At 41.0% G+C, this 43461-nt stretch carries 41 protein-coding genes and 2 tRNA genes (1 of these 43 running past the window's edge); 20 read left to right on the forward strand and 23 right to left on the reverse strand.

What is annotated here, in order from left to right:
• From kynU to ABIE26_RS21545, 3 genes are all read right to left on the reverse strand, one after another.
• Positions 1–17: the start of a kynureninase gene (gene kynU / locus ABIE26_RS21535; RefSeq protein WP_310145641.1), read on the reverse strand. It extends 1270 nt beyond the left edge of the window; the window shows 17 of its 1287 coding nt (coding positions 1–17); its start codon is at positions 15–17; the stop codon falls past the left edge of the window.
• 428 nt (positions 18–445) lie between these two features.
• Positions 446–769 (reverse strand): nuclear transport factor 2 family protein, encoded by a 324-nt coding sequence (locus tag ABIE26_RS21540; protein WP_310145642.1) that lies wholly within the window; start codon positions 767–769, stop codon positions 446–448.
• A gap of 18 nt (positions 770–787) precedes the next feature.
• Positions 788–1582: an SDR family oxidoreductase gene (locus ABIE26_RS21545; protein WP_310145644.1), complete on the reverse strand. Its 795-nt coding sequence runs from the start codon at positions 1580–1582 to the stop codon at positions 788–790.
• 124 nt (positions 1583–1706) lie between these two features.
• On the opposite strand from ABIE26_RS21545, the gene ABIE26_RS21550 reads away from it, so the two are divergent.
• Positions 1707–2084 (forward strand): winged helix-turn-helix transcriptional regulator, encoded by a 378-nt coding sequence (locus tag ABIE26_RS21550; RefSeq protein WP_310145646.1) that lies wholly within the window; start codon positions 1707–1709, stop codon positions 2082–2084.
• Positions 2085–2295: 211 nt separating this feature from the next.
• On the opposite strand, the gene ABIE26_RS21555 is transcribed toward ABIE26_RS21550, so the two are convergent.
• Both ABIE26_RS21555 and ABIE26_RS21560 read right to left on the reverse strand, forming a co-directional pair.
• Positions 2296–2368: transfer RNA gene (locus tag ABIE26_RS21555), tRNA-Phe, on the reverse strand.
• Between the two features lie 198 nt (positions 2369–2566).
• On the reverse strand, positions 2567–3796 hold the full coding sequence (locus tag ABIE26_RS21560) for a right-handed parallel beta-helix repeat-containing protein (protein WP_310145648.1): 1230 nt from the start codon (positions 3794–3796) through the stop codon (positions 2567–2569).
• Positions 3797–3983: 187 nt separating this feature from the next.
• Here ABIE26_RS21560 and ABIE26_RS21565 point away from each other — a divergent pair, with 187 nt between their 5' ends.
• The 3 genes from ABIE26_RS21565 to ABIE26_RS21575 are packed head-to-tail and all read left to right on the forward strand — an operon-like array spanning position 3984 to position 6878.
• Positions 3984–5261, forward strand: a complete 1278-nt coding sequence (locus tag ABIE26_RS21565) for a 4Fe-4S dicluster domain-containing protein (RefSeq protein ID WP_310145649.1) — start codon at positions 3984–3986, stop codon at positions 5259–5261.
• A gap of 29 nt (positions 5262–5290) precedes the next feature.
• Entirely contained in the window at positions 5291–6091 is an 801-nt protein-coding gene (locus ABIE26_RS21570) for a (Fe-S)-binding protein (protein ID WP_310145651.1), read from the forward strand.
• Positions 6081–6878 carry an MBL fold metallo-hydrolase gene (locus tag ABIE26_RS21575; protein ID WP_310145653.1) on the forward strand — a complete coding sequence of 266 codons (798 nt, stop codon included), beginning with the start codon at positions 6081–6083 and terminating at the stop codon, positions 6876–6878. The genes ABIE26_RS21570 and ABIE26_RS21575 overlap by 11 nt, the downstream gene beginning before the upstream one ends.
• Here ABIE26_RS21575 and ABIE26_RS21580 read toward each other — a convergent pair.
• The gene (locus ABIE26_RS21580) at positions 6844–7323 is read right to left on the reverse strand and encodes a hypothetical protein (RefSeq protein WP_310145656.1); all 480 of its coding nucleotides are present in this window, start codon (positions 7321–7323) and stop codon (positions 6844–6846) included. The two genes, ABIE26_RS21575 and ABIE26_RS21580, sit on opposite strands and share 35 nt — an antisense overlap.
• 50 nt (positions 7324–7373) lie before the next feature.
• On the opposite strand from ABIE26_RS21580, the gene ABIE26_RS21585 reads away from it, so the two are divergent.
• Positions 7374–7853, forward strand: a complete 480-nt coding sequence (locus ABIE26_RS21585; RefSeq protein WP_310145657.1) for an ABC transporter ATPase — start codon at positions 7374–7376, stop codon at positions 7851–7853.
• Between the two features lie 24 nt (positions 7854–7877).
• Here the strand turns inward: ABIE26_RS21585 and ABIE26_RS21590 are convergent, their stop codons facing one another.
• From ABIE26_RS21590 to ABIE26_RS21620, 7 genes are all read right to left on the reverse strand, one after another.
• Positions 7878–8909, reverse strand: coding sequence for an isoaspartyl peptidase/L-asparaginase family protein (locus ABIE26_RS21590; RefSeq protein ID WP_310145658.1), 1032 nt, complete (start codon positions 8907–8909; stop codon positions 7878–7880).
• A gap of 58 nt (positions 8910–8967) precedes the next feature.
• Positions 8968–9693, reverse strand: a complete 726-nt coding sequence (mtgA, locus tag ABIE26_RS21595) for a monofunctional biosynthetic peptidoglycan transglycosylase (RefSeq protein WP_409035708.1) — start codon at positions 9691–9693, stop codon at positions 8968–8970.
• A gap of 80 nt (positions 9694–9773) precedes the next feature.
• Entirely contained in the window at positions 9774–10217 is a 444-nt protein-coding gene (gene rplI / locus ABIE26_RS21600; RefSeq protein ID WP_310145659.1) for a 50S ribosomal protein L9, read from the reverse strand.
• Between the two features lie 10 nt (positions 10218–10227).
• A complete protein-coding gene (rpsR, locus tag ABIE26_RS21605; RefSeq protein ID WP_012780908.1) occupies positions 10228–10491 on the reverse strand; it encodes a 30S ribosomal protein S18 in 264 nt (87 codons plus the stop codon).
• Positions 10491–10853 carry a 30S ribosomal protein S6 gene (rpsF, locus tag ABIE26_RS21610; protein WP_084241461.1) on the reverse strand — a complete coding sequence of 121 codons (363 nt, stop codon included), beginning with the start codon at positions 10851–10853 and terminating at the stop codon, positions 10491–10493. Before rpsF ends, rpsR begins: the two co-directional genes overlap by 1 nt.
• Before the next feature lie 88 nt (positions 10854–10941).
• On the reverse strand, positions 10942–12192 hold the full coding sequence (locus tag ABIE26_RS21615) for a hypothetical protein (RefSeq protein WP_310145660.1): 1251 nt from the start codon (positions 12190–12192) through the stop codon (positions 10942–10944).
• 129 nt (positions 12193–12321) lie between these two features.
• Positions 12322–12915 (reverse strand): hypothetical protein, encoded by a 594-nt coding sequence (locus ABIE26_RS21620; RefSeq protein WP_310145661.1) that lies wholly within the window; start codon positions 12913–12915, stop codon positions 12322–12324.
• A 155-nt stretch (positions 12916–13070) separates the two neighbouring features.
• On the opposite strand from ABIE26_RS21620, the gene ABIE26_RS21625 reads away from it, so the two are divergent.
• Both ABIE26_RS21625 and ABIE26_RS21630 read left to right on the forward strand, forming a co-directional pair.
• Positions 13071–13934: an AraC family transcriptional regulator gene (locus tag ABIE26_RS21625; protein ID WP_310145663.1), complete on the forward strand. Its 864-nt coding sequence runs from the start codon at positions 13071–13073 to the stop codon at positions 13932–13934.
• 41 nt (positions 13935–13975) lie between these two features.
• Positions 13976–15826 carry a DNA polymerase III subunit gamma/tau gene (locus ABIE26_RS21630; RefSeq protein WP_310145665.1) on the forward strand — a complete coding sequence of 617 codons (1851 nt, stop codon included), beginning with the start codon at positions 13976–13978 and terminating at the stop codon, positions 15824–15826.
• On the opposite strand, the gene ABIE26_RS21635 is transcribed toward ABIE26_RS21630, so the two are convergent.
• The gene (locus ABIE26_RS21635) at positions 15823–16242 is read right to left on the reverse strand and encodes a hypothetical protein (protein ID WP_310145667.1); all 420 of its coding nucleotides are present in this window, start codon (positions 16240–16242) and stop codon (positions 15823–15825) included. The two genes, ABIE26_RS21630 and ABIE26_RS21635, sit on opposite strands and share 4 nt — an antisense overlap.
• Positions 16243–16351: 109 nt before the next feature.
• Positions 16352–18571, reverse strand: coding sequence for an NADP-dependent isocitrate dehydrogenase (locus ABIE26_RS21640; RefSeq protein ID WP_310145669.1), 2220 nt, complete (start codon positions 18569–18571; stop codon positions 16352–16354).
• 212 nt (positions 18572–18783) lie between these two features.
• Between ABIE26_RS21640 and ABIE26_RS21645 the strand changes: the two genes are divergently transcribed.
• The 7 genes from ABIE26_RS21645 to ABIE26_RS21675 all read left to right on the forward strand — a co-directional run bounded on the left by ABIE26_RS21645 (position 18784) and on the right by ABIE26_RS21675 (position 25517).
• Entirely contained in the window at positions 18784–19662 is an 879-nt protein-coding gene (locus tag ABIE26_RS21645; RefSeq protein ID WP_310145671.1) for a cell division protein FtsX, read from the forward strand.
• Positions 19662–19886, forward strand: coding sequence for a DUF3098 domain-containing protein (locus tag ABIE26_RS21650; protein ID WP_310145673.1), 225 nt, complete (start codon positions 19662–19664; stop codon positions 19884–19886). The genes ABIE26_RS21645 and ABIE26_RS21650 overlap by 1 nt, the downstream gene beginning before the upstream one ends.
• A gap of 9 nt (positions 19887–19895) precedes the next feature.
• Positions 19896–20690, forward strand: coding sequence for an undecaprenyl-diphosphate phosphatase (locus tag ABIE26_RS21655; RefSeq protein ID WP_310145675.1), 795 nt, complete (start codon positions 19896–19898; stop codon positions 20688–20690).
• A complete protein-coding gene (truB, locus tag ABIE26_RS21660) occupies positions 20690–21418 on the forward strand; it encodes a tRNA pseudouridine(55) synthase TruB (protein ID WP_310145677.1) in 729 nt (242 codons plus the stop codon). Before ABIE26_RS21655 ends, truB begins: the two co-directional genes overlap by 1 nt.
• A 44-nt stretch (positions 21419–21462) precedes the next feature.
• Positions 21463–22281: a YitT family protein gene (locus ABIE26_RS21665; protein WP_354376253.1), complete on the forward strand. Its 819-nt coding sequence runs from the start codon at positions 21463–21465 to the stop codon at positions 22279–22281.
• Positions 22282–22283: 2 nt separating this feature from the next.
• The gene (locus ABIE26_RS21670; protein ID WP_310145681.1) at positions 22284–23216 is read left to right on the forward strand and encodes a bifunctional riboflavin kinase/FAD synthetase; all 933 of its coding nucleotides are present in this window, start codon (positions 22284–22286) and stop codon (positions 23214–23216) included.
• Between the two features lie 75 nt (positions 23217–23291).
• Positions 23292–25517, forward strand: coding sequence for a cation:proton antiporter domain-containing protein (locus ABIE26_RS21675; RefSeq protein WP_310145683.1), 2226 nt, complete (start codon positions 23292–23294; stop codon positions 25515–25517).
• A gap of 11 nt (positions 25518–25528) precedes the next feature.
• On the opposite strand, the gene ABIE26_RS21680 is transcribed toward ABIE26_RS21675, so the two are convergent.
• A complete protein-coding gene (locus ABIE26_RS21680; RefSeq protein ID WP_310145685.1) occupies positions 25529–26182 on the reverse strand; it encodes a LysE family transporter in 654 nt (217 codons plus the stop codon).
• Between the two features lie 7 nt (positions 26183–26189).
• Positions 26190–29000 (reverse strand): excinuclease ABC subunit UvrA, encoded by a 2811-nt coding sequence (gene uvrA / locus ABIE26_RS21685; protein ID WP_310145687.1) that lies wholly within the window; start codon positions 28998–29000, stop codon positions 26190–26192.
• 265 nt (positions 29001–29265) lie between these two features.
• Between uvrA and ABIE26_RS21690 the strand changes: the two genes are divergently transcribed.
• From ABIE26_RS21690 to recA, 4 genes are all read left to right on the forward strand, one after another.
• Positions 29266–29841 carry an RNA polymerase sigma factor gene (locus ABIE26_RS21690; protein ID WP_310145690.1) on the forward strand — a complete coding sequence of 192 codons (576 nt, stop codon included), beginning with the start codon at positions 29266–29268 and terminating at the stop codon, positions 29839–29841.
• Positions 29842–29974: 133 nt separating this feature from the next.
• The gene (locus tag ABIE26_RS21695) at positions 29975–30166 is read left to right on the forward strand and encodes a hypothetical protein (RefSeq protein ID WP_310145692.1); all 192 of its coding nucleotides are present in this window, start codon (positions 29975–29977) and stop codon (positions 30164–30166) included.
• 69 nt (positions 30167–30235) lie between these two features.
• Positions 30236–30898: an endonuclease III gene (nth, locus tag ABIE26_RS21700; RefSeq protein WP_310145694.1), complete on the forward strand. Its 663-nt coding sequence runs from the start codon at positions 30236–30238 to the stop codon at positions 30896–30898.
• Between the two features lie 135 nt (positions 30899–31033).
• Positions 31034–32047 (forward strand): recombinase RecA, encoded by a 1014-nt coding sequence (recA, locus tag ABIE26_RS21705; RefSeq protein ID WP_310145696.1) that lies wholly within the window; start codon positions 31034–31036, stop codon positions 32045–32047.
• 54 nt (positions 32048–32101) lie between these two features.
• Here recA and ABIE26_RS21710 read toward each other — a convergent pair whose 3' ends face one another.
• Together ABIE26_RS21710 and tsaD are read right to left on the reverse strand one after the other, a co-directional pair.
• Entirely contained in the window at positions 32102–32326 is a 225-nt protein-coding gene (locus ABIE26_RS21710) for a hypothetical protein (RefSeq protein ID WP_310145698.1), read from the reverse strand.
• Positions 32327–32342: 16 nt separating this feature from the next.
• Positions 32343–33344, reverse strand: coding sequence for a tRNA (adenosine(37)-N6)-threonylcarbamoyltransferase complex transferase subunit TsaD (tsaD, locus tag ABIE26_RS21715; RefSeq protein ID WP_310145699.1), 1002 nt, complete (start codon positions 33342–33344; stop codon positions 32343–32345).
• A 117-nt stretch (positions 33345–33461) separates the two neighbouring features.
• Between tsaD and ABIE26_RS21720 the strand changes: the two genes are divergently transcribed.
• Complete coding sequence (locus ABIE26_RS21720) at positions 33462–37859, forward strand: translocation/assembly module TamB domain-containing protein (protein ID WP_310145701.1); 4398 nt, start codon at positions 33462–33464, stop codon at positions 37857–37859.
• A 4-nt stretch (positions 37860–37863) separates the two neighbouring features.
• On the opposite strand, the gene ABIE26_RS21725 is transcribed toward ABIE26_RS21720, so the two are convergent.
• From ABIE26_RS21725 to ABIE26_RS21735, 3 genes are all read right to left on the reverse strand, one after another.
• Positions 37864–39075, reverse strand: coding sequence for a bifunctional 3,4-dihydroxy-2-butanone-4-phosphate synthase/GTP cyclohydrolase II (locus ABIE26_RS21725; protein ID WP_310145703.1), 1212 nt, complete (start codon positions 39073–39075; stop codon positions 37864–37866).
• A 144-nt stretch (positions 39076–39219) separates the two neighbouring features.
• On the reverse strand, positions 39220–40662 hold the full coding sequence (locus tag ABIE26_RS21730) for an LptF/LptG family permease (protein ID WP_310145708.1): 1443 nt from the start codon (positions 40660–40662) through the stop codon (positions 39220–39222).
• Positions 40663–40692: 30 nt separating this feature from the next.
• Complete coding sequence (locus ABIE26_RS21735; RefSeq protein WP_310145710.1) at positions 40693–41073, reverse strand: START-like domain-containing protein; 381 nt, start codon at positions 41071–41073, stop codon at positions 40693–40695.
• A gap of 104 nt (positions 41074–41177) precedes the next feature.
• Here ABIE26_RS21735 and ABIE26_RS21740 point away from each other — a divergent pair.
• A tRNA-Met gene (locus ABIE26_RS21740) sits at positions 41178–41251 on the forward strand.
• Positions 41252–41291: 40 nt separating this feature from the next.
• Here ABIE26_RS21740 and ABIE26_RS21745 read toward each other — a convergent pair.
• The gene (locus tag ABIE26_RS21745; protein WP_310145712.1) at positions 41292–43058 is read right to left on the reverse strand and encodes a S8 family peptidase; all 1767 of its coding nucleotides are present in this window, start codon (positions 43056–43058) and stop codon (positions 41292–41294) included.
• Positions 43059–43461: the final 403 nt, after the last annotated feature.

The following is a 43461-nucleotide window of genomic DNA, read 5'->3' on the forward strand; positions in this document are numbered from 1 at the left end:
TTATTTTCAAAAATCATTTTAAAAAGATTAATCAAATATGAATTACATCAACTTGCTTACGCCAGCGGATGCTTAAATTAAATATGAAGTATTTTTCTTATTGAAGTAAATACAGGGTTGATTCAGCTGAATGCTGAATTAAGATGGTCTGCTGATGATATTTTTTAGAATATTTACCATTCGTATAATGCTGGAACTAAAGTAATACTAAAACAGCACTTCAGCAAATTCCGGTAAATTACTTTTGCTACAGGTAAGCTGCCAGGGACTTGCTTGAACTGGTACCGAACAAAGTTCGAGTGGGGAACCTGGGTACTGCGCCCCAAGGGCGAAGCAGGAGAGGAACAATTATGGATCTGGAATGAACGGCAAAATAAGGAAAAACAAAAAAGCCCTAGATTTCTCTAAAGCTTTTTGCAGACAGTGCCTCCTACGACACGTAATCTTATCCGGTTATTTTCAAAGAATCGATAAGATCATCCTTCAGTCCCAAATGAAACTGCAGAACTATAGGACTTCCGGGGAATGTGCCGGACACCTCAGCCGTCAGCAAGGCGTTTGATCCGGACTGGTCATAGTTTGTAGGTTTCATAGAAGATTGATATTCATCATTTGCGTGTTCGATCCATTGACGAATTTCTGCTTTACCGGTATGGGTCTTGCCTTCGTCGTAAACGATGGCGGAGTCGGTGAAACACTCCAGGTAAGCCTTGCTGTCAAAATTATTCTGCGCATCAACGAAGCGCATGACTACTCCATGTAATTCCATAATTGTTTCTATTTAGTTTTAAATTGTTGGTATTGTTCCTCCGTCGATAACGAATTCTGAACCGCTCAGATATTTAGCCCGGGGCGAGGCCAGGAAACCGACAAGTTCTGCAACCTCTTCCGGCTCTGCGGGTCTTCCATATGGTATTCCACCCAGAGCAGCTATAACGCTTTGTTGAGCCTCCTCAATTGAACTATTTGAACTCCGGGCGATCCGTTCTAAAAAATATTTGACATTTTCAGTTTTTATCCACCCCGGGGAAACTGTCAGAACACGCAGCCCTTTAGAAGTCACTTCTTTGGCTAACCCTTTGCTATAATTGATCAGACCAGCCTTTGCCGCCGCATATGGAAGCGTTGCATCATATAAGGGAAGCCGGCCCTGTATAGAAGCGATGTGGATGATCACCCCGTTACCGTTCTCCAGCATCTGAGGCAGGAAAGCCCTGTCTAGCCTCACCGGTGCAAGTAAGTTCGTGCTGATCGTACTTTCCCAGTGTTCATCATTCAGTGCTGCAAAACCGCCCGCAGGCGTTTCGGAACCGCCAAGGTTATTGATAAGAATATCCAATCTTCCATAGCGCTCCAATGTTGCCTTGGCGACACTATCTGCCGCACCGCGCTTGCTCAGGTCAGCAGGAACAAAATATAGGTCCGGATCTGCCTGATCAGGCTTGTTCCTAGCCGTAATGACAACGGTTGCACCTGCCGCCTTTAAGCGCTCGGCGATCGCTTTTCCGGCGCCTTTTGTACCTCCGGTTACCAGGGCAATCTTTCCGGATAATTCGTTGCTGTAATTAGTTTGCTGTTGCATATCGAATTTGTTTTGGGCAAATCTAGGCAGTACTTAAGCCGCTAGCAAGTACGGGCTTACGATTCAAATAGGGATAAATTTCTCCCTATTGTGCCATACTGCGGGTCTGCTTATATTTGTATTTATGTATGAAAGAAAAATCTTACCGTATCTGAACTGTGGGCTCGACCTTGTCGGCGAGGTCCTATATGGGAAGTGGAAACTGCGCATACTCTGGTTCATCAGTGAAGGTCATAAACGTCCCAGCGAACTGCAGCGAAAAATACCGGATGTTTCCAGGCGGGTATTGAATATTCAGCTAAGGGAATTGGAAGAACATGAGTTGGTCAAAAGAACGATATATCCGGTGATGCCGCCTAAAGTAGAGTATGACCTGACCGATTTTGGAGAGACACTGATACCTGTTATCCGTACCATCGGGCTTTGGGGTGATGCACACGAAGACAGATTAAGGGATGTGATCCTGAAACAATTCCCGGATCGTGTTGCCATGGGCGGTTAGAAATTAAGAAGTTGAATTCTTTTTATTGGTGAGATGCCAAACCAGTCTGCACCTCACCGGGATAATGCGGCACAAATTCAATATAATTGAACAAGAAACTTGTTTAGCTGAAAGTAGCCTATTGAAAGACTTACATGAAAATAAGATCAAAGATATGCCTTTAAGCATAAAAAAAGGCCTTATTTCTTGCGAAAAAGGCCTTTTTTTTAAGTGGTATGGGCCGGGATCGAACCGGCGACACATGGATTTTCAGTCCATTGCTCTACCGACTGAGCTACCGTACCATCTTATTTGTTCAACATGATTACTCATGTTCCCCTCGGTTGGGAGTGCAAATGTAGTGTCTTTTTTTGAACATCAAAATCTTTTTTCAAAATAATTTAAATATATCTGCGACATCAAATAAAAAGAATTCCGGTTTTACCCGGAATCCTCTAATTAATATACAGGGAATCAATCGATAAGGCTATTTACCTGAAAAATCAATAATTACCGGAATTGGCAATGCCACTTTTCAACAATAAATAGCCAGCCGCAGTATCATTGTTGTACACCCCACCACCGGCAGCATTAAAATTCGTTACATTAATAGCTGAGGCCATCGCATAAATTGTCCCGTTAGGTAATTTATTGTCGGCAATCCGGATGGAATACTCTGAATGGCTGGTATTGTCTCGGTAATACCCGATCCCATGGTACATATCATTGGCCGGGGAAGCTATATTGATCTCATTGGTAGAAACGACCACATTGTTGAGATAGGGAAAAGCTGTTCCGCTTAAGTATTCGTAAAGCAGAATTCCCGAATCATTCAATGTATTGCCAGAAATATTCAGGTTCTGACCATTCCGGGCTTTGATACTCCCTCCGCTCGCATTTGCAGGCCAGCCTGAAATGGTATTGTTGGTTATGGTAAGTCCGTTGAAGCTATGCGCGTACATGCCATGATCCGTTAAACTATCTACGGTGTTCAACGCGGTATTTCTTTTGATCACATTTCCATCGATTAAAGAATTGCTCTGACTGTTATCGTTAATGGCAGTAACGAAATAACCTGTTGTGCCACCATTGCCAAAAGTATTGTTGAGGATCTTAGAATTGGTTGTATTCTTTACCCACACCCCACGCCCCGGATCGGCAGCCCTGTGGCTAAATACACAATTATTTACCTGGCTCAGGTTTGTATCTTTAAATTCCAGATAGGCGTCTTTTAGGTTATTGGTTTTATTGGTGTTAGCAGCCCTTTTTCCATAATCAAAGATGCAGTATTTAAATGTAGTGCTTCCGGCACTTACTATTGAAAAGCGGATATTCCAGAAAGTAATGCCGGAAACAATGCAGTTACTCACATCAGTGGTGTAGTTCATGGTCAGCAAAGTTGCCAAACTGCTGGCATCAAAAACAGGGTTGGTACTGGTTTGTTTAATGAGGGATACCCCTGCTTTCATGATAATTTTACCGGTAATGGTATAGGTACCAGGCTGTACATATACCGTATCTCCGGCTGCAGCTCCGGCAATTACGGCATTGATCTGGGCGAGTGTCATGCCTGTTTCGATCACATGATCAGCTACAGATTTGATCGCCGCCGTTTTTTCTGGGTTAAGCATTCCTTTTGATTCATTATTTGCAACTGAATCTTTTTTGCAGCCAAAAGGCAGCAGCAAGGCAAAGGATAATGCCAATGGGAAATGGTTAAAATTCATCTTCATTACATTTGGTTTTAAGGTTTAAACCAAGTTCGTCAATGAGACCTAACCCCAAGGGGTTCAGATCAATACTTATAAGGGCATAAATCGGTTTTATTTAAATCCCTTCTAAATTTTTAATTTTATGCATGCATAATAATTTGTTTTGTTCTAAATACTTTAACTTAGCAACACGATAAGAGATATACAAATGGTGTCACAAGTCATATTTATAGCCATTACACTGGCTGGAGTAGCCCTGTTCAGTTATAACTTAAAGAAAGTTATCCGTAACATCCGCCTGGGAAGACCCGCAAACAGGTCAGATCAACCCCAAAAAAGATTGATGACGATGCTGAAAGTGGCATTCGGTCAAACGAAAATGTTTTTCAGGCCAATTCCTGCTTTCCTGCACCTGATTGTGTATGCAGGCTTTGTCATTATCAATATCGAAGTACTGGAGATCATGATAGACGGCATTTTTGGCACCCACAGGGTATTTGGCGGTCTTGGTGCATTTTACAATGTCCTTATCGGCTCATTTGAGATCCTTGCCCTTGGTGTATGGCTGGCCTGCGCCATCTTTTTGATCAGAAGAAATGTGCTTAAATTAAAAAGGTTTAGTGGTGTAGAGATGAAAAGCTGGCCCAGGTCTGATGCCAATTACATCCTCATCACTGAAATCCTGTTGATGACCGCTTTTCTGACCATGAATGCTGCCGATGCAAAATTGCAAGCCATGGGTGCCGGGCATTATACCGCTGCCGGAGCATTTCCTGTAAGCCAGTTTTTACAGAACCTTCTGCCCAATACAGAAACAGCCCTGGTTGCCATTGAAAGAGGTTGCTGGTGGTTCCATATTATAGGCATTTTTGCTTTTTTAAATTACCTGCCCTACTCCAAGCATTTTCACATTATGTTCGCTTTTCCAAACACCTATTTTTCGAATCTGGAACCTAAAGGTGAATTCAGCAACATGCAAAGTGTAACCAATGAGGTTAAAGCCATGCTTGATCCATCTTTTACACCTCCTGATGCTGCTCCCGGACGTTTTGGGGCGAAAGATGTAAACGATCTAACCTGGGTTAACCTGATGAACGCGTATACCTGCACTGAATGCGGCAGGTGCACCTCGGTTTGCCCAGCCAATATTACAGGAAAGTTGCTTTCGCCGCGTAAGATCATGATGGATACCCGTGACAGGATGGAAGAAGTTGGGAAGAACGGGCTTGACGACGGCAAATCTTTAATCGACACTTACATTAGCCGGGAAGAGATCTGGGCCTGTACCAGCTGCAATGCCTGCACACAGGCCTGTCCGATCAACATTGATCCGCTGGCCATCATTACTGAATTGCGGCGTTATGCGGTGATGGAGGAATCCCAGTCGCCCGCCAGTATAAACACCATGCTGGGCAACATTGAAAATAACGGGGCGCCCTGGAAATATTCACCGGCCGACAGGTTCAACTGGGCCAAAGAAAGTTAATAGAATTATTTTACCATATAGCTTTAAACATGAGCGCGCAATTAAACTTTGAAGTGCCAACAATGGCAGAAATGATAGCCAAAGGCGAAGAACCTGAGATCTTATTCTGGGTGGGCTGCGCCGGGAGTTATGATGAAAGGGCACAAAAAACCACACGCGACATCTGCAAGATATTACATCATGTAGGTTTAAAATATGCAGTACTGGGCACCGAAGAAAGCTGTACAGGCGATCCGGCAAAACGTGCAGGGAATGAATTTCTGTTCCAGATGCAGGCCATGACCAATATCGAGGTGCTGAATGCTTACAACATCAAAAAAATAGTAACAGGCTGTCCGCACTGTTTCAATACCATAAAAAATGAATATCCCGGATTGGGCGGAAACTATGAAGTTATCCACCATACCCAGCTGATCCAGCAACTGATCAACGAAGGCAAACTGAAAGCCGAAGGCGGAGAAAGCTTTAAAGGCAAAAAGATTACCTATCATGATCCTTGCTACCTGGGCCGTGGCAACGATGTATATGAAGCACCGCGTGCAGCACTTGAAGCCCTTGATGCGCAATTAGTTGAAATGAAACGCTGCAAATCAAACGGTTTGTGTTGCGGCGCAGGCGGTGCGCAAATGTTTAAAGAACCTGAGAAAGGCAACAAAGACATCAATATTGAAAGAATTGAAGAGGCCCTGGAAACGCAGCCCCAGGTAATTGCAGCATCCTGCCCTTTTTGTATGACAATGCTTAGGGACGGTGTAAAAATGAAAGAACAGGAGCAAAATGTACAGGTGTTGGACATTGCAGAAATCACGGTAAAGGCAAATGGATTGTAAGCATCTCTTTATCGCGTCTTTAAATTCCGGCAGCAACGGAAATTGCTATTATGTTGGGAACAACGAGGAGGCGATATTGGTTGATGCAGGCATTTCATGCAGGGAAACTGAACGAAGAATGCTTCGCATAGGATTGTCTATGCAAAAGGTAAAGGCGATATTCATTTCTCATGAACATACCGACCATATTAAAGGCTTATGTACGCTTGCAGCAAAATATAACCTCCCGGTTTACATCAGCCCGGGCACTTTAGCTGCCTGCCGCTTTAACATCAGGGAAGACCTGATCAGACACCTGAGCAACAACTCGGTCATACAAATTGGCAGCTTAAACATAACCGGTTTTCTTAAAATACATGACGCATCAGACCCTTACAGCTTTGTAATTAGCTATGGGGGAACTAAAGTAGGCGTGTTTACGGATATAGGTGAGGCCTGCGAACAGCTGGTGCACCATTTCGGGCAATGTCATGCGGCTTTCCTGGAAGCCAATTACGACGATGCACTCCTGGAAAAAAGTGCTTACCCTTACTTCCTTAAAAGACGGATCAGTGGAGGCAGAGGCCATTTATCCAACAAAAAAGCATTGGAACTCTTCAGCACTTTTAAGCCTGCATTTATGAGCCATTTACTGCTCTCCCATTTATCTAAAGACAACAATTGCCCTAACCTGGTGGCTGAGTTGTTTACACAGCATGCCAATGGCACGGAAATTATCGTTGCCTCGAGACACGAAGAAACGCAGGTATATACTATTTTTGAACCAGCAGCTGTGCATTCATTTTAAGCAGCCGCTCTGAGAGATCAGAAAGGTCTTGCGGTTCTATATTTTTTAAAGGAATAACCATATAAGTGGCCATACTGTCTACATCCCCCCCATCTTTGTCTTTATAGGTTTGTACAATTACGTCCTCACCTTTGGTCCGCAGATATAACTTACCGTTCTTATCTGTACCATAATAGTCCAAAGCTTTAAATTTAACGAGATTGAACGAAAAGTACTCTACTTTTCCGCTGATAAAGTAACGTTTGTACCTGCAGAAGCCCGTGTTGGTAACATTTAATTCATAGCGTTTAATTTGCTGATCTTCCTGCCCATTATCATAGTGTTCTGTAAGCTTTTTTTGAATATAAGCGATCTGTTCATCCAAAATTTCTGCGCTAAATGCCATAAAAACCAGGCAAAGCAGCAAAAACAGGGACATTTTTAAGCTTAATGTAAACTTATTCATCACGTTAATAATTTAGCAGCATTAATTTAAATAAATTCTTAAATTTGGGTATGAGTTTTTCTCCACAATCTAAAATATGGATATACCAAAGTAACCGCGCATTCACAAATGCGGAGGTAACAGCCGTTCAACAGAAATTAGACGCCTTTACCTCGCAGTGGAAAGCACACGGGCATCAGTTGAAGGCCAAAGCTGAAATTTTGCACAACTTTTTTATTGTGTTTACTGTTGATGAAGCAGCAGCAGGGGTAACCGGGTGTTCTATTGATTCTTCCGTTCGTGTAATCAAGGAAATTGAACAGGAGTACAATGTAGATCTGTTTGACAGGTTTAATATTGCCTATAAAGTTGAGGACAAAGTTGTTGTAACCAATAAAGAAGACTTTGAAACGCTGGTAAACATTAAAGCTGTTGGCCCTAAAACCATCGTTTTCAATAACCTGGTGCAAACCAGGGAAGAATTTGAGAACAAATGGGAAACACCATTTGAACAAAGCTGGCACAGCAAAGTGTTTGCACATTTGCTGTAAGTCCAAACCAACAAGAACACAAGTCTATTTATAGATCTGCACTTCTATTTTACCATTTTTGGTAACCGTGCCCCGGTACATGCCTGCTGTATTAAAAGGCATCGCTATCCGGCCATTTTTGTCCAAAGCAATAATTCCTCCTTCTCCTCCAAGCCTGGCCATTTTATCTAATGCAAGCGCTGAGGCCTCAGCTACTGAAAGTCCCTTATACTCTATCATTGCCGATACATCGTGCGCTACAACACTTCTGATATAAAACTCTCCCCAGCCTGTACAGGAAATTGCAGCTGTGAGGTTATTTGCATAGGTACCAGCCCCAATGACGGGCGAATCGCCTACCCTGCCATATTTTTTATTCGTCATTCCTCCGGTAGAAGTTCCCGCAGCAAGGTTTCCCATTTTATCTAAAGCAACTGCTCCTACCGTTCCAAACTTATTGTCTTTATGAACAGGAGCTGTTTGGTGTGATTTTTTATTTCCATGGTCCAGCACTGCCTTTGCAGAATCCTCTTTCAATGCTTTCTGTAAACCTTCCCAACGTTCCTTTGTATAAAAATAAGCAGGGTCTACCAGTTCCAGGTTACATTGCCTTGCAAATGTTTCAGCACCGGGACCAATCATCATCACATGCGGTGACCTTTCCATTACTGCTCTTGCGGCACTGATCGGGTTACGGATCGTTGTAACACCAGCTACGGCTCCCGCCTCCAGGGTTTCCCCATTCATTATTGCCGCATCCAGTTCATTTTTACCATCATGAGTAAAAACAGCCCCTTTACCTGCATTAAACAGCGGTGAATCTTCCAATACCCGAATGGCGGCTTCTACGGCATCCAGACTTGTTTTTCCGCTGCTTATAGCTTCATATCCTTTTTGCAGGGCTTTGGTTAACTGGCTTACATAAGCTGTCTCTTTTGCCGGATCCATATTCTTTTTAAGAATAGTGCCCGCACCACCATGTATCACCAATATATATTTATCTTTTTGTTGATCTTGTGCCATAGCGGTCCCGCAAATGAAAAACATGATAAACAGTGTAACTATTTTAGCTTTCATTTTCAAATGAGCCTTATTCTTCCTGCTCCGGATTAAATATAAGACTTTTTCGCTCCCACTAAAAATCGAGCGGCCTCAGCCTCCTCATGTTCTTCAGGATCAGGTACTGGCGGTGCTTGATGTAACGTGTGGGCTTTTTAGGAGTCCATCTCCTGGGGTTGGGAAAACAAGCGGCAATCAGTGCAGCCTGTGAACGCGTCAATTTAGTACATGATTTACCGAAATAGGCCTGGGCAGCAGCTTCTGCACCATAAATCCCATCCCCCATTTCAATCACGTTCAGGTACACCTCCAAAATGCGTTCCTTACTCCAAAGCAGTTCTATCAGCAGGGTAAAATAGGCTTCGAACCCTTTCCTGATCCAGGAACGCCCCGGCCATAAAAACACATTTTTAGCAGTTTGTTGTGAAATGGTGCTGCCGCCTTTTATCTTTTTCCCTTTTTTATTGGTTTGAAAAGCTTTTTCTATGGCTTTTACATCAAAACCGATATGTGTCAGGAAAAGCTGGTCTTCTGCCGAAACAGCGGCCCGTTTCATGTTATCGGACATATCTTCAAAATCAACCCACTCTTTGTCCATCCTGGCAGGTTTGCCATCCGTTTTACGTTCTATATTCCGTAATATCATCAGCAAAGTGATGGGCGGATTGATAAAACGATAAGCCAGTACCCAGAGCACACTAGCCAACAGAAACCAGATAAATACCCTGGTTACAACAGACATTATTTTTTTAAACAGAGAGGGGCCGGACTTCCTTTTAGTAGTCCGTTTACGTTTCGACATCGGCACAAAGATAATAAAGATGATGGTCAAAAAAAAAGCGCCCCGTTAAATGGGGCGCTTTTTATATCCGTTAAAGAAGCTTATTCAGCTACAACTTCGAAAGGAACTTTAACTTTCACTTCTTTGTGCAAGTTTAAGTTAGCAACATATTCGCCAACAAATTTAGGTTCAGTTTCGAAAGTGATACGGCGACGGTCAACATCAAAACCTTTTTGTTTCAATGCATCAGCAATCATAATGGTATTTACAGCACCAAAAATTTTGCCTGACTCACCAGCTTTAGCACCGATAGATAATTTAACCTCAGTTAAACGCTCAGCAATGCCTTCAGCATCTTTCTTAATTTTATCTTGTTTAAAAGCAGCTTGCTTTAAGTTTTCTGCTAATACTTTTTTAGCTGAAGGAGTAGCCAGTTCACCAAATCCCTGAGGGATCAAGTAGTTACGGCCATATCCTGGCTTTACAGTAACGATATCATCTTTTTCCCCTAGGGATTTGATATCTTGCTTTAAAATAATTTCCATCTCTCAGCTCCTATTTTAATTGGTCAGCAACAAAAGGTAACAAACCAATGTGACGTGCACGTTTTACCGCCTGAGCCACTTTACGTTGAAATTTCAATGAAGTACCGGTTAAACGGCGAGGTAAAATTTTACCCTGGTCATTGATGAATTTTAACAGGAAGTTTGCGTCTTTGTAATCAATGTATTTAATCCCGTTTTTTCTGAAACGGCAATATTTTTTTCTGTTATCGTCCACTTTTGGAGCAGTAACATATTGTATTTGATCTTTAGCCATTATCCTGCAACCTCCTCTTTCTTAGGTTTTTTGTTAAAAGCACCACTACGTTTTTTCTCATTATATGCAACCGCATGACGGTCTAATCTAATGGTAAGGAAACGCAATACACGCTCATCGCGCTTAAGCTCCAACTCCAACTTGTTAATTAATTCACCTGAAGATTTGTATTCTGTAAGGTGGAAAAATCCGCTTGCTTTTTTTTCAATCGGATACGCTAATTTTCTCAAACCCCAATTGTCCTCTTGAACAATTTCGGCTCCGCTGTCAGCGATGATTTTGCTGAATTTGGCAATTGCCTCTTTCGCTACTTCCTCTGACAACAACGGGGTTAGAACGATAACAGTTTCGTACTGATTCATTGTTATTTATTTGTTTTTTAATTTATCCGCCTGAAACGCTCTCAAGCGGGCTGCAAAAATAAGAATAATTTTCTAATAATCAAATGTTTTAGTGTTTACCAAACAAGTAGTTAACTCCAAGCTTGAAGCGCTTCATTTCAATATTAAAAAACGAGTAATTCGTAATGGCTGCATTGGGACTGTAACCAGCCGCTATCTCCAGTTTTTTATTCAGCACTACCCCCGCCATGAACTGCAGTGAATAATTGAATTTTTCCATAATGACCTCATTTTCACCAATTCTTTGCTGCATACTTATCGTATTCAGATACACCGACTTATTGTTGCTGGTAGTAGAGAAATTCAATCCTCCACCCAGGCCGCCAAAACACTTTAACTTGTTGGTATTGTAAATGTTATAGATAAGCTGCGGGGTGAGTACAAGATGAACCTGGTCAAATGAATGGCGCTCAACAATAAAGCCTCGCTCATCGGCCGGCAGCGATATTTCATTCTTACTCATCAGCGCAGAAAGCTCCGTTCTAAATATTAGTCTGCCAATTTCCGGTTTCACAAACAGATCCACACCCGTAGTTAACATAGGTGAGAAAGATGTTTTACACGTTGCTTTCGGAGTCGATAATGGATGTGTACCTCCATAACTGGCCATACTGGCCGCAGCTCCCAGTCCGGCAAAAAACCTGGTGCTTTTATGCTTCGGCTTTGGCAATTGCTGCCCATTGATCAACGACACAGCCCTTAACAAATCTCCCGACCTGTAGTCCAACCTTAGCAACATTTTTTCCAAAACCTGGTCTTCCGGCTTCCGCTTTTTCATCTCAATCAGCAGCTGCCGGGCATATTTATTGTCTTTGACAACCGCACTTGTCCTGTCTTCCTGAAGGTATAAATTCCTGATCAGTTCCAGTGGTTCCTGCTGATCAGGCCCCATCATATAGAACCTTTCTTTAAGTTCATCGACATAGGAAAACAAAGTCAGATTTTTGCCGGATTGCAGCACTTTCAAAAAAACGGTGTCTCTTTTAAACGACAAGTCCGGCCCAATACTCAGGTTTGCGATTTCTATCTCGCTCAGGCTTACATTAACAGCAAAACGCTGGTAGTGTTCGTGATCGTCGATACCATAAGCTGTACAATTGGCTAGGGTAAAAACCTGTCGGCTGTCATTTGGTGCAATTTTAAAATCTATTGAAACAGGATTTTTTCTCCGCTCTTTAAAATCTACATAGCCCCTTAAAGTATCTTTTGAATTAAGTACTACATAGCCTTTTTGATAGTTAGATTGCCCAAGACTTAGTAAGGGAACAGCCGTTAATAAAGCGGTCAGAAAGCGTTTCATCGGTTGAAATTAAATTTCGGCTAAAATAAAATTAGTTTGCAGCATTTCAAAACATCCGGCTGACTTCTCTCTAAAATAAAAAAGGGTTACCTGTAAAGATAACCCTTTAAAATACCTTCATTTTTGAACTTAGTACATTTGAACTGTTTCTCTGGACTCCTGTGTTTCAGATCTCACAACAAATGTTAGTTCTGTTGCAAACACCCGGTCAACATTAAACCTTTTAGGTGCTTTGAGGCCATTGTCAAATACCTGGTTGTACAAAGGCTCGTTATACCTGTCCAGGATCTGAACTTCTACCGGACCTTCCGGGGCGTTTTTCAGATCTAAGGTGATTACCCCGTCTTCTTTGGTTAAAACCGGCTTAAACCGTTCTTCAATTATCGGTTCAGAAACCTTCGCCTGTCCGTTTTCAATACTAACTTTATACTCGGCAGCCTTCAGTTCGCCTACAATTTTAAATGTATAGGTTCCATCAGGAAGTTCCCTCAGGTTATAAGTCCTGGTAGAAGTAGCCTTCGTTTTGATATTCTGTGTATATAGCAAATCACCATTTGCACCATAGATAGACAAGTCAATAACCTGCGGTCCATCAATAAGGAAAGCAACTGACTTCTCATCTACATTTTTAACTCTCACCGAAAAATCAACATCTTTTGCTTGCAAAGCAGAGAAATTAAGCACCAGAAATGCAGCAATCCCAATTTTTAATAAATTTTTCATGATTAAAATGTTTAAAATTTAACAATTTCTTTATGCAACAAAATTAATCCTGATAAGGCTGGTAATTGACCACTACATTTTCTGATTTATATGCTATATTAACAGCAAAAACATTTAATACTCAGCAAATTCAAATTTCAAAGACAAAAAAGTACATGAAACCAACTTTCGAAATTATTGAACCCTCTTTTGGAAGCTCGTTTTATTATTCAAAATATGCAAGGGCGCTCAACAACAAGGCACATTTATGGCATTACCACCCGGAGATTGAAATGGTATTCGTAAACGGAGGAAGTGGAAAACGGCAGATCGGCAGTCATTTATCTTATTATACGGATGGAGATCTTATTTTAATCGGGAGCAATTTGCCGCATTGTGGTTTTACAGATACCCATACCGGAAACAAAACGGAAACCGTAATTCAAATGCGGCCCGGATTCCTGGGGCATGACTTTTTAGACCTGCAGGAAACCAGAGGCATTACCGATTTGCTGAACAAGGCCAAGGGCGGCATTGCCTTTGGTGCTGAAACAAAAGCCAAGGTAGGTGAACACATTGAAAGAATGGACGATCAACAACCTTTTGAACGACTCCTGAGCTTATTACAGGTTTTAAAAGAGCTGGAAAAAGCAGCCGACTATAAAATTTTAAATGCTTCGGGCTTCTCCATAGAAATGCAGGTTCAGGACAACGACAGGATCAGTATGGTTTTTAACTATGTCAAAGACCATTTTCAGGAAGAGATCAACTTGCCTGCCATAGCTGAAATGGCCAATATGACTGTGCCTTCTTTTTGCAGGTATTTCAAAAAGATCACCAAAAAAACATTTACACATTTTGTAAATGAGTACCGGATTGTACACGCTTCCAAACTTCTGGCCGAAAAACAAACCAGCATCGCAAACATTTGCTATGAAAGCGGCTTTAACAACTTTAGCCATTTCAATAAATTGTTTAAAGAATTCAATGGTAAAAGTGCTTCGCAATACAGAAAGGAATTTTCAACATTCCATTCTTAGCGCATTCCAAGCTCAACAAAAATTCCTATTTTCGTTGCCGAATGGAAAACTTTATAGTATCGGCCCGTAAATATCGCCCGGCAACGTTTGAAACCGTTGTTGGTCAGCAGCACATTACCGGCACTTTAAAAAATGCTATTAAGAACAACCAGCTGGCACAGGCTTTCCTGTTTTGCGGTCCAAGAGGTGTAGGTAAAACAACCTGCGCGCGCATCCTGGCAAAAACCATTAACTGTACCAGTTTAACACCCGATCAGGAAGCATGCGGGACCTGCGAATCCTGTATTTCCTTTCAAACCGGCCACTCCTTTAACTTTCATGAGCTTGACGCAGCCTCAAACAACTCTGTAGATGATATCCGAAGCCTGATTGAGCAGGTACGTATACCACCGCAGGCAGGCAAATATAAAATATACATCATTGATGAGGTCCACATGTTATCGGCAAATGCGTTCAATGCATTCCTGAAAACACTGGAGGAACCACCCTCTTATGCTATTTTTATATTAGCCACCACAGAAAAACACAAAATACTGCCTACTATATTGTCGCGCTGCCAGATTTTTGATTTTAACAGGATTCAGGTAGAAGATATAGCAGGCCACCTCCATAAGATTGCGCAACGCGAAAACATTGCGGTAGAAGCCGATGGGTTGCACATCATTGCCCAGAAAGCAGATGGGGGTTTAAGGGATGCCCTTTCCATGTTTGACCAGATTGTAAGTTATACAAATAAAAATTTAACCTACAAATCGGTAATCGATAACCTGAATATTCTGGATTACGATTATTATTTCAAACTTACCCAGTACCTGGTAACAACTGACGTAAGCAATACACTCATCCTGTTTGATGAGATCCTGAATAACGGATTTGATGGCAACAACTTTATCAACGGACTGGCAAGCCATCTTCGTAATTTACTGGTAGCCAAAGACCCTCAGACTACCAAGCTGCTGGAAGTCAGCGAAAACATCAAACAAAAGTATATCAGCCAAAGCCAGCAAACCCCGGTTTCGTTTATCCTTACCGCACTAAACCTGGCCAACCAGTGCGATCTGAACTACAAGAACAGTAAAAATCAACGCCTGCAGGTAGAAATGGCGCTGATCAAAATGTGCCACATCCCTTCGGTACTTCAATTAGCCAATACCGCGACTGACCCAGATCAGATTAAAAAAAAAACTAATGTAAGTCCGGTTCAGCCTGCCTTTACTGCGCCGGCAACGCCAAAAGCGGAAAGTCCTGTAATTCCAACTGCAGCACCAGCAATATCGGTTACCACACCTTCCATACCGATTGCAGCCCCGCCTGCTACTCCGGAAAAGCAAATTTCAAACCCTTCGGCAAGTATTCCCTTGCCAAAAAAAACACCTCCTCCTTCTACTAAAATAGCATTAAATCCGGTAGCACCGGCTCAGCAGCATAAAGCGACAATGCTCATTCCTTCATTAAATGGCATTCAAAACAAGGCTGAGGGTGAAGATGGCGATGAGCCCAAATACATTACGGGAAGTGATCGGGAAGCTTTTACGAATGAACAATTGCAGTTTTACTGGAACCAATATACAGATATTGTTAAAAATGCCAACAGGATCAATGTTTATACCCTGATGAGTACATCGGCCCCTATCTTGGAAAGCCAGGAAGAAATTATGGTACATGTGGAGCATAAGTTACAAGAGGACTTGCTCCAGGATGAAATGATAGACCTGCTGAACTTTTTAAGACCAAGGTTAAGGAATTTCAGCATATACATCAAGTCTAAACAGGTGGTGAAAGAGGTAGTAAACCGACTATACACCAGCACCGAAAAATACCAGTACCTGGTAGAGAAAAACCCAAAACTGGAAGAAATGCGCAGAAGGTTCAACCTGGATGTAAACCCTTAATATCCAGGCTTATCATTTACCGGATAGCCCTCTTCATCAAGGTCATCGCGGTCGTCTTCTGGCGTGCGTGCCAAAATCTCATCTTCCGGGCTCAACTGTACACTCTCGCCATTGTCTATCCGCATTCCGGCACCCTCAAGACGTTCATTCATTTCTTTGTCGTTGTCATACTCGGCACCGATATAAGGGTTAGATTCATCATAGGTTGAGATACTGTCTTCCCCATTTGGAGCGGAAGTATCATAGGGCAGCGGATGATCATAATCTTCATCCTTCCCTTTTACATCAAATTCAAAACTGTTTTTGTCTTTATCGTACGATAAATTATCGAAATCTTTGGTCTCTCCCAAATTCATTGGGTGCAGTTTGTCGGTTGCTCTTTTCGCTCCCGGATCATCATTTTGGCCCGTTATCATATTGGTAAGTTTTGTATAAATATAACGCAAAAAAAACCTTAAATGTTTTGGAAAAATAAAAAGCCCGTCTGCAAAAACAAACGGGCTTTTTTATCAGCTAATGCCGGGCTTATAAACCTGCAAGGGCTGTATTCAATGTTTCACTTGGTCTCATTGCTGCTGAAGCCAGATCATCACTAGGATTGTAATATCCTCCAACATTTTGCGGCCTACCTTGTGCTGCTATCAATTCAGCAGAGATTTTTGCTTCGTTCTCTGTTAAAGTTTTGGCCAAAGGAGCAAATTTTGCCTGCAGCTCTGCATCTTTAGTTTGCGCTGCCAGGTTCTGCGCCCAGTACAGGGCCAGGTAAAAATGTGAGCCCCTGTTGTCGATCTGTCCGACCTTACGGGCAGGCGATTTATCGTTAGCCAAAAATGTTTCCGTTGCAGCATCCAGCGTTTCAGCCAATACCAAAGCTTTAGGGTTATTTTGTGTCTGTCCAAGATGTTCTAAAGAAACTGCCAAAGCTAGGAACTCACCTAAAGAATCCCAACGCAGGTAACCTTCCTCCAGGAACTGCTGAACATGCTTAGGTGCAGAACCACCGGCACCAGTTTCAAATAAACCACCACCGTTCATTAACGGAACTATGGACAACATCTTTGCCGATGTGCCCAGCTCCAGGATCGGGAACAAATCTGTCAAATAATCACGCAATACATTGCCTGTCACCGAAATCGTATCTTCACCTTTACGGATTCTGTTCAGGGTAAATTTAGTGGCCTCAACCGGCGACAGAATACGGATATCTAATCCGGTGGTATCCTGTGCTGCCAGGTATTCGTTTACCTTTTCAATAATCTGCCTGTCGTGCGCCCTGTTTTCATCTAACCAGAACACAGCAGGTGTAGCCGACAAACGGGCCCTGTTTACTGCAAGTTTAACCCAGTCCTGAATTGGCGCATCTTTGGTCTGGCACATGCGGAAGATATCGCCTTTTTCTACTTTCTGATCAAAGAAAAGCTTACCATCAGCATCCGTCACACGAATGGTACCGTTGGCCACAGCCTGAAAAGTTTTATCGTGAGAACCATACTCTTCTGCTTTTTGTGCCATTAAACCCACGTTAGGTACAGAACCCATGGTAGTTACATCAAAAGCGCCATTGGCTTTACAATCGTCAATTGTTGCCGTATAAACGCCAGCATAGCAGCGATCAGGAATAATAGCAATGGTATCCTGCTGTTTGTTGTCTTTATTCCACATCTGTCCGGATGTACGGATCATTGCCGGCATCGAAGCATCAACAATTACATCAGATGGCACATGCAAATTGGTAATGCCCTTGTCAGAATTTACCATTGCCAATGCTGGCCCATTTGCTATTGCTGCTTCAATTGCAGCTTTTACTTCTGCTTCTTTTGCATTTCCGGCAATCTTGGCGTAAACATCGCCCAGACCATTCCGGGTATCAATGTTTAATTCTTTAAACAGATCGGAATATTTGGCAAAAACATCTGCAAAGTACACTTCAACTATGGCACCGAAAATGATTGGATCGGAAACTTTCATCATAGTTGCCTTCAAATGCGCCGATAACAGCACACCTGCAGCTTTTGCTTCTGCTATAGCTTTTGCTACGAACAATTTTAATGCGGCAAGGTTCATTACCGAACTGTCAATTACCTCGCCTGCTTTTAATGGAGATAATCCTTTTAATTCAGTAACCGCACCGTTCACATCCACAAATTCAATTTTGAATTGTGTGGCCCCGGCTACAGTAAGTGATTTTTCTGATCCGTAGAAATCGCCTTCAGTCATACTAGCTACCCTTGTTTTAGAATCAGCAGACCATGCACCCATCGAATGTGGATTTGCTTTAGCATAATTCTTAACCGCTTTAGGTGCCCTGCGGTCAGAATTACCTTCACGCAGTACAGGATTAACGGCAGATCCCAGTACCTTGGCATATTTTGCTTTGATGGCTTTTTCCTCCTCTGTCTGGGCATTTTCCGGATAATCGGGAATGGCAAAGCCCTGGGACTGTAACTCAGCAATGGCCTCAGTAAGTTGAGGGATAGAGGCGGAAATATTTGGTAATTTGATAATATTGGCTGCTGGTGTTGTAGCCAGCTGCCCAAGCTCTGTCAACGCATCTCCAACTTTTTGATCTTCCTTTAAAAACTCAGGGAAGTTTGCCAGGATCCTTCCCGCTAACGAAATATCCCTGCTTTCTACATCAATACCCGCTGAGGCTGTAAAAGCTTGTACAATTGGTAATAATGAATAGGTTGCCAGCATTGGCGCTTCATCTGTTTTGGTATAGATAATTTTTGATGTGTTCGACATATTTTTATAAATACGATTATTATGAATGAAAAATAAGCAGATCGTTTATGAATAAACTTGCTTTTGATTAAATCGCCTAAAGATAGAACAAACAGATGAATTTAATGGCATCGGGCTCATGAAAAGAAAATATTTTCTCATGAAATTACGTTGTACCTTTGTACATTAATTGCTTATATTTTTTAATTTCGCAAAACATTAAAAACAATTACATGGAAGAATTTGAAGTTAGTGATGCTTCTAAGAAGACAAAAACCATTTATATTTCTACTATTTTCAGCATCGCCCTGGTTTTATTGATGCTTGGAATGCTGGGATTGATTTTAGTGCACGCGAAAAACCTATCGAACTACGTAAAAGAAAATATTGTTTTAAATATTATTGTAGACGAGGGCGCTAAAGAAACAGAAGTACTTGCTTTCCAAAAAGAACTGAATGCTAACCCCGCCATCAAGAGCACAGTCTATGTAAACAAGGAAATGGCTGCCAGAAACCTGACCACAGATCTGGGCGAAGATTTTGTAAACTTTTTAGGTTACAACCCACTATTGTCTACGATCGATGTTTACCTGAAAGCAGATTTTGCAAATAACAAAAGTATTGATGCCCTGAAGGCAAACATTGGAAAAAATCCAATTGTTAAAGAAGTGATCTACCAGAGTTCACTGATAGATATGGTAAACAAAAATATCAATACCATAGGGCTGATCATTTTGGGTTTTGCAGTGATCTTACTGGTCATTTCTGTTGCCCTGATTAATAATACCATCCGCCTGGCTATTTATTCACAGCGGTTCCTGATCAAAAGCATGCAGCTGGTAGGTGCAACAAGGAATTTTATACGCAAACCTTTCATTTTAATTGCAGCATTACACGGTTTAATAGCAGCCTTTATTGCCATCTTGATTTTGCTAGGCATTCTTTATTATGCGCAGAAGGAAATCCCCGAAATGATCATTTTAAGAAGCTACAGTGAATTTGGCATGGTGCTGATCGGCCTGGTTGGCGTAGGCATTTTCATTACCGCTATCAGCACCTCATTTGCGGTAAGCAAATATTTAAATCTAAAAATTTACGACCTTTACAGATAATGGTAGAAAAAAAATCAACACCTGCAAGTCAGGGCACAAAAAGTGAACTTGTATTCACTAAAAAGAATTATCAGTTGTTATTGATCAGCATTGCCATTGTTGTTGTTGGCTTTATCCTGATGACTGGCACTACAGACATCTATGATTTCCGTAAGACCTTACTGGCCCCGATGGTAGTTTTATTTGGCTTTGGCTTTGGTGTTTATGCCATTTTAAAAAAATAGGGCGGGTTAATGAATTATTTACAAGCCTTTATTCTAGCTGTAATAGAGGGATTAACTGAATTTTTACCGGTTTCATCAACCGGCCATATGGTTATTGCCAGTTCCTTCATGGGAATCGGAAAAGATGATTTCGTAAAATTGTTTGAAGTTGCCATTCAGCTGGGGGCAATTTTAGCCGTGGTGGTACTCTATTGGAAAAAGTTCTTCGATTTCAGCAAATGGCAATTCTATGTAAAGCTGATCATTGCTGTAATACCCGCATTATTTTTTGGCTTTCTTTTGAACGATTTTATTGATGAAACGCTTGGGAACCCGCTTTTTATTGCAGTGGTATTACTACTGGGCGGTATAGTATTGTTGTTTATAGATAAACTCTTTAACAACCCAACGGTAAGCGACGAAAAAGAGATCAGCAATTTAACCGCTTTTAAAATAGGATGTTTCCAGGTGCTGGCGGTTGTATTTCCCGGACTAAGCAGGAGTGCAGCCACCATCATTGGCGGTATGCAGCAAAAACTGACCAGGCATGTTGCGGCCGAATTTTCATTTTTCCTCGCTGTGCCTACCATGTGTGCTGCAACAGGGTATAAATTATTGAAAGGCTACCACTTGCTGAATGCAGAAAATGTTAAATTGCTGTTGTTTGGTAACCTGGTTGCATTTATTGTGGCCATCATCGCCATTAAATCTTTTATTGGCTTTTTATCCAAACATGGCTTCCGTATTTTTGGCTGGTACAGAATAATTATAGGTGTGGTCCTGATTGCACTTTATTATTCAGGAGTTGAAATGAACGTATTGTAATGACAGATCATCGAGAAGAGCAGGCAGCAAGCAAAGTATTTCCTGATTTTAACTTTGCCGAAGGAGAATTGCTGCTCATCAATAAACCTTATGAATGGACCAGTTTTGATGTTGTTGGAAAGATAAGAAACTCATTAAAGCCGCTAAAGCTAAAGGTTGGGCATGCCGGCACTTTAGATCCGCTGGCCACCGGCCTGCTGATCATCTGCACCGGAAAGCTGACCAAACAGATAGATACCTTTCAGGCTGAAGAAAAAGAATATACAGGCACAATGGTGCTTGGGGCAACAACGCCTTCCTTTGACCTTGAGACCGTTGTAGATCAGCAATTTTCACTCGACAATCTTACCGAAGAGGCGATTTATTCGGCAACCGCGCCTTTTATTGGCGATATACAACAATATCCACCGGCTCACTCTGCTGTAAAAGTAAATGGCGAACGCCTGTATGTAAAAGCACGCCGTGGAGAAGAAACAGAATTACGGCTGCGCAATGTAACGGTACCTGCATTTGAAATCACCAGGATAGCATTGCCAGAAGTTGATTTTCGGATTGTTTGCAGCAAGGGAACCTATATCAGGTCGTTGATCTCTGACTTTGGTAAACAGCTAAACAATGGCGCTTACCTGTCTAAACTGGTTCGGACAAGAAGTGGAAGCTTTTTATTGGAAAATGCCTTTGAAGTAAAGGAACTGGTTGATTATATTAGGAGCAAAAAAACGGGATAATGAGAGGGCACGCCAAACCCACTAAGCTGAATTTTGTTAAAAACGTGTTTTTGATTACATGTGGAATTGTATCGGCATGCTTTGGCTTAAAAAGTTTTTTGCTCCCCAGCGGCTTTATTGACGGTGGGGTAACAGGTATCTCACTGCTGGTAAGCAATATAACCGGACTCAAGCTCTCCTACCTGATTGTGTTGATCAATGTGCCTTTTGTGCTACTGGGCTACCGGCAGATAGGCAAAGTTTTTGCCATCAAAACCTCTGTTGCCATTTCCCTTCTGGCCATTTCACTGATCATAGCTCCTTTTAAACCCATTACACACGACCCTTTACTGATAGCCTTTTTTGGCGGTTTGTTCCTGGGGGGAGGTATAGGCCTGGCCATGAGAGGTGGCTGCGTAATTGATGGAACAGAAGTGCTTGCGCTATACATCAGTAAACACAGCACACTTACTGTAGGCAATATCATTTTGATCCTGAATATTGTGATCTTTTCCTTTGCGGCTATACTTTTAAGTATAGATACCGCACTTTATGCCATTCTCACCTATCTTTCGGCCTCAAATACCGTTGATTACATCGTAAACGGCATTGAACAATATACAGGTGTAACAGTCATCTCCGAAAAAAATGAACAGATCAGAAAGTTCATTATCAACAGGATGAAAAGAGGGGTTACCATATACAAAGGTGAAGGCGGGTATGGCACGAAAAAAGACATTAACATTTTATATACTGTTGTAACCAAACTTGAAATGGGAAAATTACAGACTGCTATCCGGCAGATAGATCCTGATGCCTTTGTAATACAACAGCAAATCGCAGACATAAAAGGCGGGGTGGTAAAACGCCAGGCCTTACATTAATTATGAAAACATATAACCATCTCTCTGAGTTCAAACGCTTAAATAATGCAGTTGTCACCATTGGTACCTTTGATGGTGTACATTATGGTCACCAGAAAATTATCAAAAGACTTTGTGAACTCGCCAAGGCAACTGGCGGAGAGAGTGTGATCCTGACCTTTTTTCCACATCCCAGATTAATTATTGATCCGGAAAATCAGGATTTGAAAATGATCAATACCATTAACGAAAAGGCGGCTATATTGGCCGGACTGGGTGTAGACCATCTGATCATTACCCCTTTTACGCGTGATTTTTCGAATCTGAGCCCTGCAGAATACATCAAAAATATTCTGGTTGATACCATAGGGGTTAAACAATTGATTGTAGGTTACGATCATCGTTTTGGTAAAGACCGCAAAGGTGGTATGCCGGAGTTGAAAGAAATGGCCAAAACCTATGACTATAAAATAGAGGTAATACCCGAGCAGGACATCAACGATGTTGCTGTAAGTTCTACCAAGGTCCGCAATGCACTTTTAAACGGTGAAGTAGCCCTGGCGGCTCAATACTTAGGCTACAACTTTTCCTTACATGGTCGCGTAATTAAAGGCGATAAGATTGGCAGGACCATCGGTTTCCCTACCGCAAATATTTTTATAGAGGAGAACTATAAGCTCATCCCTTCTGATGGAATCTATGCAGTAACGGTAGACATGTCTGGTCAGACCTTTAAAGGAATGGCCTATATCGGACAACGCCCTACAATTAATGGAATGACCAGGAATATTGAGGTAAATATCTTTGATTTCAACCAGGAAATCTATGGACAGGACATTACTATGACCTTTCTTGAATTCTTACGGCACGATGTAAAATTTACAGGATTGGAAGCACTTAAGTTGCAATTGCAACAGGATAAAGAAGACACCCTGGCCTACTTCAACAAAATGTAACATTTTAGAAAAACCTGCTTCTTTCTGTTAAAAAGGCGCTTTTTTTTCGTATCTTACGAGAAACCCTTATTCTCTATGATACATCTGCCAGTATTAATTACTGATTTAGGCCTTATACTTGCCGCTGCCGGAGTAACTACCCTCCTCTTTAAAAGAATTAAACAACCCCTGGTTTTAGGTTATATCCTTGCAGGATTGCTGGTTGGCCCACACATCAAATTTATCCCTACCGTTACCGATAATGAGAGCATCCACATCTGGGCAGAAATTGGGGTGATCTTTTTACTTTTTAGTCTGGGTCTCGAATTTAGTTTTAAAAAACTGGTAAAAGTTGGTGGCTCCGCATCCATAACAGCCATTGTGGAAGTGGTGTTTATGCTGCTCATCGGTTTTGTTGCCGGTAAAGCCATGGGCTGGTCTACCATGGACAGTATATTTCTGGGGGGTATCCTTTCGGTCTCTTCCACAACAATCATCATCCGGGCCTTTGAAGAACTCGGTGTAAAACATAAGAAGTTTGCAGGTCTGGTATTTGGGGTCCTTATTGTGGAAGATCTGGTGGCCATCCTCCTCCTCGTACTCTTATCAACGCTGGCCTTAAGTCAACAGTTTGCAGGCGCACAAATGCTCATCTCTATATTAAAGCTGGCTTTCTTCCTGGTGCTATGGTTTATAGGCGGCATATTTTTAGTCCCTACCTTTTTGAAGGCCACTAAAAAACTAATGAATGATGAAACCATGCTGGTTGTATCCATAGCCTTGTGTCTGCTTATGGTACTCCTGGCTGTAAAGGTTGGTTTTTCTCCGGCACTAGGTGCCTTCATTATGGGCTCAATACTTGCAGAGACCACACAGGCAGAGCGTATTGAACATTTGACGAAATCGGTGAAAGATCTCTTCGCTGCAATATTTTTTGTTTCGGTAGGGATGCTGATTGATCCGAAGATCCTGGTAGATTATGCTGTTCCGATTTTGATCATTACACTAGCTACCATATTGGGTAAATTTTTAAGCTCTGGTATGGGCGCCCTGATTTCTGGCCAGCCACTCAAAACCTCTGTTCAAACAGGCTTAAGTCTGGCACAAATTGGTGAGTTTTCTTTCATCATTGCCACGCTTGGTGTATCCCTGAAAGTGACGAGCGACTTTCTTTACCCTATTGCCGTAGCGGTATCAGCAATCACTACCTTTACCACGCCCTATTTAATTAAGGCTTCAGAACCTTTCTATTTCTTTCTGGAACGAAACCTGCCTAAAAAATGGGTAGAGGGACTGAACAGATACAGCTCCAGTACTGCGGGAATTACTACGCTGAGCGATTGGAAAATATTGCTCAAGTCTTATACTTTTAACATCATTATTCACTCGGTTATTTTAACAGCCATTGTATTTCTGGGTTACCGGTATCTCCAACCTTTTATCACAACAAACCTCTTTGATGGCAATAACGGTATCGTTGTTAGTCTGGTGCTTACTTTAGTGATCATGACTCCATTTCTGTGGGCATTGGCAATCAGACGAATCGAAAGAAAGGCCTACTCTCACCTCTGGCTCAACAAAAAATACACACGGGGGCCGCTGGTTGCACTGGAAATTCTGCGCATTGCATTGGGCATATTCTTTGTGGGTTTCCTGATTTTTCAGTTTTACAATACCTGGCTGGCTATTGCCATTGCCATAATACTCATTGTTTCCGGGATGTTCATTTTCTCCAGAAAACTGCAGGGCTTTTACAACCGCCTGGAAAGTCGCTTTTTACTGAACCTGAACGAACGTGAGGCGCAAAATAAACAACCTGAGATATTGCCATGGGACACCCACCTTGCTGAGCTGGTCATCGCCCCTGAATCCAGGCTGGTCGGGCAAACATTGGTCGAACTATCTATCCGTGAAAAATATGGTGTCAATATCGCGCTGATTGAACGCGGCAAAATTATGATCCCCACCCCAGGTCGTGATGAAAGGTTATTCCCTAACGATAAAGTTCTGGTAATTGGTACGGATAACCAACTTGCTCTGGTAAAAGAGCTATTTGAAGGTAGTGTGGATGAAAATATGGAAGAAGTGAGTTTTCCTAAAAAGGATATGACCCTGCAAAAAGTGGTCATCAATACCAATTCCCCGGTTTATGGACAAAGCATCCGAAGTTCCGGGATCAGGGAGACCACGCAGGGGTTGGTTGTTGGTATTGAAAGAAAGGGAGAACGCATTCTGAACCCCGATTCAAATATGGTTTTCGAAAATGAAGATGTTGTCTGGATTGTAGGCAATACCAGAAAAATTCCAGCGCTCCTTGGATAAAAAACCTGGACCTATCGCAAATAAATGACTACCTGTTTAACGATCAGGTACAATGCCAGTACCCACAGAAATATAGCAATAGACTTATTGATCAGATAACTGCTAAGTGCAAATTTTTCCTGGATATAGCGGGCAAAATGCGCATAGCCATAAAGTGCGAGGGCGGAACCAATACCGGAGCCAAAACTGAAAATAACCAGTGAAAGGTAGTCGGTCCTGATCCATTCGTGCAAAATCACATAATTGCCAAAAAACAGCCAGAATGGGATTTGCACCGGGTTTAATATTCCCAGTAACATCCCATAAAACACGCTGCCTCTTTTACTCGAATTGCTGTCTTTGGTTTTAGGAATTTTATTACGGTGCATCCAGGTAATGGTTCCCATGATCAGGAACAACATCACCATAAAGGCATCTATATAAGTACCTATCCTTACCTCATTGATATTGGCATCCAGGTTTACATCGCTTGATACCCAGCGGGCAAAACGCATCATCCCGAAGGTAAAGAAAACTTCAACACAGGAGAAAGAGAGAATAAACGACCAGGCCTGGCGCATACCCCTGTTGATGGTAAGCTGCGCAACTGTCAGGTTAATGTTCCCGGGTGGTATATAGCCCATGGCATTTAACAATATGCCTATAATTAAGGTTAGAAAGAGCATACAGCCGCTAAGATACTATTTCAAAATGGTTTTTTAAAAACTCGCCCGTATAGGAACCTTTTGCATTTATCAGCTCTTCAGGTCTTCCCTCGAACACCACGTTTCCGCCTTTATCGCCCCCCTCCGGACCAATGTCTATGACCCAGTCGGCCGATTTGATCATATCCATATTGTGCTCAATTACCAGCACAGAGTTTCCCTGTTCAATTAAGGTATTCAAAGCAATCAGCAGTTTTTTGATATCGTGAAAATGAAGACCTGTAGTGGGTTCATCAAAAATAAACATAGTTTTACTGGCACTGTTACCTTTAATTAAAAAGGACGCCAGCTTAATGCGCTGCGCCTCGCCACCAGAAAGGGTATTGGACGACTGCCCCAGGTGAACGTAACCAAGACCTACATCTACAAGAGGCTTTAGCTTATTTAGGATCTTTGGTTCATTGCTAAAAAACTCAACTGCTTCTTCTATCGTAAGGTCCAGGATATCGGCTACATTCTTATCCTGGTAGGTTACATCCAGCACCTGTTGTTTAAACCTGCGGCCACCACAGGTTTCGCATGGCAAATAAATATCGGCCATAAACTGCATTTCTATCTTTACCTCCCCTTCGCCCTGACAAACGTCACAACGACCGCCCTCTACGTTGAAAGAGAACGCCGCAGGCTTTAGTCCCGCTGCCTTAGCTGCTGGTAATGCGGCAAAAAGAGACCTGATATCGTCCCATGCTTTCACATAGGTTACAGGATTTGAACGGGATGAACGACCTATCGGGTTCTGATCTACCATCTCTACCTGGCTCACCAGATCGTAATTACCATAAATACCATCGTAAGCACCGGTCTGTTCTCCTGCATAGTTACCTATTGCTTTCTGCAAAGCAGGATAAAATATCTTTTTGATTAAACTGGTTTTTCCTGATCCTGAAACCCCACTCACCACAGTAAATACACCAAGAGGAATTTTTACATCTATATTTTTAAGATTATTTTCTCGTGCACCCTTTATCAATATATTGTCTTTCCAGCTTCTGCGTTTTGCAGGAACAACTATTTTTTGCACTCCAGAAAGATAACTGCCGGTTAAACTGCCTTTATCCTTTATGATCTCATCATAAGTTCCGCTGAACACCAGGTTTCCACCGTGTGTCCCTGCTTCGGGCCCTATATCGATAATATGATCGGCTGCCTTCATCATTTCCTCCTCATGCTCCACTACCAATACTGTGTTGCCTACATTTCTTAGCGATTGCAGTACTTCTATCAGTTTATTGGTATCCCTTGGGTGAAGACCTATACTCGGTTCGTCCAGAACATAAATAGACCCAACCAGACTGCTGCCCAATGAAGTCGCCAGGTTAATGCGTTGCGACTCCCCGCCGGATAGCGTATTGGAAAGACGGTTTAAAGTCAGGTAGCCTAATCCCACATTATTCAAATAAAGTACCCTGTTCCGGATTTCAGCCAGCAAACGTTTGGATATCTTCTGTTCATTTTCAGAAAGCTTCAGGTTTTCAAAGAAACCAAGTAAAGTAGCCAAAGGCATAAGCACCACATCCATAATCGATTTGTTGTCAATCTTAACATAAGAAGCATCTTTACGCAAGCGTGATCCCTTGCAATCCGGACAAATGGTTTTACCTCTGTATCTTGATAGCATAACCCTGTACTGAATTTTATAGGTCTGCTCTTCCAGTTCTTTGAAGAAATCATCAAGTCCGCCAAAATATTTATTACCTGTCCAGATGAGCCTCTGCTCCTTTTCTGTAAGTTCGTTATAAGGCCGGTGAATAGGAAAATTAAATTTCTCTGCATTTCTGACCAGGTTGTTTAACCATTCACGCATCTTCTCTCCACGCCATGGTGCAATTGCATTGTCGTATACACTTTTGCTCTTATCAGGAATAACCAGGTCCTCATCTATCCCGATTACATTACCATAGCCTTCACATCTTTTACAGGCCCCGTAAGGATTGTTGAAACTAAAGAAATTAGGTGTTGGCTCTTCAAAGCGGATCCCATCCAGTTCAAACCTGTCGCAAAAATGATTCAGCTTACCATCAAATTCCACGTAACAGTCTCCTTTACCTTCAAAAAAGGCGGTCTGAACAGAATCGGCAATACGGCTTAAAGTTTCCTCCTCCTGGTTCACCACTATCCTGTCAATCAGAATATTGATGATATGCTCATCCGTAAGTTCAAAATCCTTAAATTCCTTATCTTCCAGAATATCTTCGATCTTATAAATCTTCTTTTTGTAGGAAATCCGGAGAAAGCCCTTTTGCAGCAAAACCGCAAGTTCTTCTTTAACCGACCTGTTATTGTGCGGAAAAAGTGGACAAAAAATAGTGACCACACTTTCGTCGCCCAAACCCGATATAAAATCTACGACTGTAGTTACCGTATCTCTTTTAACAATCTTACCCGATTCGGGAGAGTAAGTCTTACCGATCCGGGAAAAAAGAAGTTTCAGGTAATCGTAGATCTCTGTTGAAGTACCCACGGTTGAACGTGGGTTGGAGGTGATTACTTTTTGTTCAATGGCAATAGCGGGTGCTATACCTTTAATATAATCCACATCAGGCTTATTCATCCGCCCCATGAACTGCCGGGCATAAGATGATAAACTTTCAACATAGCGGCGTTGTCCCTCTGCATATAAGGTATCAAAAGCAAGTGAAGATTTGCCGGAACCGGACATTCCGGTGATGACTACAAGCTTATTTTTTGGGATGGCCACATCTATATTTTTTAGATTATGAACTCTGGCACCCTTTATGATAATATTTTTATGTGGATCTTTATTGATTTCCTTATTCATTGATTTCCTGCTAGAATACCGCTAATATAACCCAAATAACGCAATTTTGGTTTTTTACGGAAATGCAAAAATAAGGCACTCAGCCCACTTTTAATTTTTTTTAACACTTTTTATATGGTTTTGTAATAAAAAAATGCTTCTTTTGAAATATTAACTAGTAAATCAAACCACTAACTAACAAACTAATAGGAGAACTCATATAGAAGAAAACATCTACTAAGTATTTTTTTAGCAAGCAGCAAGGGAATTTAGTACGGATACTCCTATGAAACTACAACAATATAGTGACCAAGAATTGGTGAAGTTATACCTTACCGGCAATGAAGCGGTTTTGGAAGAACTTCTGAAAAGACATAAGTCAAAAATTTACACCTCCATATATCTATTGGTAAAAGATCAGTACCTGGCTGAAGATATATTTCAGGATGCCTTTATTAAAGTAATCAACACCCTCCGATCAGGCCGTTACAATGAAGAAGGTAAATTTCTACCCTGGGTAATGCGTATTGCACACAACCTGGTTATCGATTACTTCAGACGTGAAAAACGGGCTCCCGTAATTACGAGCGCCGACGGCACAGATGTTTTCAATTTGCTTCAGTTTCATGAAGAAAGTGCAGAGGATAGAATGCTGAGGGAACAAACGCATTTTGACCTGAGGGCCATGATTCATTTACTGCCAGACGATCAGAAAGAAGTGCTGATCATGCGTCATTACGCTGACCTGAGCTTTAAGGAAATTGCTGACCTGACGGATGTAAGCATAAACACCGCATTGGGGCGTATGCGTTATGCCTTAAATAACCTGCGCAAAATGATGAAAGTGAAGGAAATCTCTTAATTATCATGCGTATCCTATTAAAAAACGCACATTTCATTTGTAAAAAATAAATTACAATTAATTATAGTTAAGGTTAAAATAAATTAATAGCCATAACGTTAAATTAGTAAAACTAATACAACGTTATTTGCTTATGATGGAAACCTTTACTTCAATTGACAATTTAAATTACCAGCAACAAAAGCAGGAGGCAAATTCTGCAACAGAGGCTGAGGGAATTGATACTGCATTTTATGACCACATAAAAACACAGTTGGATGCCCTGAAACGAGAGCCGTCGGATGAAAGCATCTCACGGATCCTGGCTTATTCAAAAGCAAAGTAATTTAAAAAGAACCTAAGCTGTCAGAAACCTGGCAGCTTTTTTTTTAGCATAAATTATCTAAGTTTGCCTATGCTTAAAAAAGAAAGATATCAGCTCTTTGTATCCCATTTTTCTGCCAGACAACCTGATGCAGAAACTGAATTGCATTATAACAATCCTTTTCAGCTTCTGGTAGCAGTTATATTGTCTGCTCAATGCACAGATAAGAGAATTAATCAGGTTACTCCGGCATTGTTCCAACGTTTTCCAAATGCAAAGGCCTTGGCAGAAACTACCCCGGATATTGTATTCGATTACATCAGAAGTGTAAGCTATCCCAACAATAAAGCGAAACACCTTGTGGGTATGGCCAATATGCTCCTGAACGATTTTAATAATGAAGTACCTGCCGATGTAAATCAACTGCAGAAAATGCCTGGCGTTGGCAGAAAAACAGCAAATGTGATCGCATCGGTGATTTATAATGCGCCAGCAATGGCTGTTGACACCCATGTTTTCAGAGTAGCCAACCGGATTGGGCTAACCAATGGAAAAACTCCGCTTGCAGTAGAAAAGGATCTGGTTAAAAACCTGCCCGAACATACCATCCATATCGCACATCACTGGTTGATCTTACATGGCAGATATATTTGTGTGGCGCGTTCGCCAAAATGCAGCATTTGCGAGATCACTCATTTCTGCAGGTATTACGAGAAAAACAACAAAGCAACTAAAATAATTAGTGAAATTTAACTGCAAGCAAATTAAAATAAACTTTATTTGTTGAATTAAAATAAAATTACTTTATATTTGCTAATATAATTAGCACAAAGAGACAGATCTGGCCAAGGCACTGAGTGGCCACTTTCTTAAAGAACTATAAATGATATGAGCACAAACGCAGACAAACTAAAAGCATTACAACTTACTTTAGATAAGTTAGAAAAATCATATGGTAAAGGTACCGTAATGAAACTTGGAGATAACGCTGTAGAACCTATAGAATCCATTTCAACGGGATCTATCAGTCTGGATATCGCTTTAGGTATCGGCGGTGTACCTAAAGGAAGAATTATTGAAATATACGGACCTGAATCTTCCGGTAAAACTACACTGGCTACACACATTATAGCAGAAGCGCAGAAAAAAGGCGGTATCGCGGCAATTGTTGATGCGGAACATGCCTTTGACAAAGGATATGCAAAGAAACTTGGTGTTGATGTAGACAACCTCCTGATCTCACAGCCAGACAATGGTGAGCAGGCACTGGAAATTGCAGATAACCTGATTCGCTCAGGAGCAATTGATGTCATTGTAATTGACTCTGTGGCTGCCCTTGTCCCTAAAGCTGAGATTGAAGGTGAAATGGGTGATTCCAAAATGGGTCTGCACGCCCGTTTGATGTCCCAGGCATTACGTAAACTAACAGGCACCATTTCCAAAACTGGTTGCTGTTGTATCTTTATTAACCAATTACGTGAGAAAATTGGCGTAATGTTTGGTAACCCTGAAACAACTACCGGCGGTAATGCACTTAAATTTTATGCTTCTGTACGACTGGATATTCGCAGAACCTCTCAAATCAAAGATTCTGATGAAGTTTCAGGAAACCGGGTAAAAGTTAAAATCGTAAAAAATAAGGTTGCTCCCCCTTTCCGTATTGCCGAATTTGACATTATGTTCGGAGAAGGTATATCTAAAACAGGCGAGATTATTGACCTTGGTGTTGATTTTAACATCATCAAAAAAGCAGGATCATGGTTCTCCTACGGAGATACCAAACTAGGACAGGGAAGAGATGCTGTTAAACAACTCCTGCTCGATAATCCAGAATTATCTGAAGAAATAGAAGCAAAAATACGTACTGAAGTAACCGGAGAAAAGCTGGAAGAAAAAGAGTAGTATTATATCTCAAAACAAAAGGGCTAGTCATTAAATATGACTAGCCCTTTTGTTTTACCGGTAACTTGGGGCCCGCTGTATCTTAGGTGTGTTGCTTTGGCCGCTGTTTATAAACTTACTATCGTATTTAAGGATTGCGATCAATGCAATCACCGCCATTCCAATTAACACCAGGATACCTATGTAATTTCTGTTTTTATCTTTTTTTATCAGCCAACCTAAAAAAACAATCAGGGGGATCAATACCAACCCAAAAAATATATAGCTTGCTCCATTCATAACTTCTTATTTAAGTTTAAAATTCCATTCTAGAGAGTGGTGCCACATCCTGTCCTACGAAATCACCCTGCTGATATTTATGATAACCTGCAATTGCAATCATACCCGCGTTATCTGTACAATATTGAAACGCAGGTACGAAAACATTCCAGTGTTGCTTTTCGGCCATTTCCTGCAATGCTAAACGCAAACCGCTATTCGCAGACACCCCACCGGCGATCGCAATTTCCTTTATACCGTAATGACTGGCAGCCTTTTTTAATTTATTGAGTAGGATCCCCACAATGCTATGCTGCACTGAAGCACAGATATCATTCAAATGTTCTGTGATGAAATCAGAATTGTCCTTTTCCCGCGCCCGGATAAAATACAAAATCGAAGTCTTAAGCCCACTAAAACTATAATCCAAGTTTTTTATCTGTGGTTCAGGAAATTTAAACGCCAAAGGATTACCTTGCTTAGCATATTTATCAATTAAAGGTCCGCCCGGATAAGGCAGCTTCAATATTTTTGCTGTTTTATCAAAAGCTTCACCAGCAGCATCATCCAGCGTTTCGCCTACAATTTCCATATCAAAATAATCTCTCACCAACACAATCTGTGTATGTCCGCCAGATACAGTAAGGCATAAGAACGGGAATTTCGGCTTTGGATCATCTATAAAATGTGCCAGGATATGTGCCTGCATATGGTTTACAGCAATCAAAGGTAAATCAAGCGCCATTGCAAACGATTTTGCAAATGATACACCTACCAGCAATGAGCCCAACAAGCCAGGCCCCCGCGTAAAGGCAATCGCGTTCAGATCACTTTTACCAACTTTGGCATCATTCAACGCCTGCTGAATTACAGGAACAATATTCTGTTGATGCACCCTTGACGCAAGCTCAGGAATTACACCACCATAATTTTCATGAATTGTTTGGTTTGCAATAACATTGGCAGTAATTTTGCCGTTGTTACATATGGCAACTGAAGTTTCATCGCAAGAAGATTCTATAGCAAGTATTACTGACACGGTTATTTATAATTAAGCTACAAAACTATTAAAAAACTATTAAAAATACTGCTTTGGCTTGTTGCATCAGTAATATTACTTGCTGCTGTCATTCTCTTCGCACTTCAATTTAAGCCGGTGCAGACTTATGTAGCAAAAAAAGCTGCTGCATACCTCTCCCAAGAACTCAACACCACAATATCCTTGAGTGGGATATACATTAAGCCTTTCAAATCAGTTGTACTGGAGGATCTATTGGTGCTGGATCAGCAGAAAGACACCCTTCTGAGTACGCCAAAGTTTCTGGTCGACATTAACCAACTCTCACTCAAACAAAGAATAATAGCAGTAAATACTGTTCAGATTAACAATGGTTCATTCTTTCTAAAATCTTATAAGGACACCACCTCAAATCTTGATTTCATTATCGACTATTTTGATTCAGGGCCAACTCCGGTTAAAAAGAAGAAAAAACCCTATAAAATCTCATTTGAAAGAGTAATACTTAACAACGTTGGTTTTAAATACAAAAACTATCGTCGGGACACCGTGATGAAAGGTGTTAATTTTGACGATGTTGATTTAAAGGGGCTGAATGGTATTTTTGAAAACCTGAATACAAAAGATCATATTGTTCAGGCAAATATAAAAGATCTTACCTTCAGGGAAAAAAGTGGCTTTTATTTAAAAAATCTGACTGCATTTACGACAATAGACACCAATAGTATTGAATTAAAAAAACTACTTCTGGTAACGAACCGTAGCCGATTATCTGACTACTTCCAGATGCGCTTTAAAAGTTTTGGGGATTTTGACGACTATATCAACAAAGTGAGAATGAAGGCTAACTTTAAAGACAGCCATATTTCTTCGCGCGATGTTTCTTATTTCACTTCCGATCTTGACCAGATGAGTCTGGACATTGATGTTGATGGCCAGGTAAATGGCCTGGTTAACAATTTAAGAGCAAAAAAACTCTCTGTAAAGGCAGGAAAAGCTACCCATATCAAGGGAGATTTTATATTGAAAGGGCTGCCTTATCTTAAGGAAACCTTTATGGACCTCAAGATTGAAATGGCCGGCACCAATAAAACCGACCTGGATGAAATTGTAACCAGCATTACCGGTAAAAAAGAAAAAGTAGTTCCCAAAATAGTCGATAAGTTTGGCAACATTAACTTTAATGGCTCTTTTACCGGATTTAAAAATGACTTTATTGCCTACGGGGAGTTTAAGACCAAACTGGGAAGATTGGTTTCCGATGTAAATATGAAAATCGATAAAAAAGGCACCCCCTCCTACACCGGAAATGTAAAAACCTACGATTTTGATATAGGAAACCTGGTTGATGAAAAAATGCTTGGCCGTCTATCTGCCTCATTATATGTAAAAGGTCGTGGTACGGAAATGCACAATCTGTCAGAAAAATTAAATGGTGACATCGAGTACATTGATTTTAACCACTACAGGTATCGAAACGTTAAAATTGACGGTACATTTGACAAGAAGTATTTTGATGGAAGTTTAAAAATTAACGATAGGAATATTCAGCTTGCATTTGATGGCGGAGTTAACCTAAACCCCAAATTGCCTGTATTTAATTTTAAAGCCACCATAAAAAATGCAAAACTAAGGGCCTTAAAACTGTACAAAGACTCCTTAAAAATAGACGCCGTATTCAATACAAATTTTTCCGGCACCAACCTTAATAACATACAGGGAAAGCTACGACTACAGGAAATTACCCTTGATAATGTAAAAGGTGTTTATCACATAGACTCGGTAGAGCTACAAGCCAGCGGATTGGGTAAGGACCGCAACCTGACTGTAAAATCAGACATCCTGGATGCCAGCATTAAAGGACAATACGATCTAAATACGCTACCCTCTTACTACAAAGCCCTGGCAAAAAAATACATCCCTTCTTTAAAAGCAGACATTGTAAAATTTGGCAACCAGATATTTCAGTTCAACCTGAACATCAAAAGATTTGAACCCATTGCCGAATTGCTGGTACCCGGTCTGTCTATTGAAGACCAGGCCATTTTTGCCGGAAACTTCGACTCGCCCAATAACATCGCCACTTTAAATGGTTTTATCAAAAAACTCAAATATAAAGGTGTAGTAATAAATAACATCATTGTCGATGAAAACACCAGTACCAACCAGCTGCAAGCCATTATTACCTCAGATCGGGTAGATTTGAACGATAGCCTTTACATTAAAAATGTCAATATATCTAATATCTTACGCAATGACAGTTTATCATTGAATATTAAACTATCTAACGAAGACGATGTAAATCAGTTGGATTTAAACGGCTTGATTGAATTCGCCAGCGACACCACTGCACGTGTAAGCATCCTTCCTTCCATTTTAAAGGTTAATAACGAAGACTGGAAAATACAGGAGAAGGTAAGGATTAATTTTCACGAGGGAAAAACTGAAATCAATAATTTCGACCTTGCCAATGGCCGGCAGCTGTTAACACTGGACGGTGTGCTATCGGGCAATCCCGAAGACATGTTACGGGTAGGATTTAAAGATTTTAGCCTGACCACCTTAAATCCCTTTGTAAAGGCAATGGGTTTAAAACTCAGTGGCAACGTAAACGGCGAAACCAGGCTTTCCAATATCCTGAAATCGCCCGAAATAAGGGATAACATCAAAATTGACTCCCTTACTTTTAATGACACCTATATAGGTAGCCTTACAGACACCTCTTCATACGACCAATCTAAAAAAGCAGCCAACATATTTACCAATATTGTTGCGGCCGACCGGGAAACACTCAGGGCTACCGGAAGTCTTGACCTGGAGAAGAAGGAAATGGACGTTCTGGTCAAACTGGATGAAAGCGAATTAGCCGTTCTGGAACCATTCGTCAATGAGTTGGTTTCAAATCTCAAAGGTCATATATCTTCCGACCTGACCATTAAGGGGCCGTTTGACAAACCTGAAATTAAAGGCACTGTTGCCTTTGATAAAGCTACGATGACCATCAATTATCTCAAAACAACTTATACTATTTCGGATGAGGTAACTGTGGATAATAGTGTTATTGCTATCAAAGATCTCAAATTACTGGATACAGACAATGATGAGGCCATTGCTAATGGCACGGTAGACCTTAATGACCTCAACAATCCAACCCTGGATGTTGATGTGAATGCCAACCATTTCATGGCCTTAAATACCACCGAAAAAGACAACCCTTTGTATTTTGGGCGGGCATATGCCACCGGGTCTTTTAAATTTAAAGGTCCTACCAATAAAATGTTTATAGATATTGATGCTAAAACTGAAAAAGGAACGGTTTTTAACTTACCACTAAACAGCTCCGAAACTGTATCCAGCAAAGACTTCATTACCTTTGTAAGTAAAGACACCACCAACTATGTAAAGAAACAAACAAGTTTCGACGGACTTACTATGAGCCTGAAACTATCAGTTGATGCCAGTAGTACCGCAAATATCTTTACAACACTGGGTAAATTAAGTGGTAAAGGATATTCCAGAAACCTGGCCTTGAACATCAACAGCCTGGGCGATTTTGAAATGTCGGGCGACTACATTATAGAAAGCGGAAGTTTTGATTTTACTGCGCAGGAAGTGATCAATAAAAAGTTTACCATTCGCCAGGGCGGTACCATCAGATGGACAGGCAACCCTTCTGCCGCACAGATCAATTTGAAAGCCATCTATGCACTTAGGGCGAGTACAGCCGATTTGTATACAGCAGCTAACCGCGAAGGATCTAATGCCAATGAAAGGGTATTAACCGAAGTGGAAATGGGACTTACCGGTTTATTGCTCAAACCAGATATCAAGCTGGATATCTTCTTCCCTTCCAATCCTGCGATTAAAGAAGAGATGCAGTCCTATTTTAATGATGATAATAACAGAAACCTGCAGGCCCTCAGTCTGATCATCAGACGGAGCTTTGCCCCGGGATCTGGAAAAGAAGACCTGGGGAAACAATTGTCTTCCGGGGTAGCCAGTACAGCTACAGAACTGCTTTTCAATCAATTCAACAACGTACTTTCTTCATTAAACCTGGATTTTGTAGACATCAACATCCGATCATTAAGTGAGGCAAATGCTTCTTTTCGCTTTTTCAAGGACAGGATCATCTTAAATGCCGGTATCGTTGACAAAAACAGCAGAAGTGACCTTTCTCCAATTGGATTCTCAAGAGATAATGTAGGAAGTGAAGTTGAAGTACTGGCCTTAATTAAAAAAGATGGAACCCTTGTAGGTAAACTTGCCAATAAGCCGCCCACACAACAGAGCATCTTTAATACTGGCTTGCAAAACACCAATGTAACCTCTTTGGGCCTGATCTATACGCAGCAATTTGACAGTTTCAGGGAGTTTATACAAAAAATTTCAGGAAAACTCCGTAAGGAAGAAAAAAAGAAATTGGAGGAGCAAAAAAAGAAAGCAGAAGACGATAAAAAACCTTCTGCTCTCCAAACAATTCCTTCCAACAAAGAGGGAATTATAAACCATCAGAAAAAGCCCAAAAGGAAATGATTCCTTAGCCTTTCATAATTTGATGTCCCATTTTGTCACGTTTTGTTTTCAGATAGTGTTCATTATGCACATTACTTTCAATTTCTATGGCAATGTTTTCTACAATCTCCAAACCATATCCAATTAAGCCGGCCCTTTTGGTAGGGTTATTGGACATCAACTTCATTTTAGTTACACCTTGCGCCCTCAATATCTGGGCTCCTACCCCATAATCGCGTTCATCACCTTTAAAACCTAATTTAATATTGGCCTCTACCGTATCAAATCCGGCATCCTGTAGATTATAGGAGCGCAGCTTATTGATCAACCCAATTCCTCTGCCTTCCTGGTTCATATAAACAACAACACCTTTACCCTCTTTGTCAATCATTTCCATCGCTTTATGAAGTTGAGGCCCGCAATCGCAACGACACGATCCAAAAATGTCACCTGTTACACAAGAGCTATGCACCCTTGCCAAAACAGGTTCGTCTTCAGACCACTCCCCCTTACTGATCGCAAGATGTGTGGCATTATTATCCAATTGTGTATAGGCGGTCATTTTAAAATCTCCCCATTGGGTAGGTAAATTCACCGTTACCTCTTCCTTAATCAAGCTCTCTTTACTTAATCTGTAAGCAATAAGGTCTTTAATCGAAATAATCCTAAGTTGATGCCTTTCCGCAATCTTAATCAAGTCGGGAAGCCTGGCCATTTCACCATCTTCTTTTAATATCTCTACGAGTACACCTGCTTCTTCCATACCTGCCAACCTGGCCAGATCTACAGTAGCTTCTGTGTGACCGGCCCTTCTCAATACACCGCCATCTTTAGCTCTCAACGGGAAAATATGCCCCGGTCTCCCTAACTCCGAAGGATCTATGTTAGGATCTATCAATGCCTGAATCGTTTTAGACCTGTCGGAAGCAGAGATGCCTGTTGTACAACCATGGCCAAGCAAATCTACAGACACAGTGAAGTTGGTTTCATAGGCTGCAGTATTTTTTCCAACCATTGACTCCAGGCCCAGTTCATCACATCTTTGCTCTGTTAAAGGCGCGCAGATCAATCCACGCCCATATGTCGCCATAAAGTTAATCACCTCGGGAGTAGCATTGGCTGCCGCCGTCAGAAAATCACCTTCATTTTCCCTGTCTTCATCATCAACGACAATAATAACTTTTCCCGCTTTTATATCAGCAATAGCATCTTCTATTGCATCCAGTTTAATTTCCATTTTATAAGTATATCCATCATCAGACTCAGTAAAATGCCTGAGATTCAATTAAAATTATATTGCAAAGTTACAACCTTCAAAGACAAATAACAGCTTAAAATATCATAAATAAGTAATGAAATAGCTGATATAGCTTACAAAAACTTATACCTTTAATGCCGTTTTTTTCGATGAAAATCTTTTGAAAAAATTAACGATCAGTGTTTTAAAATAATTCACATCAAACAGGGCCGAATCTACAGTAGCCTTATAGGTAAGAAACGCCCCTAAAGGTGACAAAATGATAATAGCAAGCCACATACCGAAAAAAGGCGTCAGAGAACCCTGTGTAGCAGATTTCTCTGAAACGGTTGCTATGATATGATAGATCAGGAAAAATACTATGGCCATTACCACTGGTAAGCCCAGCCCCCCCTTTCTAATAATTGCACCTAAAGGAGCACCAATAAAAAACAACAGTAAACATGATGCTGCCAGTGTAAACTTCTTCTGATATTCTATCTGAACTTTTATGATATTTTTAACCCGGTCTGCATGTTCAGCGAGCCTCCCCGATGTGGCTTGCTGAATCGAATTTGCCTGGTCCAACGCACTTTGTAATACCGAGAGTCTCTGGTTCTTGGGAATGGAATTTAAAACCTGGCCTTCAATCCTTTTTGCCGGAGTATTAATTTTTGTATAACCTTTGGTATAACTATTCTGTTTATAGTAACCACTCAGGTTCAAAGCAGCAGATTTATTTACCACGGCAAGTTCTTTCTTCAGAGAATCCTCTTTTTTTGTCAGGCCTTTCAGATTAAGCATTTGGGTATTTCCCCTAAAGCCCTCTTCATCTGTTCGGTTCATTTTAAAACTCGAAATGTCGAATTTCTGGTCTGTTTCCTTAAACCTCATCCGGGTAAGTTCCTGTCTTGGGTTATAAGAGGCATTTTTGCCACTCGACTCTTCATATCTTACTCCGTCATGTAAAGTAAGTAGCAGGTAGTCATCATTTTTAGACATTTTTCCACTCTTTGCTATAATGATCTTTGCTATGCCATTATTACTGGTATGATCATATATCATTACATTATGCAAGGAAATTCCATCAGCTCCCTTTTTATCTACGCGTATCGAATACCCAGGTATGCTATTGTTAAATACACCTTCTTTAATCAGAAAGGAAAGCTTTTTATTCCGTATATCCCATAACAGAGAGCCAAATTTTAAATTGGCCTTTGGCAGCATATAGTCAGAAAAAATAAAAGAACTGATAGCCAGGAAAACAATCAGCACTAACAATGGTCTCATTGCTTTCTGTAAGGATACACCAGCCGATTTTATGGCTACAAGTTCATAGTTCTCGCCTAATGTACCAAAAGTCATAATTGAAGAAAGCAAAATAGAAAGCGGGAGCGCCATAGACACGTTTGCCGCTGAGGCATAGTACATCAACTCAAGAATGACGTACCATTCAAAGCCTTTCCCAATCAGGTCATCAATGTACTTGAATAAAAAAAGCATCAACAGAATAAACATCACTATAAAAAAAGTGACGAAGAATGGCTTTATAAATGCTTTGACAAGTAGTAAATGAATCTTTTTCAATGTACAAATGTAGGCAAAGCCAACGAAAAATTAAGCACCTAATACACTATGGAGATAGTTGATCTGATTATCCCATATCTGCCTGCGCTCTGCAAGTGTGTCGTCAGTCGCAAAATCTGTAATTGAAAGCGCCACATCATTAGTTAATTCATCCTGAACAATTTCCATTTCAAAATAACAGTGCGGATCATCATCGATCCATTTAAACTTTACCAGCTTGTTTTCTTTAACGCTTAATAACTTGGCTTTCTGCACCTCATCATCCCATGTAAAAGTATACACCTGATCACGGAAAATTACGTCATCGGCAAACCATTGCGACAGGCCATTGGGTTCACTAATAAAGCTAAATAAAATACGTGGAGACGATCTCAATTCATATTCTAAAGTAAATTTTTTCTTTTCTGACATCGCTAAGCACTTATATTTTGAAATTTTTAGACAATTTTTAACATTTGTTTCTAAAGAAAAGTAATTTATTCTATATTTGCAACTCTTTAGAAAAAAGACCACCCGGCGGGGTAGCTCAGATGGTTAGAGCGCAGGATTCATAACCCTGAGGTCGGCAGTTCGATCCTGCTCCCCGCTACTACAAAAAGCCCATCGAAAGATGGGCTTTTTTATTTTCATTACTTTTTTGATTGATAGTTTTCCGCCAGTTTCAAGGCTTGATATGCGTTTACTATTCCTCCACTCACACACAATTCCCGGAAACTCACACGCTCGCCTTCTCCTCTTTCATTTTCATTTCGAACCTTCTGCTCAACTTTTACAACAGATTTCATAATAATATCCCTTACATCCTGAGGCTTAAGCTGTGGATAATAACTCAAGATTAAAGCTGCCAGTCCTGAGACAACAGGTGCAGCCATGCTTGTCCCATCAAATTCCTCATACTTGGATCCCGGAACGGTGGAATTGATCATAAATCCAGGTGCAAAAACATCGACCGTATACTTACCATAATTAGAAAAAGAAGCCTTCAAACTTGCGTCGTTCTTATAAGCACTCGCGCCAACTTCTATCCAGTTCTTCGCATGCGGCAGACTAAACTTTGCAGTATCAACCACTGGCTTTAAGGGAACTATAGGCATGTTTCTACCACCCGCCATTGCCTGCTGTGGTGCATTTGAATTAGGCCTGAAGCCCATCAGATTAATTTCAGGCTTCTTATGCGATCTTCTGTAAGCTATAGCTTCCGGTCCTTCATAATATTTGTTTGGGTAGTTATCCTCAATATCATTATTCTTATTGTCATTACCTGCTGCATGTACCAATAATACCCCCTTCTGCTCGGCATACTTAACCGCCTCATCTACAGCTTCCTTATTCCACTTAAATCCCTTTCCAAAGCTCATATTAATTACCCTGGCCCCGTTATCTACCGCGTACCTTATCCCATTAGCCACATCTTTATCACGCTCGTCTCCTTCGGGCACAACCCTGATTCCCATAATCCTTACGTTATTGGCAACCCCGTTTATACCTATGCCATTGTCACGCTTAGCGCCGATGATGCCAGACACATGTGTACCATGCTCTGCGTTGGGGCCAGCAACATCACTATTTCCATAAAATCTCTCTTTTGCATTCGCATAATCGTCTCCTACCAATTCTCCGCGCTGGTCGTATTTAGGATTCAAATTATACCTGAGCATTACATCATATTGTTTATAGGCATCCTTCATTTCCTTGTGAAACTTTTCCATAGAGCCACTTTCCTTTGAGCCTTTGCGGATGATCTTTTTGCATTGCTCCTCTTCTTCATTATCTGCCTTATAACTTTCAATGTCTTCCAATGAAGGGATAGCCTTATTTGTAATTCTACCTACCGAATCTAGCATTTTGTTAATGATAGAGATCACCGCAAAAGATTGATGTGCTTCGTCATATTTTTTTCCGAATTCCGCTGTTACTTTTGTATAAAGCGCAAATTCTTCCTTCTGAGTGCTATCTAAAACAGTCGATTTTATTGTGGACCTATATTTAGGTTGATACGCTTTAAAAATTCGTACCAGTTCCAGATTGTCGTAGGCCAGATTACCATTTTTTGAACCGATAAAATTCCAACCGTGTATATCATCTATATACCCATTACCATCATCGTCAATGCCGTTGTTAGGAATCTCCTTTTTATTGGTCCACAACACCTCTTTTAAATCTTCATGGGTTGTTTCAACACCACCATCTATTACAGCTACAATAATATTCTCTTTTGGCTTTTTATTCCTTAACAACTCATTGTAAGCTTTTTCTGTACTAATACCAAAATATCCGTCTTTTGTTAAATCCAGATTGTACCAGTTTGCCGGTAGCTTTACATCTTTACTTTGCGAAAAAGCAGCTGTATTAAACAGAAGCCATATTGCACAGTATATAATCGTTCTCCATTTCATCTTCTATGTATTTATTCAATTAACGTAGAATACAATTATACGGTTTTATTGCCTTTAGGATAAAGATTTAGCATATTTTAACTAAAATTCAACCTTAAAAGTCTTACTGCAACACCTTTCTTTCAATGTTTTTTATATAATACTGGTACAGATATATATATTTACCTGGGAAATGTTGTGGAGAAATATTGAAAGATATCTGTTTTCGCCCTGTAGGATATCATCAGCGGGCTGATATTCCTGAATGCTGAGTGGTTGTTTTTCAGCAGGCGTGGAGGGGGGGGCTTAAGGAATAGCCGATAGTTCACTAAACAAGAAAAGCCTGTAGTTTATGGCTACAGGCTTTCTTTAAGATTTGGCACCGACCTACTCTCCCACGTGTTACCGCAGTACCATCGGCTCT

It is taken from the genome of Pedobacter africanus, assembly GCF_040548825.1.
In the GTDB taxonomy this organism is placed as follows: domain Bacteria; phylum Bacteroidota; class Bacteroidia; order Sphingobacteriales; family Sphingobacteriaceae; genus Pedobacter; species Pedobacter africanus_A.

Coding starts and splice junctions, on each gene's coding strand:
- ABIE26_RS21540 (WP_310145642.1), bottom strand. CDS start 769: ATGGAATTACATGGAGTAGTCATGCGCTTCGTTGATGCGCAGAATAAT.
- ABIE26_RS21545 (WP_310145644.1), bottom strand. CDS start 1,582: ATGCAACAGCAAACTAATTACAGCAACGAATTATCCGGAAAGATTGCC.
- ABIE26_RS21550 (WP_310145646.1), top strand. CDS start 1,707: ATGTATGAAAGAAAAATCTTACCGTATCTGAACTGTGGGCTCGACCTT.
- ABIE26_RS21560 (WP_310145648.1), bottom strand. CDS start 3,796: ATGAAGATGAATTTTAACCATTTCCCATTGGCATTATCCTTTGCCTTG.
- ABIE26_RS21565 (WP_310145649.1), top strand. CDS start 3,984: ATGGTGTCACAAGTCATATTTATAGCCATTACACTGGCTGGAGTAGCC.
- ABIE26_RS21570 (WP_310145651.1), top strand. CDS start 5,291: ATGAGCGCGCAATTAAACTTTGAAGTGCCAACAATGGCAGAAATGATA.
- ABIE26_RS21575 (WP_310145653.1), top strand. CDS start 6,081: ATGGATTGTAAGCATCTCTTTATCGCGTCTTTAAATTCCGGCAGCAAC.
- ABIE26_RS21580 (WP_310145656.1), bottom strand. CDS start 7,323: ATGAATAAGTTTACATTAAGCTTAAAAATGTCCCTGTTTTTGCTGCTT.
- ABIE26_RS21585 (WP_310145657.1), top strand. CDS start 7,374: ATGAGTTTTTCTCCACAATCTAAAATATGGATATACCAAAGTAACCGC.
- ABIE26_RS21590 (WP_310145658.1), bottom strand. CDS start 8,909: ATGAAAGCTAAAATAGTTACACTGTTTATCATGTTTTTCATTTGCGGG.
- mtgA (WP_409035708.1), bottom strand. CDS start 9,693: ATGTCGAAACGTAAACGGACTACTAAAAGGAAGTCCGGCCCCTCTCTG.
- rplI (WP_310145659.1), bottom strand. CDS start 10,217: ATGGAAATTATTTTAAAGCAAGATATCAAATCCCTAGGGGAAAAAGAT.
- rpsR (WP_012780908.1), bottom strand. CDS start 10,491: ATGGCTAAAGATCAAATACAATATGTTACTGCTCCAAAAGTGGACGAT.
- rpsF (WP_084241461.1), bottom strand. CDS start 10,853: ATGAATCAGTACGAAACTGTTATCGTTCTAACCCCGTTGTTGTCAGAG.
- ABIE26_RS21615 (WP_310145660.1), bottom strand. CDS start 12,192: ATGAAACGCTTTCTGACCGCTTTATTAACGGCTGTTCCCTTACTAAGT.
- ABIE26_RS21620 (WP_310145661.1), bottom strand. CDS start 12,915: ATGAAAAATTTATTAAAAATTGGGATTGCTGCATTTCTGGTGCTTAAT.
- ABIE26_RS21625 (WP_310145663.1), top strand. CDS start 13,071: ATGAAACCAACTTTCGAAATTATTGAACCCTCTTTTGGAAGCTCGTTT.
- ABIE26_RS21630 (WP_310145665.1), top strand. CDS start 13,976: ATGGAAAACTTTATAGTATCGGCCCGTAAATATCGCCCGGCAACGTTT.
- ABIE26_RS21635 (WP_310145667.1), bottom strand. CDS start 16,242: ATGATAACGGGCCAAAATGATGATCCGGGAGCGAAAAGAGCAACCGAC.
- ABIE26_RS21640 (WP_310145669.1), bottom strand. CDS start 18,571: ATGTCGAACACATCAAAAATTATCTATACCAAAACAGATGAAGCGCCA.
- ABIE26_RS21645 (WP_310145671.1), top strand. CDS start 18,784: ATGGAAGAATTTGAAGTTAGTGATGCTTCTAAGAAGACAAAAACCATT.
- ABIE26_RS21650 (WP_310145673.1), top strand. CDS start 19,662: ATGGTAGAAAAAAAATCAACACCTGCAAGTCAGGGCACAAAAAGTGAA.
- ABIE26_RS21655 (WP_310145675.1), top strand. CDS start 19,896: ATGAATTATTTACAAGCCTTTATTCTAGCTGTAATAGAGGGATTAACT.
- truB (WP_310145677.1), top strand. CDS start 20,690: ATGACAGATCATCGAGAAGAGCAGGCAGCAAGCAAAGTATTTCCTGAT.
- ABIE26_RS21670 (WP_310145681.1), top strand. CDS start 22,284: ATGAAAACATATAACCATCTCTCTGAGTTCAAACGCTTAAATAATGCA.
- ABIE26_RS21675 (WP_310145683.1), top strand. CDS start 23,292: ATGATACATCTGCCAGTATTAATTACTGATTTAGGCCTTATACTTGCC.
- ABIE26_RS21680 (WP_310145685.1), bottom strand. CDS start 26,182: ATGCTCTTTCTAACCTTAATTATAGGCATATTGTTAAATGCCATGGGC.
- uvrA (WP_310145687.1), bottom strand. CDS start 29,000: ATGAATAAGGAAATCAATAAAGATCCACATAAAAATATTATCATAAAG.
- ABIE26_RS21690 (WP_310145690.1), top strand. CDS start 29,266: ATGAAACTACAACAATATAGTGACCAAGAATTGGTGAAGTTATACCTT.
- ABIE26_RS21695 (WP_310145692.1), top strand. CDS start 29,975: ATGATGGAAACCTTTACTTCAATTGACAATTTAAATTACCAGCAACAA.
- nth (WP_310145694.1), top strand. CDS start 30,236: ATGCTTAAAAAAGAAAGATATCAGCTCTTTGTATCCCATTTTTCTGCC.
- recA (WP_310145696.1), top strand. CDS start 31,034: ATGAGCACAAACGCAGACAAACTAAAAGCATTACAACTTACTTTAGAT.
- ABIE26_RS21710 (WP_310145698.1), bottom strand. CDS start 32,326: ATGAATGGAGCAAGCTATATATTTTTTGGGTTGGTATTGATCCCCCTG.
- ABIE26_RS21725 (WP_310145703.1), bottom strand. CDS start 39,075: ATGGAAATTAAACTGGATGCAATAGAAGATGCTATTGCTGATATAAAA.
- ABIE26_RS21735 (WP_310145710.1), bottom strand. CDS start 41,073: ATGTCAGAAAAGAAAAAATTTACTTTAGAATATGAATTGAGATCGTCT.
- ABIE26_RS21745 (WP_310145712.1), bottom strand. CDS start 43,058: ATGAAATGGAGAACGATTATATACTGTGCAATATGGCTTCTGTTTAAT.